The sequence below is a fragment of the Streptomyces sp. NPDC004752 genome (assembly GCF_053601275.1).
In genome coordinates this window covers 1-56,074 of sequence record NZ_JBSGBN010000034.1, presented here as the reverse complement: position 1 = coordinate 56,074, position 56,074 = coordinate 1, and the positions used below count along the sequence as shown (strand labels likewise).

Annotated in this window: 52 protein-coding genes and 2 pseudogenes (1 of these 54 cut by a window edge); 23 read left to right on the top strand and 31 right to left on the bottom strand. The window is 70.1% G+C overall.

Annotated features, from left to right (window positions below):
- Positions 1–774, bottom strand: the 5' portion of a protein-coding gene (gene argS, locus ACWEKM_RS16760) for an arginine--tRNA ligase (protein ID WP_451621914.1). It extends 1,053 nt beyond the left edge of the window; only the first 774 of its 1,827 coding nucleotides appear in the window; its start codon is at positions 772–774; its stop codon lies off the left edge, out of view.
- 127 nt (positions 775–901) lie between these two features.
- Between argS and lysS the strand changes: the two genes are divergently transcribed.
- Positions 902–2,641, top strand: coding sequence for a lysine--tRNA ligase (gene lysS, locus ACWEKM_RS16755; RefSeq protein ID WP_451621913.1), 1,740 nt, complete (start codon positions 902–904; stop codon positions 2,639–2,641).
- Positions 2,642–2,760: 119 nt separating this feature from the next.
- On the opposite strand, the gene ACWEKM_RS16750 is transcribed toward lysS, so the two are convergent.
- From ACWEKM_RS16750 to ACWEKM_RS16740, 3 genes are all read right to left on the bottom strand, one after another.
- Positions 2,761–4,275, bottom strand: a complete 1,515-nt coding sequence (locus tag ACWEKM_RS16750; RefSeq protein ID WP_451621912.1) for a DUF2637 domain-containing protein — start codon at positions 4,273–4,275, stop codon at positions 2,761–2,763.
- Between the two features lie 91 nt (positions 4,276–4,366).
- Positions 4,367–5,251, bottom strand: a complete 885-nt coding sequence (locus tag ACWEKM_RS16745) for a DUF3558 domain-containing protein (RefSeq protein ID WP_451621911.1) — start codon at positions 5,249–5,251, stop codon at positions 4,367–4,369.
- 116 nt (positions 5,252–5,367) lie between these two features.
- Positions 5,368–6,231, bottom strand: a complete 864-nt coding sequence (locus ACWEKM_RS16740) for a DUF3558 domain-containing protein (RefSeq protein ID WP_451621910.1) — start codon at positions 6,229–6,231, stop codon at positions 5,368–5,370.
- Positions 6,232–6,457: 226 nt separating this feature from the next.
- Here ACWEKM_RS16740 and ACWEKM_RS16735 point away from each other — a divergent pair, with 226 nt between their 5' ends.
- A complete protein-coding gene (locus ACWEKM_RS16735; protein WP_451621909.1) occupies positions 6,458–7,651 on the top strand; it encodes an RtcB family protein in 1,194 nt (397 codons plus the stop codon).
- A 125-nt stretch (positions 7,652–7,776) separates the two neighbouring features.
- On the opposite strand, the gene ACWEKM_RS16730 is transcribed toward ACWEKM_RS16735, so the two are convergent.
- A complete protein-coding gene (locus tag ACWEKM_RS16730) occupies positions 7,777–8,274 on the bottom strand; it encodes a MarR family winged helix-turn-helix transcriptional regulator (protein ID WP_451621908.1) in 498 nt (165 codons plus the stop codon).
- Positions 8,275–8,416: 142 nt separating this feature from the next.
- Positions 8,417–8,887 carry a hypothetical protein gene (locus tag ACWEKM_RS16725; protein WP_451621907.1) on the bottom strand — a complete coding sequence of 157 codons (471 nt, stop codon included), beginning with the start codon at positions 8,885–8,887 and terminating at the stop codon, positions 8,417–8,419.
- Between the two features lie 119 nt (positions 8,888–9,006).
- Here ACWEKM_RS16725 and ACWEKM_RS16720 point away from each other — a divergent pair, with 119 nt between their 5' ends.
- From ACWEKM_RS16720 to ACWEKM_RS16710, 3 genes are all read left to right on the top strand, one after another.
- Positions 9,007–9,345 (top strand): YnfA family protein, encoded by a 339-nt coding sequence (locus ACWEKM_RS16720; protein ID WP_451621906.1) that lies wholly within the window; start codon positions 9,007–9,009, stop codon positions 9,343–9,345.
- Positions 9,346–9,431: 86 nt separating this feature from the next.
- Positions 9,432–10,208, top strand: coding sequence for an SDR family NAD(P)-dependent oxidoreductase (locus ACWEKM_RS16715; protein WP_451621905.1), 777 nt, complete (start codon positions 9,432–9,434; stop codon positions 10,206–10,208).
- On the top strand, positions 10,208–10,366 hold the full coding sequence (locus ACWEKM_RS16710; protein ID WP_451621904.1) for a hypothetical protein: 159 nt from the start codon (positions 10,208–10,210) through the stop codon (positions 10,364–10,366). The genes ACWEKM_RS16715 and ACWEKM_RS16710 overlap by 1 nt, the downstream gene beginning before the upstream one ends.
- A gap of 101 nt (positions 10,367–10,467) precedes the next feature.
- Here ACWEKM_RS16710 and ACWEKM_RS16705 read toward each other — a convergent pair whose 3' ends face one another.
- Positions 10,468–10,881, bottom strand: a complete 414-nt coding sequence (locus tag ACWEKM_RS16705; protein WP_451621903.1) for an ATP-binding protein — start codon at positions 10,879–10,881, stop codon at positions 10,468–10,470.
- Positions 10,882–11,132: 251 nt separating this feature from the next.
- Between ACWEKM_RS16705 and ACWEKM_RS16700 the strand changes: the two genes are divergently transcribed.
- The 3 genes from ACWEKM_RS16700 to ACWEKM_RS16690 are packed head-to-tail and all read left to right on the top strand — an operon-like array spanning position 11,133 to position 12,383.
- A complete protein-coding gene (locus tag ACWEKM_RS16700) occupies positions 11,133–11,981 on the top strand; it encodes a helix-turn-helix domain-containing protein (protein WP_451621902.1) in 849 nt (282 codons plus the stop codon).
- 11 nt (positions 11,982–11,992) lie between these two features.
- On the top strand, positions 11,993–12,199 hold the full coding sequence (locus ACWEKM_RS16695) for a hypothetical protein (RefSeq protein ID WP_451621901.1): 207 nt from the start codon (positions 11,993–11,995) through the stop codon (positions 12,197–12,199).
- Positions 12,192–12,383 carry a hypothetical protein gene (locus tag ACWEKM_RS16690; protein ID WP_451621900.1) on the top strand — a complete coding sequence of 64 codons (192 nt, stop codon included), beginning with the start codon at positions 12,192–12,194 and terminating at the stop codon, positions 12,381–12,383. The genes ACWEKM_RS16695 and ACWEKM_RS16690 overlap by 8 nt, the downstream gene beginning before the upstream one ends.
- Before the next feature lie 157 nt (positions 12,384–12,540).
- On the opposite strand, the gene ACWEKM_RS16685 is transcribed toward ACWEKM_RS16690, so the two are convergent.
- Complete coding sequence (locus ACWEKM_RS16685; protein WP_451621899.1) at positions 12,541–13,383, bottom strand: AraC family transcriptional regulator; 843 nt, start codon at positions 13,381–13,383, stop codon at positions 12,541–12,543.
- A 108-nt stretch (positions 13,384–13,491) separates the two neighbouring features.
- Between ACWEKM_RS16685 and ACWEKM_RS16680 the strand changes: the two genes are divergently transcribed.
- The 7 genes from ACWEKM_RS16680 to ACWEKM_RS16650 all read left to right on the top strand — a co-directional run bounded on the left by ACWEKM_RS16680 (position 13,492) and on the right by ACWEKM_RS16650 (position 19,705).
- Positions 13,492–14,577 (top strand): LLM class flavin-dependent oxidoreductase, encoded by a 1,086-nt coding sequence (locus tag ACWEKM_RS16680; protein ID WP_451621898.1) that lies wholly within the window; start codon positions 13,492–13,494, stop codon positions 14,575–14,577.
- Positions 14,574–15,245 carry an FMN reductase gene (locus ACWEKM_RS16675; RefSeq protein WP_451621897.1) on the top strand — a complete coding sequence of 224 codons (672 nt, stop codon included), beginning with the start codon at positions 14,574–14,576 and terminating at the stop codon, positions 15,243–15,245. The genes ACWEKM_RS16680 and ACWEKM_RS16675 overlap by 4 nt, the downstream gene beginning before the upstream one ends.
- 151 nt (positions 15,246–15,396) lie before the next feature.
- A complete protein-coding gene (locus ACWEKM_RS16670; protein WP_451621896.1) occupies positions 15,397–16,158 on the top strand; it encodes a response regulator transcription factor in 762 nt (253 codons plus the stop codon).
- A gap of 18 nt (positions 16,159–16,176) precedes the next feature.
- Positions 16,177–17,682, top strand: a complete 1,506-nt coding sequence (locus ACWEKM_RS16665; RefSeq protein ID WP_451621935.1) for a HAMP domain-containing sensor histidine kinase — start codon at positions 16,177–16,179, stop codon at positions 17,680–17,682.
- Complete coding sequence (locus ACWEKM_RS16660) at positions 17,679–18,047, top strand: hypothetical protein (RefSeq protein ID WP_451621895.1); 369 nt, start codon at positions 17,679–17,681, stop codon at positions 18,045–18,047. Before ACWEKM_RS16665 ends, ACWEKM_RS16660 begins: the two co-directional genes overlap by 4 nt.
- The gene (locus ACWEKM_RS16655; RefSeq protein ID WP_451621894.1) at positions 18,044–18,232 is read left to right on the top strand and encodes a GNAT family N-acetyltransferase; all 189 of its coding nucleotides are present in this window, start codon (positions 18,044–18,046) and stop codon (positions 18,230–18,232) included. Before ACWEKM_RS16660 ends, ACWEKM_RS16655 begins: the two co-directional genes overlap by 4 nt.
- 204 nt (positions 18,233–18,436) lie before the next feature.
- The gene (locus ACWEKM_RS16650; protein WP_451621893.1) at positions 18,437–19,705 is read left to right on the top strand and encodes an ArgE/DapE family deacylase; all 1,269 of its coding nucleotides are present in this window, start codon (positions 18,437–18,439) and stop codon (positions 19,703–19,705) included.
- Between the two features lie 28 nt (positions 19,706–19,733).
- Here the strand turns inward: ACWEKM_RS16650 and ACWEKM_RS16645 are convergent, their stop codons facing one another.
- Entirely contained in the window at positions 19,734–21,554 is a 1,821-nt protein-coding gene (locus ACWEKM_RS16645; protein WP_451621892.1) for a phosphatidylglycerol lysyltransferase domain-containing protein, read from the bottom strand.
- A 278-nt stretch (positions 21,555–21,832) separates the two neighbouring features.
- Positions 21,833–22,177 carry a hypothetical protein gene (locus ACWEKM_RS16640; RefSeq protein WP_451621891.1) on the bottom strand — a complete coding sequence of 115 codons (345 nt, stop codon included), beginning with the start codon at positions 22,175–22,177 and terminating at the stop codon, positions 21,833–21,835.
- Positions 22,178–22,259: 82 nt separating this feature from the next.
- Here ACWEKM_RS16640 and ACWEKM_RS16635 point away from each other — a divergent pair, with 82 nt between their 5' ends.
- From ACWEKM_RS16635 to ACWEKM_RS16625, 3 genes are all read left to right on the top strand, one after another.
- The gene (locus ACWEKM_RS16635) at positions 22,260–23,090 is read left to right on the top strand and encodes a M55 family metallopeptidase (protein WP_451621890.1); all 831 of its coding nucleotides are present in this window, start codon (positions 22,260–22,262) and stop codon (positions 23,088–23,090) included.
- Between the two features lie 379 nt (positions 23,091–23,469).
- Positions 23,470–24,510 (top strand): LacI family DNA-binding transcriptional regulator, encoded by a 1,041-nt coding sequence (locus ACWEKM_RS16630; RefSeq protein WP_451621889.1) that lies wholly within the window; start codon positions 23,470–23,472, stop codon positions 24,508–24,510.
- A 196-nt stretch (positions 24,511–24,706) separates the two neighbouring features.
- Positions 24,707–27,568, top strand: a complete 2,862-nt coding sequence (locus tag ACWEKM_RS16625; RefSeq protein ID WP_451621888.1) for a protein kinase domain-containing protein — start codon at positions 24,707–24,709, stop codon at positions 27,566–27,568.
- A 128-nt stretch (positions 27,569–27,696) separates the two neighbouring features.
- Here ACWEKM_RS16625 and ACWEKM_RS16620 read toward each other — a convergent pair whose 3' ends face one another.
- From ACWEKM_RS16620 to ACWEKM_RS16595, 6 genes and pseudogenes are all read right to left on the bottom strand, one after another.
- Positions 27,697–28,521, bottom strand: a complete 825-nt coding sequence (locus ACWEKM_RS16620; RefSeq protein ID WP_451621887.1) for a phosphotransferase — start codon at positions 28,519–28,521, stop codon at positions 27,697–27,699.
- Entirely contained in the window at positions 28,502–29,410 is a 909-nt protein-coding gene (locus tag ACWEKM_RS16615; protein ID WP_451621886.1) for an aldo/keto reductase, read from the bottom strand. Before ACWEKM_RS16615 ends, ACWEKM_RS16620 begins: the two co-directional genes overlap by 20 nt.
- On the bottom strand, positions 29,407–30,600 hold the full coding sequence (locus ACWEKM_RS16610) for a cupin domain-containing protein (protein ID WP_451621934.1): 1,194 nt from the start codon (positions 30,598–30,600) through the stop codon (positions 29,407–29,409). Before ACWEKM_RS16610 ends, ACWEKM_RS16615 begins: the two co-directional genes overlap by 4 nt.
- 16 nt (positions 30,601–30,616) lie before the next feature.
- Positions 30,617–30,763 (bottom strand): hypothetical protein, encoded by a 147-nt coding sequence (locus ACWEKM_RS16605; RefSeq protein ID WP_451621933.1) that lies wholly within the window; start codon positions 30,761–30,763, stop codon positions 30,617–30,619.
- 314 nt (positions 30,764–31,077) lie between these two features.
- A pseudogene (locus ACWEKM_RS16600) lies at positions 31,078–31,440 on the bottom strand (DUF7848 domain-containing protein); the annotation flags it as partial.
- A 102-nt stretch (positions 31,441–31,542) separates the two neighbouring features.
- A complete protein-coding gene (locus tag ACWEKM_RS16595; RefSeq protein ID WP_451621885.1) occupies positions 31,543–32,355 on the bottom strand; it encodes a TauD/TfdA family dioxygenase in 813 nt (270 codons plus the stop codon).
- Positions 32,356–32,522: 167 nt separating this feature from the next.
- Between ACWEKM_RS16595 and ACWEKM_RS16590 the strand changes: the two genes are divergently transcribed.
- On the top strand, positions 32,523–32,999 hold the full coding sequence (locus ACWEKM_RS16590) for an NUDIX hydrolase (protein WP_451621884.1): 477 nt from the start codon (positions 32,523–32,525) through the stop codon (positions 32,997–32,999).
- Between the two features lie 144 nt (positions 33,000–33,143).
- Positions 33,144–34,202 carry a helix-turn-helix domain-containing protein gene (locus ACWEKM_RS16585; protein ID WP_451621883.1) on the top strand — a complete coding sequence of 353 codons (1,059 nt, stop codon included), beginning with the start codon at positions 33,144–33,146 and terminating at the stop codon, positions 34,200–34,202.
- Between the two features lie 747 nt (positions 34,203–34,949).
- On the opposite strand, the gene ACWEKM_RS16580 is transcribed toward ACWEKM_RS16585, so the two are convergent.
- Complete coding sequence (locus tag ACWEKM_RS16580; protein WP_451621882.1) at positions 34,950–36,257, bottom strand: hypothetical protein; 1,308 nt, start codon at positions 36,255–36,257, stop codon at positions 34,950–34,952.
- A gap of 845 nt (positions 36,258–37,102) precedes the next feature.
- Between ACWEKM_RS16580 and ACWEKM_RS16575 the strand changes: the two genes are divergently transcribed.
- The gene (locus tag ACWEKM_RS16575) at positions 37,103–38,155 is read left to right on the top strand and encodes an SAVED domain-containing protein (protein ID WP_451621881.1); all 1,053 of its coding nucleotides are present in this window, start codon (positions 37,103–37,105) and stop codon (positions 38,153–38,155) included.
- An 88-nt stretch (positions 38,156–38,243) separates the two neighbouring features.
- On the opposite strand, the gene ACWEKM_RS16570 is transcribed toward ACWEKM_RS16575, so the two are convergent.
- From ACWEKM_RS16570 to ACWEKM_RS16525, 10 genes are all read right to left on the bottom strand, one after another.
- On the bottom strand, positions 38,244–39,866 hold the full coding sequence (locus ACWEKM_RS16570; protein WP_451621880.1) for a ThiF family adenylyltransferase: 1,623 nt from the start codon (positions 39,864–39,866) through the stop codon (positions 38,244–38,246).
- Positions 39,867–40,003: 137 nt separating this feature from the next.
- On the bottom strand, positions 40,004–40,996 hold the full coding sequence (locus ACWEKM_RS16565; RefSeq protein ID WP_451621879.1) for an SMODS domain-containing nucleotidyltransferase: 993 nt from the start codon (positions 40,994–40,996) through the stop codon (positions 40,004–40,006).
- A gap of 849 nt (positions 40,997–41,845) precedes the next feature.
- A complete protein-coding gene (locus tag ACWEKM_RS16560; RefSeq protein WP_451621878.1) occupies positions 41,846–42,568 on the bottom strand; it encodes a hypothetical protein in 723 nt (240 codons plus the stop codon).
- A gap of 543 nt (positions 42,569–43,111) precedes the next feature.
- A complete protein-coding gene (locus ACWEKM_RS16555; protein WP_451621877.1) occupies positions 43,112–44,155 on the bottom strand; it encodes a serine hydrolase domain-containing protein in 1,044 nt (347 codons plus the stop codon).
- A 93-nt stretch (positions 44,156–44,248) separates the two neighbouring features.
- Positions 44,249–45,370 carry a glycosyltransferase family 4 protein gene (locus tag ACWEKM_RS16550; protein WP_451621876.1) on the bottom strand — a complete coding sequence of 374 codons (1,122 nt, stop codon included), beginning with the start codon at positions 45,368–45,370 and terminating at the stop codon, positions 44,249–44,251.
- Positions 45,367–45,903: a dCTP deaminase gene (locus tag ACWEKM_RS16545; protein WP_451621875.1), complete on the bottom strand. Its 537-nt coding sequence runs from the start codon at positions 45,901–45,903 to the stop codon at positions 45,367–45,369. Before ACWEKM_RS16545 ends, ACWEKM_RS16550 begins: the two co-directional genes overlap by 4 nt.
- Positions 45,900–46,439, bottom strand: coding sequence for a dCTP deaminase (gene dcd, locus ACWEKM_RS16540; protein WP_451621874.1), 540 nt, complete (start codon positions 46,437–46,439; stop codon positions 45,900–45,902). The genes ACWEKM_RS16545 and dcd overlap by 4 nt, the downstream gene beginning before the upstream one ends.
- On the bottom strand, positions 46,436–47,671 hold the full coding sequence (locus ACWEKM_RS16535) for a bifunctional metallophosphatase/5'-nucleotidase (RefSeq protein ID WP_451621873.1): 1,236 nt from the start codon (positions 47,669–47,671) through the stop codon (positions 46,436–46,438). Before ACWEKM_RS16535 ends, dcd begins: the two co-directional genes overlap by 4 nt.
- A complete protein-coding gene (locus tag ACWEKM_RS16530; protein ID WP_451621932.1) occupies positions 47,668–48,951 on the bottom strand; it encodes a UDP-N-acetylglucosamine 1-carboxyvinyltransferase in 1,284 nt (427 codons plus the stop codon). Before ACWEKM_RS16530 ends, ACWEKM_RS16535 begins: the two co-directional genes overlap by 4 nt.
- Before the next feature lie 39 nt (positions 48,952–48,990).
- On the bottom strand, positions 48,991–49,422 hold the full coding sequence (locus tag ACWEKM_RS16525; RefSeq protein WP_432110555.1) for an ATP-binding protein: 432 nt from the start codon (positions 49,420–49,422) through the stop codon (positions 48,991–48,993).
- 175 nt (positions 49,423–49,597) lie between these two features.
- Here ACWEKM_RS16525 and ACWEKM_RS16520 point away from each other — a divergent pair, with 175 nt between their 5' ends.
- Entirely contained in the window at positions 49,598–50,869 is a 1,272-nt protein-coding gene (locus tag ACWEKM_RS16520; RefSeq protein WP_451621872.1) for a helix-turn-helix domain-containing protein, read from the top strand.
- Positions 50,866–51,411, top strand: a complete 546-nt coding sequence (locus ACWEKM_RS16515; protein WP_389462986.1) for a flavoprotein — start codon at positions 50,866–50,868, stop codon at positions 51,409–51,411. Before ACWEKM_RS16520 ends, ACWEKM_RS16515 begins: the two co-directional genes overlap by 4 nt.
- Here ACWEKM_RS16515 and ACWEKM_RS16510 read toward each other — a convergent pair.
- The 4 genes and pseudogenes from ACWEKM_RS16510 to ACWEKM_RS16495 all read right to left on the bottom strand — a co-directional run bounded on the left by ACWEKM_RS16510 (position 51,412) and on the right by ACWEKM_RS16495 (position 55,979).
- Positions 51,412–53,110 (bottom strand): annotated as a pseudogene (locus ACWEKM_RS16510) (mobilization protein).
- The gene (locus ACWEKM_RS16505; RefSeq protein ID WP_451621871.1) at positions 53,107–53,544 is read right to left on the bottom strand and encodes a plasmid mobilization protein; all 438 of its coding nucleotides are present in this window, start codon (positions 53,542–53,544) and stop codon (positions 53,107–53,109) included. Before ACWEKM_RS16505 ends, ACWEKM_RS16510 begins: the two are co-directional and overlap by 4 nt.
- 368 nt (positions 53,545–53,912) lie before the next feature.
- The gene (locus tag ACWEKM_RS16500) at positions 53,913–55,079 is read right to left on the bottom strand and encodes a DUF3631 domain-containing protein (RefSeq protein ID WP_451621870.1); all 1,167 of its coding nucleotides are present in this window, start codon (positions 55,077–55,079) and stop codon (positions 53,913–53,915) included.
- A 678-nt stretch (positions 55,080–55,757) separates the two neighbouring features.
- Positions 55,758–55,979 carry a helix-turn-helix transcriptional regulator gene (locus ACWEKM_RS16495; protein WP_451621931.1) on the bottom strand — a complete coding sequence of 74 codons (222 nt, stop codon included), beginning with the start codon at positions 55,977–55,979 and terminating at the stop codon, positions 55,758–55,760.
- Between the last annotated feature and the right edge of the window lie 95 nt (positions 55,980–56,074).

Sequence of the window (56,074 nt, the reverse complement as noted above, 5' to 3'; positions counted from 1 at the left end):
CATGGCGAGCGTGTGCGGCTCGCCGGCCTGAAGTTCGACCACCCGGCGCCGGGCCCGCGTCTTGAACTCCTCGTCGGCATCGAAGAGTTTGCGCGCCGCCTTGTAGAGGCGGTCCAGGTTCGACATCGCCTCCTCGCCCGAGGCCGCGGCGTCCTCGCCGGCCTTGTGGTCCAGCTCGTGCGGGTGCTCGTCCAGGTACTGGATGAGCATGCCGAACTGGGTGCCCCAGTCGCCGATGTGGTGGCGGCGGACCACGTTCTCGCCGGTGAACTCCAGGATCTGGACCATCGCGTCGCCGATGACGGCCGAGCGCAGATGGCCGACGTGCATCTGCTTCGCCACGTTCGGCTGGGCGTAGTCGATCACCGTCGTGCCGGGGTCGGGGGCGTGCGGCACGCCGAGGCGGCCCGTCTCGTCCGCGTACCGCTCCGCGAGGTTCCGGGTGATCGCGCCGTCGCCGATGGTGATGTTCAGGAAGCCGGGCCCGGAGACCTCGATCTTCTCGATGATGGTCTCGGTGATGGTCTCGGTGCTGGTTTCGGCGATGCTTTCGGTCACCTCATTGGTGACGACCTGGGAGACGACCTCGGTCGCCAGCTCCCGCGGGTTGGCCTTGGCCTTCTTGGCGAGCGCCAGGATCCCGTTGGCCTGGAAGTCCGCCCGGTCGCTTCGTCGCAGCAGCGGGTCCGTGGAGTCGGCGTCCGGCAGGGCCGCCGAGAGGGCCGCCGCGAGACGCTGCTGTACGGAGTCGCTGAGGGACGTGACCGAGGCCATAGGAAGGGGTGCCGTTCTCCTCGTGGGAATGGATGGTCCCGGTCAGTATCCCACGGGGGGTAAAGCGGTTTTCCCGGTCGCGGGCCCGTCTGTGACAATGGAGCGTCAACCGTTCAGATAGAAGGACGTGCCGATCGTGGCTCAGAGCACCGAGACCATCGACTGGGTCTCCCGTTTCGCGGATGAGGTCATCGAGGAGTCGGAGCGTCGGGCCCCGGGCAAACCAGTCGTCGTCGCGTCCGGCCTCTCCCCCTCCGGCCCCATCCACCTGGGCAACCTGCGCGAGGTCATGACCCCGCACCTGGTCGCCGACGAGATCCGCCGCCGCGGCCACCAGGTCCGGCACCTGATCTCCTGGGACGACTACGACCGCTACCGCAAGGTCCCGGCCGGCGTCGCGGGCGTGGACGAGTCCTGGGCCGAGCACATCGGCAAGCCGCTGACCTCCGTGCCCGCGCCGCGGGGCTCCGCGTACCCGAACTGGTCCGAGCACTTCAAGGCCGCCATGGTCGGGTCGCTGGCCGAACTGGGCGTGGAGTTCGACGGGATCAGCCAGACCGCGCAGTACACCTCCGGCGCCTACCGCGAGCAGATCCTGCACGCGATGCGGCACCGCGGTGACATCGACGCGATCCTCGCGCAGTACCGGACCAAGCCGACGGGGAAGAAGCAGTCGCAGAAGCCGGTCGACGAGGCCGAGCTGGAGGCCGAGGAGGGCTCCGGCGCGGCGAGCGAGGACGACGGCAGCTCCGGCTCCGCCGGCTACTTCCCGTACAAGCCGTACTGCGGCGGCTGCGAGAAGGACCTCACCACCGTCACCGCGTACGACGACGACAGCACCGAGCTGACGTACACCTGCGGCGCCTGCGGCTTCACGGAGACCGTCCGGCTGAGCGAGTTCGACCGGGGCAAGCTGGTGTGGAAGGTCGACTGGCCGATGCGCTGGGCGTACGAGGGGGTCGTCTTCGAGCCCTCCGGTGTGGACCACTCCTCGCCGGGGTCCAGCTTCCAGGTCGGCGGCCAGATCGTCGGGATCTTCGGCGGTGAGCGGCCCATCGGCCCGATGTACGCGTTCGTCGGGATCAGCGGCATGGCGAAGATGTCGTCGTCCCGCGGCGGTGTGCCCACCCCGGCCGACGCGCTGAAGATCATGGAGCCTCAGCTGCTGCGCTGGCTGTACGCCCGCCGCAGGCCGAACCAGTCCTTCAAGATCGCCTTCGACCAGGAGATCCAGCGTCTGTACGACGAGTGGGACAAGCTCGCGGCCAAGGTCGCCGAGGGCGCCGTGCTCCCCGGGGACATCGCCGCCTACACGCGCGCCGTCGGCACGGCCGCCGGCGAGCTGCCGAGGACGCCGCACCCGCTGCCGTACCGCACGCTGGCGTCCGTCGCCGACATCACCGCCGGCCACCAGGACCAGGCCCTGCGCATCCTGTCCGAACTCGACCCGGCCGATCCGCTGGGCTCGCTCGACGAGGCGCGTCCGCGGTACGACAGGGCCGAGGCGTGGATCAACACCCAGGTCCCGGCCGACCAGCGCACCATCGTGCGCGAGGAGCCCGACGCCGAGCTGCTGAAGTCACTCGACGAGCGGGGGCAGCAGTCGCTGCGGCTGCTGCTCGACGGGCTGGCCGAGAACTGGTCGCTGGACGGGCTGACCCACCTCGTGTACGGCGTGCCCAAGGTGCAGGCCGGGTTCTCCGCCGACGCCACGCCGAAGGAACTGCCGCCGGAGATCAAGACCGCCCAGCGGTCGTTCTTCGCGCTGCTCTACCACCTGCTCGTCGGCCGTGACACCGGTCCGCGCCTGCCCACGCTGCTGCTGGCGGTCGGCCAGGACCGGGTACGGGCCCTGCTCGGGGAGTGATCCCTGCACATCCCGGCACGATGACGAAGGGGCGCCCGGTAACCGGGCGCCCCTTCGTCATCGTGCCGGGTCGGGCGGCGGGCCCTCGTCGTTCGCGTCGTTCGCGTCGTTCGTGGGGCTCAGGCGATGTGGTCCTCTTCCAGTTCCGCGGTGTGGCGGTTGGTGAAGCGGCTGACCAGACGCTTGGCCTCGTCCCCGGGCAGCGGCGTGCCGAACTCGGCCTCGACGTTGTCGCCGAACTCACGCGGGGTCGGATAGCTGCCGTTGATCGACTTCTTGAACACCTGGTAGTACGAGTCCTCGTCCGGCTTCGGGGGCGGGGTGCCGCCGCCCCCGCCCAGCTCCCGGGTGCGGTTCGGGCCCACCGGGATCGGGAAGCTGCCGGTGTCCTCGGGGGAAGGGGCGGGCGCCTCGGGCTCCTGGTGCGGCGGCTGGTGGTACTGCGGTTCCTGGTAGGGCCCGTCCACCTGCTGGTTCCGGTGCGGCGGCTGCTGGTGCGGTCCGTCCACCCGGTGGTCCTGGTACTGCGGCTCCTGGTGCGGCTCGTCCATCTGCTGGTCCTGGTACTGCTGGTCCTGGTGGGGTCCGTCCAGCCGTCGGTCCGGGTACTGGCGTGCCTCGAACCACTGCTGCTCGTACTGCTCGTCGGGGCCGTACCCGGGGCCGTATCCGGGCTCGTACGCCGGGTCGTAGCCCGGGTCGAACGAGGGGTCGTAACCGCCCTGGTAGCCGGCGTGCTGGGGGTTCGGCTGGAACCAGGGGCTCTGCTCCGGATCCTGCGCGGCCTCCGGCTGCCCGGCGTCCTGCTTGACGAGACCGGGGTGCTGCTGCTCGTCGACGGGCGCCGACGGCTGCTGGACGGGTGCCGGCTCGGCGGCCGCCCGGTCGGGGGCGACGGCCGCCGGCAGCTCCGCCTGCCGGGGCGGCGCGGGTATCAGCGCCGGTTCGATGCCCGCCGCCGCCAGGCCCGAGGGCGCCGTCTCCCCGAGCGGCACCCCGTACTTGGCCAGGCGGAGTGGCATCAGGGACTCCACGGGGGCCTTGCGGCGCCACGCGCGGCCGAAGCGGGAGCGCAGCCGTGCCTGGTACACGAGTCGTTCCTGCTCCAGCTTGATCACCTGCTCGTAGGAGCGCAGCTCCCACAGCTTCATGCGGCGCCACAGCAGGAACGTCGGGACGGGGGAGAGGAGCCAGCGGGTGAGGCGGACGCCCTCCATGTGCTTGTCCGCCGTGATGTCGGCGATACGGCCGATGGCGTGCCGGGCGGCCTCGACCGAGACCACGAACAGGATCGGGATCACCGCGTGCATACCCACGCCCAGCGGGTCGGGCCAGGCCGCGGCGCCGTTGAAGGCGATCGTCGCCGCGGTCAGCAGCCAGGCCGTCTGGCGCAGCAGCGGGAAGGGGATACGGATCCAGGTCAGCAGCAGGTCCAGGGCGAGCAGGACGCAGATGCCCGCGTCGATGCCGATCGGGAAGACGTAGGAGAACCCCCCGAACCCCTTCTTGAGGGCCAGCTCACGGACCGCCGCGTAGGAACCGGCGAAGCCGATGCCGGCGATGATCACGGCGCCGGTCACGACCACGCCGATGAGAACCCGGTGCATCCGGGTCAGCTGGATTGGCGCGGCCACCCGTACTCCCCTCCCTTTGCGTGTGGTTGCGCGCAACAGGGTGGCACATGTGTGCGGTGCGCGTGTCGCCGGTCCGTCAGCAGGCCGTCGGTCAGCTCTTCTTGGCCGACTCGGACGCGGCGGGCGACGCCGACTTGGAGGGCGACTTGGACTCCGACTCGGACGCCGACTTGGAGGGCGACGCGGACGGCGAGCCGCCCCCGTCGTTCGCCGACGACACCGCGGCCACGGCCTCCTTGGCGGCCTTCTGCGCGGACTTCGCCAAGTCGTCGGCGTTCGGGGTCTTCTCGCCGGCCAGGCCCGCTCCGTTGTAGTCGAGGGTGATGACGACGTTCTCGACGCGGGTCACGACCGTCTGCTGCTTGAAGGCGCCTTCCTTCTTCTTCAGGTCGTAGCGCACCGTGGTCGCCTCGTCGCCCGTCCCGGCGAGCGGCTGCGACGTGACGTTCTTGGCCAAGTCGACGGCCTTCGCGTCCTGGACCTGCTTGGTGTAGTACTGCTGCGCCTGCTCGTCGGCCGAGCCGCGGTGGGTGTCGGACTCGAAACGCAGCAGGGAGACGCTCAGCCAGCGGAACTGGGAGCCCTTCACCCCGTTGTCGGCCAGGCTGGTCCAGGAGCAACTGGCCCGGGACGAGGTGTCGTTCGAGCCGCCCTCCTTGCCCGACGCCGTCCCCTTCGGGACGAGTTCGCCGAGCGTCTTCTTCGACAGCACGGCGCACGACTCCGGCAACTTGCGGTATGCGGCGGCCTGAACGGTGGGCGAGGGGCTCACGGAGCTTTCGCCCGCGCTGCCGCTCGGGGACTGTGTGGCCTTGTCGGCCTGGGAGCCGGAGTCCGAGGAGCAGCCGGCGGAGACGAGGACCGCCGGAACGGCGGCCGCGCAGACAAGGACGCGGCGCAGCCTCCCCGCTCGCCGGTCACGCTGATCACGCTGGTCGTCTCGCTGGTCTGCTCGCTGCATGGTTCCTTCACTCATGACGCTCGTGTTCCTGCGTTCGATCGGGTCCGCGGGGCCACGGTACGCGGTGAATCAGTGGCGCGGTTCCGGTTCGCGCGCCTCGGGGAGCGCCCCGGAAGCGGGCGAGGGGGCCGTCAGCCGCCCAGCGAGTCGGCCAGTTGCGTGGCCAGATTTCGCGCCCTGTCCTGCATTTCCTTGCTGTCCGGGGTGACGCCGATGGTCGTCGGCTGCTCCGCGTACTCGATGGTCACGATCACGTTGGACGTGCGGAACACCACAGTCACCGTCCGCTGTGCGGCCGTCGAACCCGACCCGCCGAGCTTGTCGTCGAGGAAGGACTCGTCGCCCAGGTCGTCGAGTACGCGCGGCTGGAGATCGGGCGGGGTGGCACCTTCGGACGCGTCGGCCGAAGGAGAAGAGGGGGAAGAAGAGGAGGAGGGGGAGGAGCCCGAGGGCGAGGCCGAGGGCGAGGGCGAGCCGCTGGGGGAGGCGCCGGTGGTCGGTTCGTCGCCGGCCGTGGGCGCCGAGGAGGAGACGGACGCGCTGGGCTCGGGCAGGTCGGCCGCCGTCTGCCTGGCCGCGAACTGGTTCTGCGCCTGGCTGTCGTCGCTGACGGCGTTGTCGTACGACACGACCCGCTCGAAGTCGACGAGAAGGTGGTCGGTGGCGTCGGCGGAGTCGACCTTCCAGCGGCAGCCGACCTTGCGGTCCGTGTCGTACGTCAGTGTCGCGGTGCCCTCGTACGCCTTGGTCCGCTGGTCCTGGTCGGCGATCTGCCTGATGCCGGGCAGCAGGGAGTCGAGGGTGCCGCGGTCGACCGCGCCGCAGGGCTCGGGGAGCGTCCGGTACTTGCCGGGCTGGGCCGCCGCGGTCGCCGTGCCGGTGTCGCCCGGGTTCGCGTTGTCCTCCGCCCCCTTGTCACCGGACCCGCCGGTGCAGCCGGTCAGCAGCGCCGCGAGGAGAGCGGCGGTGCCGATTGCGTATGCCTTCCGCTGCACGGTCAGGGTCCTCTCGACGGTGTCGGTGCGTTCGGTCCTCCGGTGTCCCCGCTGGTCAATCGCTTGGTTATTCGCTTGCCGCAGCGGGGCGCCTCCTGGAGACAATGTGTATCGCACGCGCTGCCGTACACGCCGGTCCGTTGTCGCTTTTCGTCGATCTTGGCGTCTTATTTGCGGTTTGTCGCTTCTTGGGCTGTTGCTGAATTCTCGGGGGAATGAGGAAGATATGTCGTACGTGGAAATACCGGGCGCGAAGGTCCCCATCCGGCTGTGGACCGACCCCGCCACGGTCGAGGACGGCGCGTTGCAGCAGTTGCGCAACGTCGCCACGCTGCCCTGGATCAAGGGCCTGGCCGTGATGCCCGACGTCCACTACGGCAAGGGCGCGACGGTCGGATCGGTCATCGCCATGCAGGGAGCGGTGTGCCCGGCCGCGGTGGGCGTGGACATCGGCTGCGGGATGTCGGCGGTGCGGACGTCGCTGACCGAGAACGACCTGCCGGGGGACCTGTCCCGGCTCCGTTCGAAGATCGAGCAAGCGATTCCGGTGGGCCGGGGGATGCACGAGGACCCTGTTCATCCGTCCCGTTTCCACGGCCTGGCCACCGCACAGTGGGACGGGTTCTGGGAGCGGTTCGACGGGGTCGCGGACGCGGTCAAATTCCGGGCGGAGCGGGCGCGCAAGCAGATGGGCACGCTCGGCTCGGGCAACCACTTCTGCGAGGTGTGCGTCGACACGTCCGGCGCCGTCTGGCTCATGCTGCACTCCGGCTCCCGCAACATCGGCAAGGAACTCGCGGAGCACCACATCGGTGTCGCCCAAAGCCTTGCGCACAACCAGGGCCTGGTCGACCGCGACCTCGCCGTCTTCGTGGCGGACACCCCGCAGATGGCGGCGTACGAGCACGATCTGTACTGGGCCCAGGAGTACGCGCGGTACAACCGGTCGATGATGATGGCGCTCCTCAAGGACGTCGTCCGCAAGGAGTTCAAGAAGGCCAACGTGACCTTCGAGCCCGAGGTGAGCTGCCATCACAACTATGTGAGCCGCGAGCGCTACGAGGGCATGGACCTGCTCGTCACCCGAAAGGGCGCGATCCGCGCGGGCTCCGGCGAGTACGGGATCATCCCGGGCTCGATGGGCACGGGTTCGTACATCGTGCAGGGCCTCGGGAACGAGAAGTCCTTCAACTCCGCGTCGCACGGCGCCGGCCGGCGCATGAGCCGCAACGCCGCCAAGCGCCGCTTCTCCACGAAGGACCTGGAGGAGCAGACGCGCGGCGTGGAGTGCCGCAAGGACTCCGGCGTGGTCGACGAGATCCCGGGCGCCTACAAGCCGATCGAGCAGGTCATCGACCAGCAGCGGGACCTGGTCGCGGTCGTCGCGAAGCTGAAGCAGGTCGTCTGTGTGAAGGGTTGAGGCCGTGGACCGTTTGCGTGAAAGGCCGACGCCGTGGACCGTCTGCGTGAAGGGCTGAGGCCGAGGATCTTCTGCCTGAAGGGTTGAGGCCGTGGACCCGGGGACCCCGGTCGGGCGCCGGGGTCTCACCCGCCCGGCGGGGACGGTGCCCGGGTTTCGCGCAGCCGGTTGATCCGGTCGGTGCTGAAGGTCACCGTTCGTCTCATGTGGCGGATGATCGTGGTGAGTTCGGTGTCGTCCAGGTCCTCGAAGAGGGCGGACCAGCCGCCGCCCAGCCGCTCCCACATCCGTTCGAACTCGGCGATCCGCTCCGGGACGGCCGCCACCAGCACCCGCCGCCGGTCGGACGTGTCCCGCTTCCGGACCACATAGCCCGACCGCTCCAGCCGGTCCACCAGCCGGGTCGCCGACCCGGTCGTCAGCCCGGTCAGCTCCGCGACCCGGCCCGTCGTCACCGGCGCCCGCTCCAGTGTGAGCAGGTTCAGGCACTGGAGATCGGTGGGGTGCAGGCTCAGATGGTCGGCGGCGGCCTGGTTGAACAGGGCGTACGAGGCCAGATACCGGCGGGAGACGCTGGACAGCTCCGCCAGCAGCCGCGCCCGCGCGCTCCGGTTCCCGGTCATACACTCCCCTTCATCCGCTTGGTTCGCTTAATTCACTTAATTCGCTTAAGCCCGATCCGTTTCTTCCCTGCCGTTTTTTCCCTGCCGTTTCATCCGCTTCCTTCCTCGCGCGCCGTGCGTGCACCCGGGCCGCCCTACCGGATCAGAACGAGTACGGGTCCCCGGTGGCCAGGATCAGCAGCCGTCCCCGGTCGTTGGCCCGGTTGCGGTCCACGGTGCCGCCGCTCCACACCGTGTCGAGTTCCACCGTGACCTCCGCGGGCCGGCCTCGTAGCCTCAGCCCGAGCCGGATCTGCTCCCCGAACCAGTCCGCGGCCAGCGGTCCCGTTCCGCACACCAGCTGCCGCTCGCCCGTGCGCGCGCACCCGGCGGGCAGCTCCAGCCGGTCCGCGAGCGGTACCGACCAGCTCAGCTGCACGCTCGCCCCGGGCACCGCGGACGGCCCGTGGTTGAGCGGCGTGAACCAGATGTCGACCCGGTCCCCGGTCAGCACCGCCGACCCGTGGTAGGCCAGGTCCGCCTCCGGCACACCGGCCGCCCCGGCGGGCCCGGTCGCGGCGGCCACCGCCAGCGCGGCGGCGCCCCACACAGCAAGCACCCTCGTCCTCCGCATGCCACCCACTCCGTCGTGCGATCGCGTGTCACGTCATGGCGTACCCAGGGATGTATCCCACGTGGAGCGAGCGGCAGGCGCCGTCCATCAGGTGACACCGTGCATGCCAAGCTGCCCTCATGCTGATCCTGCGCTCCGCCGCCCTGTTCGTCGTAGCGGCCCTCTTCGAGATCGGCGGCGCCTGGCTCGTCTGGCAGGGCGTCCGGGAGCACCGCGGCTGGTTGTGGATGACCGGCGGCGTGCTCGCCCTCGGCGCCTACGGCTTTGTCGCGACCTTCCAGCCCGACGCCCACTTCGGCCGCATCCTCGCCGCATACGGCGGGATCTTCGTGGCCGGCTCGATCCTGTGGGGTGTGGTCGCCGACGGCTATCGGCCCGACCGCTGGGACATCGCCGGCGCGCTGATCTGCCTCGTCGGGATGGCCGTGATCATGTGGGCGCCGCGCGAGGCCGGCTGATCCGTCGCCCCGGCACCGCGCGGTGGGCGGCAGCGGCCGTCACCTACCCTGGGCACAGCACCGCACGCCCGCCCGAGGAGCAGCCCATGGCCGCCGCCGTACCGCCCGTCGCCTCCCGCATCGCCGTCGTCACCGGTGCGAGCGGCGGAATCGGCGCCGCCACCGCCCGTGTGCTGGCCGCCGCCGGGTACCGGGTCGTCCTCACGGCCCGCCGCAAGGACCGTATCGAGGCGCTCGCCGAGGAGATCAACGCGGCCGGGCACGCGGCGACGGCGTATCCGCTGGACGTCACCGACCGGGCTGCCGTCGACGAGTTCGCGACCGCCTTCACGACGGTCGGCGTGCTGGTCAACAACGCGGGCGGAGCGCTCGGCGCCGACCCGGTCGCCACCGGCGACCCCGCGGACTGGCGCACGATGTACGAGACGAACGTCATCGGCACCCTCAACCTCACCCAGGCGCTGCTCCCCAAGCTGGAGGCGAGCGGCGACGGCACGGTCGTGGTGGTCTCCTCCACCGCGGGTCACGGCACCTACGAGGGCGGCGCGGGCTATGTCGCCGCCAAGCACGGTGCCCATGTTCTCGCCGAGACCCTGCGCCTGGAGATCGTCGGCCGGCCGGTCCGCGTCATCGAGATCGCGCCCGGCATGGTCAAGACGGAGGGGTTCGCGCTGACCCGCTTCGGCGGTGACGCGGAGAAGGCGGCGAAGGTGTACGAGGGTGTGGCCGAGCCGCTCTCCGCCGAGGACGTGGCGGAGACGATCGCCTGGGCGGTGACCCGCCCCAGCCATGTCAACGTCGACCTGCTGATCCTGCGGCCGCGCGCCCAGGCGTCGAACACCAAGGTCCACCGGGAGGGCTGATGTCCGAGGAACCTTCGCCGGAGCGCGCCGCCGAGAAGCGTCGGCTCGCCCAGGAGACGAAGAACGAGCGTCAGGTCTGGTACTTCCTCGCGTACTTCCTCTTCGGCATCCACATCATCGCGTTCGTGATGATCTACGCGGTCCGCCACGGCCACTGATTCTTTCCCAGTAGGCGCCCGTCGCTCGCTGTGATTGAGATGACGAGGCAGCCTGACCCGCGCAGCCTTCCGTCCTCTCCCTGGCCGACGGCTCCGCCTGGTCAACCGCCCGGGTGGACAGAGAGGCCCGCGATCACGGACGTTCCGCGCGTGGGGCGGGGCCGGACGGTCCAGGCGGTGGCGAGGCTTTCGACGAGGAGCAGGCCCCGACCGCTCTCGGAGTCGATGTCCGGGTGGGCCAGAGCGGGCTTGCCGGTACCCGGGTCGGAGACGGCGAGCCAGTAGTGTCCGTCGGCGGGCCACAGGACGAGTTCGATGAGGTCCTCGTCCTCCTTGCAAGCGCCATGACGGACGGCGTTGGTGACCAGCTCCGAAGTCAACAGGCCCAGGTCGTCGCAGAGATGGGGCCGAAGGAAGTCCGGCAGCGATTCGGCGACGGCATGCCGGGCCCGCCGAACGGAGGCGGGGTGGGCGGGGAAGCGCCAGTGGACGGGTACGAGGGGGATCTCGGGCATGGCGAACTCCACGGCTGTGTGAGGGATTTGGGGTCGCCGGTGGCCTGCCGCCCTGGTCGCGTGCACACCCGTCCCAGGGCAGGCGGGCATGCTCGCGCGGTGCGCTTCCGGCGTTGCGGTGTGTGACTTGCGCGATACTGACAGTAGGGCAGGCGGTGGTAAATTTTCCACGCGCTCAAGAGAATTCACCACGGAGCGGTAAAGCGGCCTCCGAGTGCGACTGAGCGGGCCCATCGGATGGAAGGAACCCCATGCCCCCGAGGACGACCCCCACGGAACGGCAGAAGCGACTGGGGAGTGAGCTGCGGCGTATCCGTACCGTGGCAGGCATGTCCGCAGAGTTCGCGGCGGGCCTACTGGGTGTGGACCGAGGCAAGATCTCCAACATCGAGTCAGGAGTCCGGGGTATCAACGCCGACCGCCTGCGCACACTCGCCTGCAACTGCGAAGTGACCGACGAGGCATACGTCGAGGCGCTCGTCGAGCTGGCCCAGGCAAGTACAGGCTGGTGGGAGCGCTATCGAGGCATCCTGCCCCAGGGCCTGCTGGACATCTCAGAAACCGAGGCCAGCGCGGTACGTCTGCGGGGCGCGAACACCGTGCACGTACCAGGGCTGCTCCAGACCTCGGCGCACGCCATGGCCATCTTCCGTGCCGTCGTCCCGCAGCTTCCCGAGCATGAGGTCGCTCTCCGACTGGCACACCGTTCGGAGCGCCAGAAGGTGATCACTGGCGACAACCCGGCCCCGTACGTGGCCGTGATCCACGAGGCGGCGCTTCGCATGCAGTTCGGCGGACGAGACGTTGCCCAGGCACAGTTGGAGTACCTGCTGGAGGTCTCCGAGTGGGACAACGTCACCGTACTCGTCCTCCCCTTCAGCCACGGCGCCTTCCCCGGAGCAGGGCACACGGTCGTCTACACCGAGGGGCCTGTGCAGCAGCTCGATACCGTGCAGGTGGACAACTCTCATGGACCAGTCTTCCTGCATGCCGACGGCCAGCTCGCGAAATACCGTGCACAGCTCGACCTGTTGGAAGACTTGGCACTGTCCCCGGAGCGGTCCCGTGCCTGCATCCGCCAGATCGCCCAACAGCTATGAGGAGAAGCCAGATGGCCGACATCACTTGGGAAGCGCCGTTCTGCGGCGAGGGCAGCTCCTGCTTCCGCCTCGGTACCGATGCCGACGGCAACGGCTACATAGCCGTCAACGGCCAAGAAGACCACTACCTCACCGACTCCCTCGAAGTCCTGCGCACTCTCATCATCGACATCAAGGCTGGCAAGGCCGACCATCTGCTGAGGAGTACCAGTGCCTGACATCACCTGGGAAAGCCCCTTCTGCCAGGATGCAAGCAACTGCTTCCGCCTCGGTACGGACGCCGACGGCAACGGCTACATAGCTGTCAATGGCCAGGAGGACCGCTACCTCACCGACTCTTTGGAAGCTCTGCGTACCCTCATCGCCGACATCAAGGCCGGCAAAGCCGACCACCTGCTGTAGGACCACCAGCGCCCGACGCCGCCAGTCGGAACGTGGCGCAGGCACGGAGAATCGGCGAGCAGGGCCGCTGTGAGCTGATCGTGCGCGGGATCTCCCCTGCGCAGGGTGCTCACGGGCGCCGGAGGACGGAGCGGCGCCCCCGCCTTCGGGCAAGCCGTCAGCGGACCCCCGCCGCATAAGCCGCCGGAGGCACCCCCACCGTCGCCGTGAAGTCGCGGACCAGGTGGGCCTGGTCCGCGTACCCGAGGTCGGCTGCCAGGGCCGCCCAGTCCACCGCGCGCTCGGTCTCGGCACGCTCCAGCGCCTCGTGGATGCGGTAGCGCAGGATGACCCACTTCGGCCCGACCCCGACGTACCCGGCGAAGAGCCGTTGCAGCAGCCGTACGGACAGGCCCTCCGCGCGGGCGAAGTCCGTGACGCGGCGGATCGAGCGGTCGGTGCGGATGCGGTCCACCAGGGCCGTCGCGAGGTCGGCCTGCGGATCGGGCCGGGGGCCGAGGGAGAGCAGGAACGCGTCAAGGGCGGCGACGCGGGCGTCCTCGTCGTCCGGGTCGAGCACGGCCCGCGGGTCGGCGTCCGGCCAGACGGCCGGGAAGCGGACGCGGCGGCCCGTCCACTCGGCCACCGGGCGGTCCGGTGCGAAGGGCCTGAAGCCGCCGGGCCGGAACTGGATCCCGCAGACCCGGCCCCTACCCTCCAGTTTCTGGGTGAACAGCCCGAGCCCGACGCCCGCGATCTCCGTGAACGGCTCCTGGCCCGCGAAGTGCTGGAAGACGACGTTCACCGAGGGGTGCGGGACGACCTGGGAGGCGTAGGGCCGACCGAGGTCCGAGTCGATCAGCCAGTAGTGCTCAAGGTAGGGGCGCAGCGGCGATTGGGGTCTCCCCTGTTCGAGCGCGGCCGAGAGCTTGGGGAAAGGCTCCCGGCGGCGGAAGTCCACGTGCGCGAAGAGTTCCGCGGCATCGACGATGCCCCGGGTGTCACGGCGTGGGGTGGCCATGCCGCGATCGTAGGACGGGGCACCGACATTGGCCGGGGGAATAGCGAGTGGCGGACCACCGTTGGCAGGGTATAGTTGAACCGTCAACAACTTGGAGAGTGAGCGACCATGCAGTTCGGGATCTTCAGCGTCGGCGACGTCACGCCCGATCCGACCACCGGCCGTACGCCGACCGAGGCCGAGCGCATCAAGGCCATGGTCGCCATCGCGCTGAAGGCCGAGGAGGTCGGCCTGGACGTCTTCGCGACCGGTGAGCACCACAACCCGCCGTTCGTGCCGTCCTCGCCGACCACGATGCTCGGGTATGTCGCCGCGAAGACGGAGAAGCTGATCCTCTCCACCTCCACGACCCTGATCACCACCAACGACCCGGTGAAGATCGCGGAGGACTTCGCGATGCTCCAGCACCTGGCCGACGGCCGGGTGGACCTGATGATGGGCCGCGGCAACACCGGCCCCGTCTACCCCTGGTTCGGCAAGGACATCCGCCAGGGCATCGACCTCGCCATCGAGAACTACGCCCTGCTCCACCGACTGTGGCGCGAGGACGTCGTCGACTGGGAGGGCAAGTTCCGCACCCCGTTGCAGGGCTTCACCTCCACCCCGCGGCCGCTGGACGGCGTAGCGCCGTTCGTCTGGCACGGCTCCATCCGCTCCCCGGAGATCGCCGAACAGGCCGCTTACTACGGCGACGGCTTCTTCCACAACAACATCTTCTGGCCGGCCGACCACACCAAGCGGATGGTCGAGCTGTACCGGGAACGCTATGCCCACTACGGGCACGGCACGCCCGAGCAGGCGATCGTCGGGCTCGGCGGCCAGGTCTTCATGCGGCGCAACTCGCAGGACGCGATACGGGAGTTCCGGCCCTACTTCGACAACGCGCCGGTCTACGGCCACGGGCCCTCCCTGGAGGACTTCACCGACCAGACCCCGCTGACCGTCGGCTCCCCGCAACAGGTCATCGACAAGACGCTGTCCTTCCGCGAGTACGCCGGCGACTACCAGCGCCAGCTGTTCCTCATGGACCACGCCGGGCTGCCGCTGAAGACCGTGCTGGAACAGCTCGACCTGCTCGGCGAAGAGGTCGTACCGGTGCTGCGCAAGGAGTTCGCCAAGGGCCGCCCGGCCGATGTGCCCGAAGCCCCCACCCACGCGTCCCTGCTCGCCGCCGGGGAGGTGGCCGTCGTATGAAGCTCGTCGTCGTCTCGGCGGGACTGAGCGTCCCGTCCTCCACCCGGCTGCTCGCCGACCGGCTGGCCGCGGCCACCGCCCGGCACACCCCGGTGGACCTCCAGACCGTCGAGGTGCGCGAACTCGCCGTGGAGATCGCGCACAACCTCACCAACGGCTTCCCGGGCCGGGCCCTGTCCGCGGCGCTGGACGCGGTCGCGGGGGCGGACGGGCTGATCGTCGTCACCCCGGTGTTCACGGCCTCCTACAGCGGCCTGTTCAAGTCCTTCTTCGACGTACTCGACAAGGAGGCGCTGGCCGGCAAGCCGGTGCTGATCGCCGCGACCGGCGGTACGGCCCGGCACTCCCTGGTCCTGGAGCACGCCCTGCGCCCCCTTTTCGCCTACCTGCGGGCCGTGGTCGTACCCACCGCCGTGTACGCCGCCTCGGAGGACTGGGGCGCGCAGGGGCTGGCGGAGCGGATCGACCGGGCGGCGGTGGAGCTGTCCGCGCTGATGACCGGCCTGAAGGGGGCCGGGACGGCCACCGGCGGCGGGGAGGCCACCGGCGGCGGGACGGGCGCCAGGAGCGAGGCGGGTGCCGGGAGCGGGCCGGGTGGGCCGGACACCGCGGACGCCCTGCGAGTACTGCCCTTCGAGGAGCAGCTGGCGAGGCTCGGCGCCGCCTGACGGGCGCTCGGCTGCGCATCATGGCCGACGGTGAGAAGACGGTAGGCCGCGGCTTCGGGTTGCGTCCAGGACGGTGAGAGCCCGGTAAAAAGGGTGATCGTAGGCCCGCTCGGCGCGGCCGAACCGTCGGCGATCTTGGCAGACTGGGGGCGTGCCCCAGACTGTACTGCTCGCCGAAGACGACCGCGCCATCCGTCACGCCCTGGAGCGTGCCCTGACCCTGGAGGGCTATGAGGTGACGGCGGTCGCCGACGGAGTGGAGGCGCTGGCGCATGCCCACCGCACCCCGCCGGACGTCCTCGTCCTCGACGTGATGATGCCGGGCATCGACGGGCTCCAGGTGTGCCGGGTGCTGCGCGCCGAGGGCGACCGCACCCCGATCCTGATGCTCACCGCGCTGGTCGAGACCGCCGACCGGATCGCCGGCCTCGACGCCGGCGCCGACGACTATGTCGTCAAGCCGTTCGACGTCGAGGAGGTCTTCGCCCGGCTGCGCGCTCTGCTGCGCCGCACCACCCCGGTGACCGCGGGCGGCAGCGGCGGCAGCGGCGGTGGGAACGGAGTCGGGAACGGCGGTGGCAGCGACCCGGTCCGTGACACCCAGGTCAACGACCGCCAGGTGGAGGCCGCCGGGCTGCGCATGGACCTCCAGGCGCGCCGGGCCTGGCGCGGCAAGCGGGAGCTGGAGCTGACCCGCACCGAGTTCGAACTGCTGGAACTCCTGGTCCGCAATGTCGGCATCGTGCTCGACCACTCCACCATCTACGACCGTATCTGGGGCTACGACTTCGGACCCGGCTCCAAGAACCTCGCCGTCTACGTCGGCTACCTGCGCCGCAAGCTGGACGAGCCCGGCGCGCCGCAGCTGATCCACACCGTGCGGGGCGTGGGTTACGTGCTGCGGGAGGACTGAGTGGGCCGCCTGCGGAGGCTGTCGCCCCTGCGCAGGCTGTCCCCCCTGCGCCGGCCCAAGCTGGTCTCGTTGCGCACCACCTTCGCCGTGTCCTTCGCGGCCGTCACCGCCGCCGTCACGATCCTCGTCGGCATCCTGTCCTACGGTGCCGCGGCCCGGCTGGTCCGCGTGGACCAGCAGTCAGTGTTCACCCAGGTCGTGCAGGACGTGCAGGCCGAGGTGCGGCAGCAGGAGATGGTCCCCGACGACTTCAGCTCCACCCGGCCGGGACACGACGTGGTCCGGCCCAGCCGCACCGATGTCCAAGTGCTCGGCGCCCAGGGCCAGATCGTCGACCACGGCAGCCCGGTGCTGCCCGTCACCGCCGAGGACCGGGCGGTCGCCACCGCCCGGGAGGCCGCGAAGACCGTCCAGTACACGGACGTCCGGGTCGGCGAGGACCTGTTCCGGATCGCGACCGTCGCGCTCGGCGACGGGCGGGGCGCGGTGCAGGTCGCGCAGGAGTTCAGCGACACCGAGGACCTGCTGCGGGCGCTCCAGCAGCGCACCCTGATCCTGATGGCCGCGGTCGTGGTCGCCGCCGGGCTGTTCGGCTGGTGGCTGGCCCGCCGCATCACCCGGCGCCTGGTCCTGCTCACCACCGCCGCCGAGGACGTCGCCCGCACCCGTCGGCTGGGCATCGAGGTGCCCGTCGCCGGTCTTGACGAAGTGGGGCGCCTGGGGCGGGCGTTCGACCGGATGCTGGGGCGCCTCGCCCAGTCGGAGGAGGACCAGCGCCGGCTGGTCCAGGACGCCGGCCACGAACTGCGCACCCCGCTCACCTCCCTGCGTACCAACATCTCCCTGCTGCGCCGCATCGACGAGCTGCCGCCCGCCACCCGCGACGAACTCGTCGCCGACCTCACCCAGGAGGCCCGCGAGTTGACCGACCTCGTCAACGAACTGGTCGACCTCGCCGCCGGGCAGTCCGACACCGAGCCGCCGCAGCGGGTCGACCTCGCGGACATCGCCGAGGACGTGGTGGGCCTCGCGCGCCGCCGCACCGGCCGGGACATCGTGCTGCGGGCCGCCGGGGACACCACCACTGACGGACGGCCCGCCATGCTCCAGCGCGCGATCTCCAACCTGGTCGAGAACGCCGCCAAGTTCGACCGCGACAGCGGGTCGCCCATCGAGGTCCAGGTCACCGGCCCGGTGCTCCCCAGGGGCCACGGCGCCGCCCGTGCGGGCGGCGCCGGAGCCGCGGGACCGGTCCGCGTCGAGGTCCTCGACCGCGGGCCGGGCATCGCCGACGGCGACCTGATCCGCATCTTCGACCGCTTCTACCGCGCCGCCGACGCCCGCTCCCTGCCCGGTTCCGGACTGGGCCTGTCCATCGTGCGGGAGGTGGCCATGGCGCACGGCGGGGCTCCGTTCGCCCTGCGCCGGGAGGGCGGCGGCTCGATGATCGGGTTCACGGTGGGCGGGGGGCTCACGGGGGGCACGACGCACGGGGGACATGGGGGACATGGGGGACGCGCGTGACGGGACGCGCCGGGCACCTCGTCCGGGCCGAGCAGGGCCGGGACGGCGGTGCCCCGGGGCCGGGTGTGCGGATCTTCCGGCGCGGGTCGGCGGTGGCGGTCGCCGGCCCCGGACTGTCCGGACGGGACCGGCTCGCGGTGGCGGGCGACCCGAAGGACGCGCTGCCCCCGGTCCGGGACGTGCTCCGGGTGGTCGGGCCGACGCACCGGCCGTTCGGGGACGCGCGGCTGATCGACGCGCCGATACGCGGGACACCCGGGCTGGTGCCCGGCGGCGCCGGGTTCCTGTGGATGGAGACGGCGACGGCACCCGGCGTGGTCACCGGCGCGCGCTGGCCGGTTGCGGGTTCATGGCCGGGGTCGTGACCCATCCGCGGGCCCGCGGCCGGGGGCTGGCCGCCGCCGTGTCCGCGTTCGTCGCCGACGCGCTCGTACGGCGCCACGGCCGCGTGGCGCTGATGGTGGACGCGGACAACGCGCCCGCGATCGTCGCGTACGAACGGGCCGGAATGCGCGGACGTCTGTTCGGGGCGGCGGCCGTGGGGCGATGATCGGGGTATCGGCGGCCCCCCGTCTACTGGCGTCGGCCGTGGGCTGGAGTCGGTCCGTCGGCTGGCGTTGGCCCGCTGACTGGTGTCGGCTCGTTGGCCGGCGTTGGCGTGTCGACGGGTGTCGGTCCGCTGGCTGGCGTTGGTCTGTCGGCTGGTGTCGGTCCGTCGACCGGCCTCGGTCCGCTGACCGGAAGGAGCGTTCGTATGGTGACCGACGTGGAGGCCGCCGCCCTCGGGTGCCTCGACGAGGCGGTCATCGGCCGGACGCTGCCGGAGCTGATCGCAATCCCCAGCGTGACCGGGAGCGCCGCCGAGTCCGAACTCCAGCACCACCTCGCCGGGCGCCTGCAGCGGCTCGGACTGGATGTCGACCTGTGGTCCATGGACCTGCCCGCGCTGCTCGCCGACCCCGCCTCCCCCGGCCTTCGGGCGCCGCGCGAGGAGGCATGGGGCCTGGTGGGGCAGACGACCGGGGACGGCGACGGGTCCACCCTGGTCCTCCAGGGCCACGTGGACGTCGTACCGCCCGGGGACCCGGCCGCCTGGGACGGCGACCCGTTCGTGCCGAGGGTGCGCGGGGACATCGTCCACGGGCGCGGCGCCTGCGACATGAAGGCCGGACTGGTGGCGCACCTCGCCGCGCTGGCCGCGGTCCGAGCGGCCGGGGTACGCCTGCGGGGCCGGGTCGCCGTGCATTTCGTCGTCGGCGAGGAGGACGGCGGTATCGGCGCCTTCGGCACGCTGCGGCGCGGCCACACCGGCGACGCCTGCGTCATCACCGAGCCGACCTCCGGCACCCTGATCACCGCCAACGCGGGCGCGCTCACCTTCCGGCTGACCGTCCCGGGCAAGGCGGCGCACGCCAGTTCGCGAGCGGCGGGGGTCAGTGCGGTGGACGCCTGTCTGCCGCTGCACCGGGCGCTCGCCGGGCTGGAGGCCGAACGCAACCGCGACCCGTCCCCGCTGATGGCCGAGTACCCCATCCCGTACGCGCTCTCGGTCGGCACCCTGCGGGCGGGCGACCGCGCGAGCAGCGTGCCGGACCTGCTGGTCGCCGAGGGCCGGCTGGGCGTCCGACTCGATGAGGAACCGGCCGAGGCGCGCGCCGAGTTGGAGCGCAGGGTGGCCGAGGCGTGCGCCGCCGACCCGTGGCTCGCCGCGCATCCGGCGACCGTGAGCTGGCCCGGCGGGCAGTGCGCGAGCGGGCGGCTGCCGGTCGGGCACCCGCTGCGGGACGAGGTGCGCGACGCCTGCACCGACGTCAACGGCTGGGCGGCCCGGCCGCGGGAGCGCGGCGCGCCCTACGGGAGCGATCTGCGGCTGTACGCCGCGGCGGGCATCCCGACGCTGCAGTACGGGCCGGGCGACGTACGGGTGGCACACAGCGCGCGCGAGCATGTGTCCGTGCGGGAGGTGGTGGAGGTGGCGCGGACCCTGGTGCTCACGGTGCTGCGGGTGGCGGGGACGAGGTGACCTGCGGTGTTCACGGAGTTCACGGTGCTCACGGGGCCGCGGATGGTGAGGAGGAGGTGACCTCCGGGCCCGGCGCCCGCCCGCGCCGGGTCAGCGCGGGCAGGCCGGGCGGGGCGAGAAAACCCTCCGCCCGCGCGCTGGCCAGCCCGATGCGCGGGATGTCGCTGCTCTTGGCGAACAGCAGGAACCGGGGCTCCCACACCGGCCGGTACTTGGCGTTTGCCCGGTACAGGGACTCGATCTGCCACCAGCGCGAGAAGAACGTGAGCACCGAACGCCACAGGCGCAGGACCGGGCCCGCGCCCAGCCGGGAGCCCCGCTCGAAGACGGAGCGGAACATCGCGAAGTTCAGCGACACCCGCCGTACCCCCAACTCCTCGGCGCACAGCAGCAGTTCCACGACCATGTACTCCATCAGCCCGTTCTCGCACGCCCGGTCCCGGCGCATCAGGTCCAGCGACAGGCCGTGCTCGCCCCAGGGGACGAAGCTGAGCAGCGCCCGGGGCTCCCCGGCCGCGTCCCGGCACTCCAGCATCACGCAGCGCCCGTCGGCGGGGTCGCCGAGGCGGCCGAGGGCCATGGAGAAGCCGCGCTCGGTGGCGCCGTCGCGCCAGTGGTCGGCGCGGTCGACCAGCAGCGCCATCTCGGACTCGGGGATGTCCGTATGGCGGCGCACCCGCACCGTGTACCCGGCCCGCCGGACCCGGTTGTGCGCCTGGCGGACCACGCGCATCGCCCGCCCCTCCAGCGTGAAGTCGGCCAGCTCCACGATGGCCTCGTCACCCAGCTCCAGGGCATCGAGGCCATGCCGGGCGTAGACCGTGCCGGCCTCCTCGCTCGCGCCCATCACCGCGGGGGTCCAGGCGTGCCGGCGCGCCTCGGCGAGCCAGGCGTCGATGGCGCCGGGCCATGCCTCCGGATCGCCGATCGGGTCCCCGGAGGCCAGGCTGACGCCGCCCACCACGCGATAGGTGACGGCCGCCTTGCCGCTCGGCGAGAACAGGGCCGACTTGTCCCGGCGCAGCGCGAAGTAGCCGAGGGAGTCGCGTGCGCCGTGCAGCTCCAGCAGCGCCCGCAGCCGCGCCTCGTCCGCCGCGCCGAGCAGCGCCTGCCCGCGCGGGGCACGGAAGCAGGCGTACAGGACGAGCAGGAACGTCGCGGCGATCAGGACGTTGACGATGACGTCGACCCAGCGGGGCGCGTGCACGGAGTCGATCCGGTCGGAGAGCGGGCCGACGCTGACGCCACGCAGCAGGGTGTACGCGATCCGGTCCTGGAGGCTCGCCCCTGACCGGGTGTTCGTCTCGCTCACCAGCAGCGTGCCGAGGGTGCCGCTGACCAGGATGCCGCCCGCGCCGACGGCCAGCGCGAGCCGCGGGTTGGAACGGTCGCCGATGGCGTCGAACTCGCGGCGGCCGAGCAGCAGCGCGGCCACGAACAGGCCGGTGAGCGCGGCGGAGAGCCAGTTGAAGAGATGCCTGCCGTAGGCGTCGGTGGTGAGCGCGAGCACGTAGAGGCTGCACAGGGGGCCGGCGAGGAGCAGGTTGAAGACCCAGGCCGCGCGCTTGCGGCGGCGCATCACCACCGCGAGGAACAGCGCCAGCGCCGCCGAGACCAGGCCCGCGGTGGCCAGGTACGGCGTGAAGAACTCGCCCGCGTTGTGCTCGTGCACCTCCTCGCGGAACGGCAGCGACACGACCGCGGCGATGTTGAGCCCGGCGAGCAGCCGCAGGTACCAGACGGTCGCGGCGGCGGCCCGCGCACACAGCCGGGCGGGCACGGCGGGCCGGCGGCGGTTGTGCCGGACGGGGAGCTGCGGGGGAGTCAGCGTCGACTGCTGTGCAGGCATGGTGACCGGTGACCTTGGGGACGGGGACGGGGGCGGGGGCGAGGATGAGGAACGGGGATGGGGATGAGGGGGCGGGGACAAGGGGCGGGGCTCATAGACCCTACAGTTTGTAGGGTAAGAAAAGGGTGAGCGGTACGGGATCGTCGGCTGGGACGCGCGTACGGCTGCGGTACGCCCATGTCCCGGCCGCGCCCCCGACGCCACCGCACTGCGGTGCCGGGCCCCCATATTGCCGTGCTGAGTCTCCGCACTACGGTGCCGGGCTCCGCGCTGTGGCGCTATGTATCCGCATCCGCATCCGCATCCGTGTCCGCATCCGTGTCCGTGTCCGTACCGCGGCGCGCCGCCGTCAGATGCCATGCCAGGTTGCCCACCGCCGCCCCGGCCGCCACCACGGCGACGATCACGCCTCCGGTGGCCAACCCGTCGCTGAACAGATGCGGCCGCCGTGCCAGGCTGTGCAGCCCGAAGCCGCACAGCTCGTACACCCCCACGGCGGCGATGGCGAGGCTCACGACGAGCAGGGCGATGGTGGGCCCGAGACGGCCGGCCGCCGCCCGCGCGCCCGACTCCGGGCGCCACGCCCCCTGTGTGTTCGTGTCCGCGTTCGTGCCCTGCATCATGCCCCCGTGGAACGAGTCGTACGGCGCTTGGACAGCTGGGAACCTACATCACGTAGGGTCGTTCGGGCCTAGGCTGGGGGTCGTGCGGATCTATATCAGCGTGGACATGGAAGGCATCACCGGCCTCGTCGACCGCGATGACGTTCAGCCCGGCGGCCGGGACTACGAACGCGGCCGGTCGATGATGGCCCAGGACGTCAACGCCGCCGTGCGGGGCACCCTCGCGGCCGGTGCCACCGACGTACTCGTCAACGATGCCCACGGCCCCATGCGCAACCTGCTGCCCGAGTCGCTGCACCCGGCGGCCCGCCTGGTCCGGGGCAGGCCGAAGCAGATGGGCATGCTGGAGGGACTCACCGCCTCCCACGATGCGATGATCTGCGTCGGCTACCACTCCCGGGCCGGCGCCCTCGGCGTACTGAGCCACAGCTTCATGGGTCACGAGATCGAGGACATCTGGCTGGACGGCGGCCCCGTCGGCGAGATCGGCCTGGCCCAGGCCACCGCGGCGGCGCTCGGCGTCCCCGTGGCCGTCCTCACCGGGGACGACGCGGCCTGCGCGGAGGCCACGGCGTGGGACGACCGGATCGCCACGGTCCCCGTGAAGTACGCGCACGACCGCTTCTCGGCGGAGCTGCGCCCCGCGGCGGAGGCCCGGCAGGCGATCGAGGACACGGTCGCCGCGGCCCTCGCGCCCGCTCCGCGGCGGCCGGCCGCCACCACGGACGAGGTGACCCTCACGGTCCGCTGGCAGTCGTCCTCGGTGGCCGCCACCCTGCCGGGCATCCCCGGGGTCACCGCCACCGACAGCCGCACCGTCCAGGCCCGTGGCCAACTGCCCGCCCTCTACCGCCAGTTCGGGATCTGGATGCGGGTGGCGGCGGCCATGATGAACCAGCCGCCGTACTGCTGACGCCCGCCGACGCCGCGCAACGCGCCGACCCCGGCGCGGGGACGGGGACGGGGACGGGGACGAGGCACGTCGAGTCCTCGGGGGACGCCGGTGCGGGCGCGCCGCCGTCGTCGTCGGTGGCGTCGTCGTCGGTGGCGGCGGCGTACCACCACGCGAAGGGCCCGCCCGGCGCGGTCGACGCGCCCTCCTCCGCGACCCACCTCGGCCTTCCCCAGGCGGGGGCCTCGGGCGCTGCCCTCGGGTGCGGTTGTCCGCCGGGGCCCGCCGGGGTGCGCTGGGGCCCCAGGGTCGTCGAGGTGCGCCGTTGGAAAGAAGCCGTTGAGGAGGCGCCGTTGGGGAGAATGGAAGCGGTTCGAAGACGGCGAGGCGGGAGACGGGTATGGCGGGCGATGGCGGTCCGGTGACACTGCGCGGGATCGCGGAACGGCTCGGGCTGCATGTCTCGACGGTCTCCCGCGTCCTCAACGGCCCGTCCGGGGAGCAGGGCCGTGCCGCGTCGGGCGAGACGGCGCGGCGGATCCGCGAGCTGGCCGACGAACTCGGCTACCGGCCCAACCCGCACGCCACCAGCCTGCGCACCCGGCGCAGCAACCTGGTCGGGGTGCTCTTCCCCCGGCTGTCGGAGATCGTGGTGGCCACCATCTACGAGGGTGTGGAGGAGGAGGCGACCCTGCGGGGGCTCTCCACCTTCGTCACCAACACCCACGACGACCCCGCCACCCAGCGCGAGCGGATCGCAATGATCCTGGGCCGCCGGGTGGACGGCCTCATCATCGGCGACGCACACCTGGACGGGGCCGCGCTGGCCGACCCGGCCCTGGACGGCATGCCCTTCGTGCTCGTCAACCGCCGCACCGACACCGGCCATCCGGCGGTCACCTGCGACGACCCCCTGGGCGGGCGACTCGTCGCCGAGCACTTCCTGGCCCTGGGCCACCGTCAGGTGGCCGTCGTCGCCGGTGAACCCTTCGCCAGTACCGGCACCGACCGCACCGCCGGCTTCACCGACCGCTACCGCGAGGCGGGCCTGCCCCTGTCCGCCCACCGGATGCGGCACTGCCGCTTCGACGCGGCCGGCGGGCACCGGGCCGCCGTCGAGTTGCTGAGCGGCTCCGACCGGCCGACCGCGATCTTCGCCGTCAACGACCTCGCGGCGATCGGCACCATCGGTGCCGCCCGCGACCTGGGCCTGCGTCTGGGGGAAGACCTCGCGCTGGCCGGGTTCAACGACACCCCCCTGGCCGCCGAACTGCCCGTCCCGCTCACCAGCGTCCACTCCCCGATGGCCGAGCAGGGCAGACGCGCCGTACGGCTGCTGCTCCGCCGTATCGCGGGCGAGCCCGTCGCCTCGGAGGTGCTCAGGCCCGATCTCGTGGTACGGGCCTCTTCGGGCACGCCGATCGGGCCGGGTCTGCGGTGAGCAGCGGGACGATGTAAGGCCCGCCCCGATCACCAGTCGGTTCACTTCCGTCGTCGGTTGGCTTCCGTCGTCGGTTGGCTTCCGTCGTCGGTTGGCTTCCCTGCGAGGTCAGCGGGCGCCATTGCCCAAACGATTGGCGCAAACGATTGGGTAGAGCATACTGACCACGGGACGCAGGTCCGGCTACAGCGATGGGGTGGGCTTGGTGGGGTGGTTCGGCAAGCTGCGCGGGGCGATATCAGGTCCTCGCGCGGAGGTGGTCGCAGCGCTGCGGGAGGGCAGCGGGCAGGCGGAGTTGACGGGCCGTCAGGGACATGCGGAGGAGGCCGCCGAACGCTACGCGGAACTGGTCGCGCAAGCCGAACGCGCGCTGGGACCGGAGGACGCCGACACCTTGGCGCTTCGGCACCAACTCGCCCACTGGACCGGCGAGTCCGGACAACCGGAAGCCGCAGTGCACCTGTTCGCCCGGCTGATGGCCGACCGGGAGCGGAGCCAGGGACCACGCCATCGGGACACCGAACTGGCCCGGCATCAACTGGCCCACTGGCACGGTCGGTCGGGCCGGCCGGAGGAGGCCGTTCGCCGCTACGAAGCCATGCGCCGGTCCGCCGAGGCGGACAACCGCACCGAGACGGCGCTCACCCTGCTGTGCGAGGTCGGCTACTGGCAGCAGAAGAGCGGCGACAACGCGGCGGCGCTGCGCGCGTTCTCCCAGATGTTGCAGACCGCCCAACAGGAACTCGGCCCCGGCCACCAGCTCGTCAACATCGCCCGCCAGCGCTACGCCGAGGTCGCCGGCGGACTGCCGTTCGGCAACGAGGGCGGCCACGACGGGCTGGAGGACCTCCTCGCGACGGCCGCCGCGGTCGAAGCCGAAGGGGACTTCCGGCGCGCGGGCCGGATGTACGGGCAGATCGCCGCGCGCTCCGAGCAACTCTACGGGGCGGACAGCTCACAGACCCTCTCCGCGCGCGTCCAGCAGGCGAAGGCGGCGGTAGCGGCGGAGGACCACGCGACGGCCGTCGACTGCTTCGGAAAGGTGCTCGCCTGCATGGAGCTACGGGGCCAGGGGCCGGGTTCGCCGGAGTACGACATCCTCCGCGGACAGCGCGACGAACTCGCCCGGACGGCCCGGCGCCCGATGCTCCGCATCCATGAACGGACCGCGACGCTGTTGGGCGAGACCGTGCAGGCCGCGCCGGAGACGGCATGCGCGGTGCTGGCATGCGAGGCCGGCGCGCCCGAAGCGCCCCGCCTCGCGGTCGTGAACGACGGCCCGGACGACGTGACATGGCGCGTATGGAACGCGGAGCACTGGGCGGCCGTGCTGCGGGGCCTGTCCCGGCAGGGGTGTGAGGCGACGGCCCTCTGCTTCGCCCGCGGCGACCTGCGGCCGACCCCCGAAGAGGCCACCGTGTGCGAGGGGTTGGGGCTGCCGGGCGTCTACGTATCCCGCCTGAGCGACGAGAACGTACAGATCGAGGCGTACGTCTTCCAGGACGGCGAACCGGTGACGGCACGGGTCGTCGTGGTGAAGGACGAGCAGCCCGCGACCGGTGAACAGGGCGCTCGGAAGCCGATGTCCGCGGGTGCCGCGGGCGCTGCGGGCGCTGCGGACGGCCGGATCGCGGTGCACCCGCAGGCTGCGGCCATCGGGACCTGGCGGGAGATGGAGCGGGCCCGGCCCACCGCCGGAGCGGACCGGCCACGGGCCTTCGGCACGTACGAGGTGCTGGAGTGCGTCGGCGAGGGCGGCTTCGGGCGGGTCTACCTGTGCCAGGATCCCGACGGTCTGATGGTCGCGGTCAAGACGCTGCACGCGCACCTCGCCGCGGCTCCCCCGATCAAGCGGGGCTTCGCCCACGAGGTGCGGGCGGCCCAGCGGGTCGACGGGCGGTTCACCGTACCGGTGATCGCCGCGGACACCGACGGTTCGACCCCGTGGATGGCGGTGCCGTATGTGGCCGCCCCCTCGTTGCAGGAACTCGTGGAGCGCTGCGGACGGCTGGAGGTCGACCTGGTGCGCACGCTGGGGGCGGGTATCGCCGTCGCCTTGAGCGCCATCCACGCCGAGGGCATCGTGCACCTCGATCTGAAGCCGGCCAATGTGCTGCTGACCGAGGACGGCCCGCGCGTCATCGACTTCGGTATCGCCCAGATCGAACGGCTCACCGAGCCACGGCGCGGCTTCGCCGGCACCTATGCGTACGCTTCCCCCGAGCAACTGCGCGAGCAGCCCACCTTCACCCCGGCCAGCGATGTGTTCTCCCTGGGCACCGTCCTCGCCCGCCTTGCCCTGGGGCACAACCCCTGGGGTCAGGACACGCCGTCCGTGGTCGCGGGCATCCGGGCCGGGACACCCGATCTCGCCGGGCTGCCCGGAGACTTCGTGGAGGTGGTCCGCTCGTGTCTGCACCCCGATCCGGACCGGCGGCCGACGCCCGGTGACGTGGCCGAGGCGCTGGCTCCCGGAGCCGGTGCGGGCAGGATCGATCCGCCGCCGCTGTCGGAGCGGGTGCGGGCGCTCGTCGCGGAGCACGCCACCGTTCCTGCCACACGCCATTACGAGACGCTCGCCCACACCCGGGCCCATGGCGCCGAGGACACCACCTGGGCCGTGCCGCAGGCTGCGACCGCTGCCACCGCTGTCGACGCCGCGGTCACCACGTCCTCGCGCGAGTCGGGCGAGTCGGGCGAGTCGGGCGAGGACGGTGGCGCCGCCGCTCCCCTCACCGCGACCCTCGACGAAGCGGCCGAAGAACTGGCGGCCCGGGTCCTTCGCTGGGAGCGCGGTCAGGAGGGGAAGACCATGGCGCAGACGCGTCGTGGCTGTGGCACCTTTCTCAGCGAGGCTCAGGCGCGGCTGGGCGCGCGCCACCCACTGACCCTGCGCCTGCGGGTGTCACACGCCATGCTCGGCTGCGACCAGCCCGGCGGAGTGCGGCAGGCCGAGCAGGTGGTGAACGATGCCGCTGTCCATCTCGGTGAGGGACACCCCACCGTGCGGGACGCCCGCACGCTGCTGGCGGTGCTGAAGTCGGCAGGCGCGGGGTGAGCGTGGGCGCGGACGGGCGGGGTGTGGTCACGTCCACGGCCGGGTCTGTGGCACGCACACGAGAAAGTCGGCAAGATGCCAGCCACGTTGAAATGATGGCAGCCTGTCGCTGTCCTACGATCGCTTGCTCAATCCAGTTCTGCGGCCAAGGCTCGGAGCGCCGGGACGAGTTCGGGATGGTCCCCGCGTGACGCCGACTGCAGTAGCTCAGTGATGACGATGATCTGTGCGACGCGACCGGTCTCCGTCTTGAGGACAGGGAACGTGTCGCGGACGCGGCTGGCGAAGGTAGGGACGAGCAAGGAGTAAGCCAGCAGCATGGCTGCGTCATAGCCGGCCGGTGCCAGGCCGAAGCCTTCCCAGTCGAGGAGATAGGGAGTGGCGGCTGTGAGGTTGGCGGTGTGCAGGTCGCCGTGGGCCGTCGCCCAGGCTGTGATCCGAGGGCCGGGCACGCCGAGGAAGCGTGGGACGGTGCGGTCCACCCACTCCTGACGGACGGCTACACGGTCCGTGGGGACGGTACTCACGTAGTCGAGGTCGGTGCGGAGGGAGTCCCACCAGGAGGTCGGCGGGTCCGGGTCCGTGCGCAGAACGGGCATGGGGGAGCAGACCGGTTCGGTGACGTACTCGTGCAGTTCGGCTTGGTAGGTGAAGCCGTCGCTGCTTGATTGCGCGCTGTCGTACAGCAGGGGTTTGTGAATGCGTCCGTCGAACAGCGCGGCGGCCCGGCGGTTGCCCTCCCAGATCTTTCCCGCTCCCCTGTCCTGTGGTGCGGAGAGCAGCCTCAGCCAACAGGCCCCCCGGTCCGGATGCTCGGCGCGGCTGCTCAGAGTCCGGCCGTGCCAGCCCCAGAACTCGGGGTCGGCGATCTCGACGCCCAGTGTCTCCGCGGACCGCATGAAGGCTCGGCGCATGCGCTGCTGGTCGGTGGGGTCAGGTGGCGGCGAGTACATCCAGCACCTTTCGCAGCGTGGGGGTCGGGATGGCCGGACTTCGTAGGGCGGCTTTGGCTTCCATCCAGTGTGCCGGGGTAGAGGCGGAGAGCAGAATCCGTGTCACTCCGGGGCATGATGCCGCCGCCAGCAGGCATGCCTGAGCCGTGGAGAGGTGCGGGGCCAGCAGTGCGGTGAGTTCCAGGGTGGCCAGGCACGGCAGTTCGCCGCCGAACAGAGGCGCTGAGGCGTACACCTGCCATCCCAGCTCCGCAGCCTGGGCGATGGGGCCCTCCCCGTCCAGAGCCTGGGTGAACGCGGTTGCGGTGACCAGGGATACGGGCAGTTGGACGGCTCGCAGGTGGTGATGCTCCGTGCTGGTGGCTTCGGAAGCCAGTTGGTGCAGGGCAGAGACGGTCAGGGTGCCGGTGTCGAAGCCGTCCCAGGTGGCGACGCCGTATGCGGTCAGAGTGCCGGCCGCTGCTTCCGCTTCGAAGGCGGTGAAGGCGTCGCGCAGCGCCTCGTACGGGTCGCCGCCGGTGCGCTCGGGGTTGTGGGCGAAGACGAGGTCGAGGCGGTCGCGGCCGAGTTCGGTGCGGTTGCGGGCGCACTGCCAGCGGACGTACGGGGTGCTCAGGCAGTGGCCGTGTTCGGCGTCCTCGATGGTGAGGGCTCCGTAGGAAATGGCGTCCTTGATGGCCTGAGCGGTCAGGAATCCGACCTTGGTCGAAACCGGGATCGGGTGCCGGGCGAGCGTGGGGGCGAGTAGTGACTGGGCTTGGCCACCGAGGTAGTTGGGCGCTGTGTCGATCCATGCATCGGCCGGGCTGGTGGCTGCGCGGACGACGGCTTCGTTCAGGGCGGAAGGGCGGATGCGGTAGGTGCCCAGCCCCAGGGGTGCTGTCCTCATCGCGCGTCTTCTTCCACTGTGATCGCTTGGCCGTCCATCAGCTCCGAGGCGATGGCCGCGACCTCCGCGACCGAGGCTCCGGATGCTGTGGCCAGCTCGCCGAGGGACACGGTGCTGGGCGCGGCGGACAGCAGGTGCTGGAGGAGGGGCCGGGCTTCCTCAGCCAGCTCCCATTCGTTGTCGCAGGCCAGGAAGATCACGCCGTCCCCGTTGGCCGCAGGTTCCAGGTGAGCGCGTGTGGTGGTCAGCCTGATGCGGAGGTCCGGGTTTGCGGGGATGCCGGTGATGTGGGGCAGGCTCGGCCGCAGGCGGGTTACGTCGGTTGCCTCGCGCATCGCCGTGTACCGGTCGATGAGGTCCGGGTTCTCCAGGGCGGTGGTGACTTCCTTGCGCAGCCGTTCCAGGTAGGCGGCCTGTTGGGCGGCTGGCGCGTGGACGGGCAGGTCTTCGCGCAGGTCGTCGTGGCGGCGCAGGTCGTCGGCGAGCCAGGACAGGAGCTGGGCGCCGGTGGTGGTCTGGATACCGAAGGTGAGATGGAGGGAGTGCTCGCCTTCGGAGGCGGCCACCGAGTGCCACCAGCCGCGCGGGAGGTAGAGCAGGTCGCCGGGGTGCAGGACCAGTTCCGTGATCGACTGTTCCGGCGGTGGCTCGGGCTCGTCGGTGTCCTTGTACATGGGAGCGGTGCGAGTGGGGCCGTACAGCTTCCAGCGTTTGGCGCCGTCGATCTGGATGACGATCACGTCGTGGTCGTCCCAGTGCACGCCGAAGCCCTCACGCGCGGTCCACGACGCGTACAGGTTGGCCTGCACGCCCGTGCGTAGCCAGCGCTCCAGTTCCATGGCCGCTCGGCCGACGGGCGGGTGGAGTTCATCGACGGCGTCGATGACGAGGGAGGCGCCCTCGGCTAGGCGGGCGTGCAGTTCGGCGGGATGGAGGCGTTGCCAGACGGTATGCCGGCGGGTGGTGACCGGGGCGGTGTAGCGGTGGGCGGGCAGCATCTCGCCGTCTGTAGAGAGGCGGAAGCGGGGCGGTTCCAGGCGGTGGGTGGCCAGGATGGTGTTGACGTCGGCCCAGGTGATCAAGTCGCCCGGGTGGGAGAGGGCGGCGGGGACGTGGCGGTAGTGGCGGTGGAGCACCTGGGCCAGGAACTCGTCCTGGCCCAGGTGAGCCGCCAGGTTCAGCGGCGACAACGCGTCTCCTCCTGGATCAGTCGTTGCCGTCGGTGCGGCCGGTGCTGCCGCCGTCGGACGGGGTGACGCCGCGCTCGCGGGCGGCCTGGATCCGGCGGCGCGCCTTGACCAGGCCCGACTGGACCGGTCCGGTCGTCGGGGCGGTTGCGGTGCTGTTCGGCATTGGTTCCTCCTGGGTGTGAGAGATGAGGTGCATTGCAGACCCGCCCCGGACGGTGCTCGACCTGTCCATGGGCTCGGGCGGCTGATCCGTGCGGGACGGGGATTGCGGTCCGCCCCTGCCAGGGCTTCTCGGAGTGGGGGAACGTCTCGGTCGGCTACGTTCGGCAGGGACGGGAACTCAGGGGCGGGCCGGGGGGACGCGATCGCGACACCGATCACGAAGCCGCACGACGCGGCGACAGCGAACGATGACCGGGGCCCGCAAAACGCCCCCCGGCCAGGCCGTTGCCCTCGGCATCGTGCGTGCCGCCAGGAATGCCATGGCCGAGTGATGATCTCCTGGTAGGTGTGGTGCGACGGGTGTCGGTCGCAGTGCTTCGGCACCCAGTTCTGGGGTTCGAGGAAGTCATCACTGATCGGCGTTGCCGCGCCGTCAACGGCGCACTGCATTGCGTAGGTGGTCGGTTCCGCGTCGGGTTCGCGGTCCGGTTCGAGCGTCCAGGTCTCGTGCCGAAGGATGGCGCGAGGGTTCACCGTCCCCACCGTCCGTTCGCCACAGCCATCCTGACGCTCGTCTTCTCCCACCTGGGTGGGTTCGCGCAGTTTGTTGGTCGGAACATCCCACTCCAGGCCACCTCTTATGGGGCGGAGCTGCACGTACGGGCCCTCGCTCCCCATGACCCGGCCGATGCAGCCGGTGTGCTTGTCGACCCTCAAGGCCCTGGGCTCGGGCAGGCTGTCCTCAGCCATGGCTGTCACCTCCTCGGAGTTGCGGGCACATCAGATCGAGGGAAGGAGGGCCTCGCTCGTCTTGGGCAGCACGGAGACTGACGGGCAGGGTATGAAGCCGGTCGGAAGGCCGAAGTGGGGTTCTCCCAGGGCCCGCAGGAGCTGGCGGTCCCCGGCGAAACGCGTGCGCGCGTGCAGCCAGCGGTGGTTGTCCAGCAGATAGCCCTGTCCGGCCTGGAGCGTTAGGCGGTGCTGGCTATCAGTGATGGCGCTGCGGAGAACGGGCAGGTACGGCTGGACGACCGGGCTCCAGCGGGCGAGACCGTCCTGGCGTAGTCGTATGGAGATCCGCCCGTCAGCCCCAATGGTGAAGACCAGGGAGGCATGGCCGGTGCCCGCTCCGAAGTAGGCGGTCCGGGGCTGGCTGAGCGCAATCGCCGCTGTGCGGTTCTGGCTGACGAGGCGGGCGTGGACATCGCGTCCGTCAGCGAGGAGCGTCACGCCGCCCGCAGCGGCCGGCTGCACACAGACCACAAGGATCAGACGGGGCGGCTTGGGGGTGCCCGACCTCTCGGTGTGGGCCAGGAGTTCACCGTTGCCGAGTCCGGCGAAGCCGGCGCGGTGTGCGTGGCTGCCCGTGTCGTGGATCAGGGTCAGGCCGTCCGGGGCGCCGTGCGGGTGGGGCGTGATCGCCATCAGCCGGGAGGCGGACACCAGGACCGCTTGCCGTGTGGTCAGTCCGTCGAGGGTGACGAGGCCGCTCTCCCGAAGCTGTGCGGCGATGGCGTCGCTGGCGTGCGGGGCGCGAAGATTGACGTAGTGGTCAGCGAAGAGCCTCTCGGAGCCTGCGGAGGCGTCGAGCATCGCCGTACTCCTTCGATCGGGATCGGTGTGATCAGAGTGGGAGGACAGGGCGGCCGCGGTAAAGCGACTGATTGTCGACTCGGATAAATCGGGCGACGGGGTGGTGGGCTGATGGGAGCGTGCTACGTTCCGATGGCCCGGCTCGCACACCGCAGGACGAGGACGTCATGACGTACACGCCGCCGCTCTGGCCCGTCTCCGTGAAAGGCGTTGCGCTCGACGCGCGTGATCGCGTGTTGCTGTTGCGGAACGAGCGTGATGAGTGGGAACTGCCGGGAGGTCGCCTGGAGATCGGCACGGACGATGGCGTGCAGTTGCCGGACAGCAGTCCGGAGGCGGCGCTGGAGCGTGAGATCCGGGAGGAGACCGGCTGGGATGTCAAGGCGGGTCCGCTCATCGACGGTGGTGTGTGGATCTATCAGCCCATCCCAGGTCGGCGCGTACTGATCGTGACCTACGGCTGCACCGTGCTGACTCCCGACCGGCCCCCGGTCATCAGCCATGAGCACAAGCAACTGGGTATGTTCAGCGCGGACGAGGTGCCCGGCCTGAACGTGCCGGACGGCTACAAGCAGGCCATCGCCGCCTGGTACGGCCGGGGGAACACCGGGTCGGTGTCCCTGGACGACTACAAGCGGACGTAGCCGACCATGGCCGGGAGCGAAGCGGCGACACGAGTGGGGCAGGACCGGCTCCCGCTTCCCCGGCCCTCGGCCCGGCATGCTCAGTGGCACTGGGCGACGCCACAGGCTCAGTCAGTCCTGGCCACAGGGGATCTGGCCGACATCATGCGCTTCTACCGTCGCGTGCACGGACTGAACCAGACGGCGCTCGGCGAACTCCTCGGCTACGACAAGACGTACATCTCGGCCCTGGAGTTGGGGAAGCGGTCCCTCGACGACATCGGCTCCCGCCGCCGGATCTGCGAGGCTTTGTGCCTGCCGCCGCATGTTCTCGGCGTTACCGACCCGACTGACACCGACCACCGGGCGATGCTCCAGTTCGGCGAGTCGACCGTCCGGCTCGCTGAGATCGCCCGCCAGTCCGGGCACGCCTCCGAAGCCGTCTCCGAGCTGTGGCCGCTGGTCGCCCGCCTTGAAGCCCGCATCGAGGACGGGCATACCGAGCGAGACGTGCTGCACCTGCTCGCCCGGGCCCGCGTCGGCCTCGGTGCCGCCCTGGGCAACGTACTGCCGGAGGAACGCCTGGCCACCGCGGCGCACTGGACGGCCAAGAGCCTGGAGATCGCCGAGTACTTCGAGGACGCGCGCATGACCTCGTACGTGCTGCGCATGCACGGCAACGAGCTGCGCAAGGCCAACCTGCGGGGTGCCGCCGTCCGGCGGCTGTGCCGGGCCGCGGCCACCGCTCCGGACGACACCGCCCGCGCCGCCGTCCTACCGCTCCTGGCCCGGGCTGCCGGCGCGCTGCGCAACGGCGAGCTGTTCGACCGGGTGACGCGGGAGACCGATGCCCTTCTCGACGACATCGACCACACCAGTTTGTTCAACCCCTTCTCGCTGCATGAGATCCGGCTGCGCGGTCTCGTCGCCACCGGGCGCACCAGGACGGCCATGCGATTCGTGGAACACAGCCCGGCTCCTACGACCGTCGTGGCCCCGCAATGGAGCGTGATCGAGCTGGTCACCGTTGCCCACGTTCAGCTGCTCGCCGACGATCGCAACGCCGCCGCCCAGTCGCTGGACAGCGCGATTCGGGAGGCGAGCACGCAGCGGCTTCCGCATCAGCTCCAGCGCATCATGCGCACGGCAGGGACCCGGCTGCCTGAACAGCACGCCACAGCCTCTCAGTACCTGGACCGGATACGTAGCGAGATGGCCGCTTGACTCCGGTCGATGAAAGGATCTCCAGCCTCCTTGTCACGTGGTACGGCGGGCTGGGTGGCGGCGATGGTGGCGTCGGGGCCGACGGTCGGGCACCGGGGTTGATGGCACGGGCACCCTGACTGAGACTGTCGCCGTGGTGCCGACGGCGGCAGCTGCTGCGGGAGGGGAAGGCAGGCTCGTACGGCTGGCGGCTGCGACGGCGGTGACCATCCGCTCATCGCCGTTGAGACGCACGCTGCACACGTGAGCACGCTTGCACGGGCCTTCGGTCAGCGCCTGTGTGAGGAATGCTCAGCGGCGTGGCCCTTGCGCTGCCGCGCGGGCTTGTCCCGCTGTGATCCGCCGTGGGGTGCTGCCTCACCCAAACCCCTATGCCCCGGCCACCCGACGGCCCCACCCGGCACATGAGAAGGGCGGAGCCCGAAAGCTCCGCCCGAAACCCTTGAAACCCCAGACTCAGGGCCACACCAAGCAATAAGGCTGATGCCCCGCCTCATGCAACCGATGGCTGAAGTCCTGCCACTCGTGCAGCGAATGGGAGGGGGAGGGGGCTGACCTGGGGGTTCGCAGGGAAATGTGCGTTGACCTGGGAAAACTCCTCTCGGTAGTTCTCACGGGTCAACGCCGTTTCCCGGGCTCATGTGCCCTAGATGTGCCCTCGGCGCTCACTTTCTGCTGGCCGATTTGCCCCGAACGAGTCGGTGCAAGGTCAGAGCCTGGGGTGGCTGATGTTCTGCTTGTTGCGCTTCATGTCAGCTCCGGGCAGCGGATCTGACCGTCGCTCACTGCGTATGTCGAGACCTCCGCCGAGTGCACCGAGATTACGGGATCAGGTCCGCCATGTTCCCGGGCGCGCACCGGGTCCCACAGGTAGAGGACATCGCCATCCGTGCTGAAAGCGAGCAGCGGACGATCGGTCGGGAGCGGCCCGTTGTGCACGGAGAGCTTGCCTTTGAGTGGCTGTACGCATATCCGCTCGCCCTGGATGCCGAAGTAGGAGTCCGGTGCAGTCGCGTTCATTACGTCACGGGCGGCGCGGTGGGCTGCGTCCGAGGTCCGGCTCATGAAAGCAACTCCTCCAGCGACGATGAGCATGACGGCGGCACCAGCCGACACGACGCTCACAATGCTCTTCTCCCAGGCCCAGTGGAAGTGGCGGGCCCAGCCGTAGAGGGCCAGAGGCGGCAGGAGTAGCCCTATGCAGCCGAGCGTAGGCAGCAGTGCAGATGCACCGGTCCAATAGACGGGGGCGGAGACCGAGTCAGCGGGGATTCCGAAAGCGTCCTCCACGTAAAGGAACTGCAAGAACGAGCCCACGAACGGCAGAACCCACGGCAGAGGCAGGACGAGCACAGTGAGCAGGCCAGCGGCGTGCCTGCTGATCCAGGTCTGGCGAATGGCGAACCAGCACCCCCGGGGTACATACCACAGCAGAGCCAGACCGGCGAACGTGAGCAGAACACTTCTGATCTGAGCGGCGACGCCGTAGGGGTTCTGCTGGTGCCACATGTATCCGGGTATTGCGCTGCTGGCGAGGATCAAGGTCCCGGCCGCCCAGCGCAAGGGCCAGGGACGACGCTGGTTGCTCATGTACCAGTTGCCGACGAACCACGCGGCGACGGCGAGTGGCGCGAGCATGGCCAGCTGGCCGACCAAGGAACGGTCGTACGCGAGCCAGCCGTAGAACATGAGCAGGGATGCCAGGGCAACGCGGAGTGCTACCCCTCGACGGCCGTGCCACCAGGGATTTCTGTCCTCCTCCGTCTCATTAGCCTTGGGCCCCACGCTCTTGCGCACGCCGTGGCGGGACTCGTCAAACTCGAAGCCTCCGAGTTGTTGTTGCCCAAGTAGCTCGCGGACCTCCGCTTCTTCGACGGATGGAGCAACACCGATGGTGCGCTGCTCGTCGGCGAGCCCCGACTGGGTACGCAGAGAGGCCAACCAGCCGAGGCCCCGCCTGTTTCGCCAGCTGGACTCCCGAAATACGCGCCAAGTCACCATCGGCTCAGGCGCCTGGGCACGGACGAGAGACCCTCCCACGATGGTCACAGACACGTGCTTGCCCACAACCTTCAGCAGACGCTGGCGGGCACCGGTTTCAGCGCCCCTGCGCGAGCCGGGGAGCCGCACTTCTACGACGTATGCAGCTTGGTCCTCCGGCCGTCCGGGGTCTTCCTGCTCACCGGCTGGCCGGATCGCCCAACCTTGCTGTTCGCACAACCCTTTGGCGAGCAGCTGATCGCGCCCACGCTTCGGAGTCCGAAAGACTAGATCCACTCGCTCGTCGAACTCCGCAACAGGCAAAGTGACTTCTACCTCGTCGACAGGTGCGTCAACTTGGGGTCCGTCGGACGGGGAATCGTCCATCGGTCTGCGTGGATCGGGAACCCCCAACCGTGTCTCCGCTCTCGTCCTCCGTTCGCTATCCGACGACGTAAGACGACGAATGAGTAGCGTGCCGAAGAGCATTGCCATGGCATCCCCTTTGCTGTCGGCGCTATGCCAGCGGATGGGACAGGCGCGCAGTGGGTCGCGGCCGTCCCATGACTCAAGTGCGATCACGGTCGCACGGAGCACTGACAATTCCGCTGAGGCTGTCGATTGGCACTCCTGCCGCCTCGATGAGTCGGTGGAGCAGACCTTCCCGGAGGGCGTGGGCTGTGCCCGAAGCGGTTCTGCCGCGGAAGGATGAACGGAAACGCACTATGGCTTCAGCGGGCGCGCTCCAAGACGGGAGGCAGCGTATGGCGAGGAAGGCTGGCGGGCAGGGCGGCGGGAGACGGGCCATCCCAGCGCCTGTGCGCTTGGAAGTGTGGGTGCGCAGTGGTGGCCGGTGCGCGATCTGTAACAGGTATCTGCTCGACGGTGGGATGACAGGGCGCACCGTGAGGCAGGGGGAGTTGGCGCACATCGTGGGCCAACAACAGACCGCAGGCTCCCCGCGTGGTGAGTACGACTTGGTCGAGCGCGACACCGCCGACAACTTGATGCTGGTCTGTGCCGACGAACACGACGAGATCGACGCTTCCGGCACCCTGGACGTTTTCACCGTGGAACGGCTGCGCGCGCTCAAACGCGCTCACGAGGACCGCATCAAGCACGTCACCGGGCTGGCCGACGACCGGGCGACCACGGTGCTGCGGATGGTGGGCCGCGTGCGCGGCCAGGAAGTCGAGCTGACCCGGCAGACCGCTGCTACCGCGGTGATCACCTCCGGGGACCGGTTCCCGCTATTCCTGGAGTCCTATGAGCGGCACGGCGTGGAGATCGACCTGCGCCACGTGGCGGGCGAGATGACGATCGATCTGCGCGATATCCCCGACGAGGAGACTGGAGGCTCGCCTTACTACCGAGCAGCCACCGCCGTCATCGACGAGGTCATCGATAACCAGCTCAACCGTGGCATCGCCCGCGACAAGATCGCGCACTTGAGCGTCTTCGGCTTCGCCCGGCTGCCACTGCTCGTCTACCTCGGATCCCGTCTGGACGACACCGTGCCCACCGACGTCTATCAGCGCCACCGCGAAGACGAGTCCTGGTCGTGGTCTTCGACAGCGCCGGTGGTCGGCTTCGCGGTCCACCTCGACGTAGACCAGCCGCCCGCGCATGAGGCGGTGCTCGTGCTGAACATCTCAGGCACGATCCAGCCCGACGAGGTCCCACACCAGCTCGCCGGACTGCGCCGGTACCGCATCAGCCCTGTTGGTGTTGCCGCCGCTCCGGACGTGCTGCGCAATCGCGTTTCCTTGACTCAGTTCCAGGAGGTGCTGCGGTCGCTGTTCGCGGATCTGGAGGCGAGCGCCAAGCAGGTGCGGCGCCTGCACGTACTGTTCGCGGTGCCGCTCTCGGCCGGGGTAAGCCTGGGGCGGGTACGCGACCGCCAAGTGCACCCCGCGCTGGTGCTATACGACCGCACGCCGAGCGGATACCGACGAGCCTTGGAGATTCCCTGACACTGGCACTCGCTGGTGATCCCATAGCCAGTTACTGCGTTCCCGTTCGCCTTGACGGCAGCGCATTTTTGAGTGCACATGGGGTCGGTCAGGGCGTGGTCGGTGTCGGGTCGTGGGCCAGGAAATGGTGATGGGGCGATCCGGCGGCGTGAGGAAGCGCGACCAGATGCGTACCCGAGCCGGGAGTGATCAGGTGCATCCCCAGGAAGGACGTCAGTGTTCCGGCGACAGCGGCCAGGTCGGCCGATGACCCGTGGAAGGTGGGCACCGAACAGCCGCGGGTTGGTACAAGTTCGTCGCCGTCCGGGGTGTCCTGCCACAGGCGGTGGTAAAGCTCCAGGACGGGGTCGGCCAGTACGATCTTCCCAGCAGCAGTGTCGATGCTGCTGGGCCCCTGTGCGGTGGTGGGTGCGGAGACACTCAGCAGGCCCAAGGTGCCGGTGCGGGTATCCGTGGCTACTTGAGCCAGGACCGGGTGGGGTCCCCCGCTGGCCGCGAGGCGCTCCAAGATGTGGCCCATGGCAATGCTGACGGTCGCGTCGATAATGACTTCGGCGCCCGCCAGAGCTGCAGCGTCAGGCAGTACGCCGTCGTGGACGTGGATCGCGACCGTGTCATCCACTGCTCGCAGCCGTCGGGCCAGGGCCTGGGCTTTGGAGGCTCCAACGTCAGCCTCGACGTAGTTCTGCCGGACCAACAGTCCGCCAGTGACTGTTCCGGGGTCGCACACCGTCACCTGTGAGGCGCCGGCACGGACGACGAACTCGGCGATCCAGGAGCCAAGGCCGCCGCAGCCCCAGACATGCACGTGTTTCCCCAAGAAGCCGCCGATGAGGCTTCCGTCATCGCGACGTGTGGTCACGGCAGGTCGTTCATCGGACACAGGGCACCATTCGATCAGTAGGTCCGAGCGGATCTGGGAGGCGTCGATGTTCAGCGCGGAACCCTGCTCGCGGGCCATGCGCCGCAGGGCATCCGCGGCGGGCGCGGGAAGACGTGCACCCAAGAGATGGGGCGGGCCGCCCGCGGGGTGCGGGACCGCCAGGATCAGGTACTGCGGTGAGCCGTCGGGGTTGCGGGCCGCACTGGCCGCGAGCGTGGTCAGGATCGCCGGAGACTGGGCGACCGCCTGTGGTGAGCTTTTTCGCTGTCGATCGAACGGAGGGTTGTCCACGTAGGTCAGCAGCTCGGCAAAGGTGGAGCCGCCGCCGAGCGGCAGCGCGCCCGCAATGGTGATTACTGGCACCCGTACGGCTCCGCCTTCCGGGGGCGGACTGTAGGCCAGGTCTAGGCGGTGCTCGGTGCGCGCGATCAGGTAGCCCGTCTGGATTCGCTGGTCGGGGCCGGGAACGCGTACGACCAGTGTCGGGGTTCCAGGCGTTTGGTGAAGCACGCCGCCGACGGCGTGGTACATCGCCTGTGATGCGTTGAATTGGCCCGCTGCCGCGTCGCTCAACCAGGACCACAGCCGGTTTAGAAACGTCCGCATGCCCCCGCGCAGTGGATCCCACTCGCGGGCGGGATCCAGGAAGATGCACAGTCGGCGCCCTTGGAGGACATGCGGGTAGCCGGCGAACCTCCAGTGCTCGACTTCGACGGTGGTTGCGGAGAGCGGTGAGGCCGGCAGGGTCAGGACGAACTCCTCGTGCTCCTGCAGAGCCAAGCCGCCGTCAGCAGTGGTCAAGGGCCCGGTGTGAAGCCGCAGCGTCACCCTGAGCACACCGTTCTGGCCGCGGGCTGGAACTCCCACCAGACGCAGCACGTCCGGCTGTTCGGCCGCGGCCCCGCGCAGCTCGGCCAGGGCCTTCTTCTGCCAGTCCGTCGGTGCGGGTCGGTTCTTGCCGCTGCTCACCCGGCGCGACCAGGCCGCGCGACTGCGGTGACCGTGGTGGCAGCCACGGGGAACTTGGAGCCGCTGGTTGCCGCAACCGGGGCCTTGAACTCGGGGCCGAAAAGGTTCTGCCACAGCCGTAGGCTGGTGTCCTTGTCTTCGGCGTGGTACGCGTCGTGGATCTCGGCGGCGTGCTTGTGGATGCGGTCGCGGAAGTAGGAGTACGTCTTCTGCTCCCAACGATGGTCGAAGGTCAGCCCAGACCCTGAGGGGTCGGCGACCGAGGGCTTGGTCTCGTTGGCCTGCAGATAGGCGTCCAGGTCAGCGACGATGTGCAAGAGCGCAGTGGGCACATCACGGTAGTAGCCCGGATCGGAGAACTTCTTGTAGGCATGAACATGGTTGCCGAGCAGCGTCGTCAGGATCACCGACCGCGTTCCGGTGAACGATCCCTTGTGGTCGCGCAGGAACTTCATCAACCGGATGACCTTGCGCAGATTCCCCTGCGCGATCTGGTCCTGAGTGCGCATCCAAGTGGTGAAGCCCTGCGAGTTGGTGTTCTCCCAGGTGTCCTCGTCGCGGTTGACGATGACCTCTCGACCATCGACTAGCACCACGTAAGGCACGATGTCCACGTGCATGGAATTGCTGTAGACCAGCCGCACACATCGGCACTTACGCGAGTGCGGCATGTCCTTGTAGATGCTGTGCCGATGTAGGGCCGCATACACCTCCTCGATATACGTCTTCGGGCTCTGTGACCAGTCCGGGTTCTCGGCCATCAGCAGCATCACGTCAGCATCGAACTCCGTCCCGCCGACCGGGTCGATGATCGTGCGATGCGCCCATGAGCCCTGCGGAGTCTTGCCTAGGACCAGCGAGCCGATTTCCTCGTCCGCCTTCAACGCCCGGTAGATCGCCTCCACCCTGGTGTCGAGAAGGTCGAGCTTGACTTGGCCCAGGTTCACCGTGGTGCGCAGGAACTCATTGAAATGGTCGGCGAGCTGCATGGTTGTCCTCGGATTCGAACGGGCCGACCACCCCCGGACCGCATCAGACGACGGGAGCTGACGGCGCAACACACTTGCCTCATCCAGCCTAGGCGTCACCACTGACATCACGCCGTCGCCAGCCCAAGCGGCCCCCGGCACCCTCGTCGACGCGAGCACCGCTGGAAGCCGGGCAAGCCCGTCCGAACGCGTCGGTCGTTACCAGTACCTAGCGTCTATAGGCCCAGTCACGGACGCGCGCGAGTTCGGCCGCCCACTTCGCCATCCCGAGCTTCCATGGTGTCCGCTCCACTGCAGCCATCTCCCGCCACAGTGCCTCCGTGGCCAAGCTGAACGCCGCGAGTGTCGCGTGACACGGCCAGTGCAGCGGCGCCAGAGGCCAGAAGCCCACCACACGCCCGATGTGCAAAGTCGACCTGCAACCGGCCGCACGTGACGGGCCCGCCCTGGCATCCCAGGGCGGGCCCCGCCGTACTCAGCCGATGAGCACTGCCGCGGCCTGCTGCGCTGCACCCGACGCCACGCCGCTCAGAAGCGCCGCCAGGAGCGCCCACAGGAGTGGTGAGCGAGAACCCCACGGGTCACCGCTTACGGCCTGTGCGGGGCCTTTAAGGACGTTCACGGTCACGAGTGGGCGCTGGCTGAGAAATCGAATCGAGGCAGGCATATGTAATCCCCCTTGCGGGCTTGATCGTTGACGGTTGCTGTGTCGACACACCGGAACCGTAGACACGATGCGATCCCCGACCGAGAAGCTGGCAATACGGACATTTAAGCCTGATCTCTCTTTAAGAGAGATACGCGCGCGCCCGCGCGCGAAGACATCTTGTGATGCGCTTCACCATGGCTCTACTGCTTGCGTCTGCGGCGCGCCCGCTGTCGGGCCTTTTCCACCGACTTTTTCCGCGACGTGCGCCGCTTCTTCGCCTGCCGCCCCGGAGTTGCCCACTCGTCCCGCCACGGCCCCCTTGCTTGAAGCCAGCGCTGCTCGCGCTCCCGCAGGACGGCGCGCGTACGGCTCTGCCCCGCCTTCAGGCGGAACTCCGTCAACTTCGAATTGCGGGCCGCCTGGTGCGCGACCTTCCGTGCGGTCTCGTACCAACTCTCAACGACGTGCACCGTATATCCGGTCGCCGCCGCAAACTCCACCGGCGACATCTCCCGTCGACGCGCCGTCGCGGCCACGGCTGCTGTGAACTGGGCTAACTCCTGCTCGCGCTCCGTCTGACGCTGCCGCGCCACTCCCACCTGCCGAAGGCGCAAACGTACCTGCTCACATGGCATCGCACGGGCTTGCTCGACCGATACCTCCGCACGCCCCCGTCGGGCTGCCCACTTCGTACACGTGCGCAGCGCGTACCCCGTCAACTCCGCCGCCTCCAGCGGCTCGATGCCCGCCACCGAGGCCAGTGCCACTATCCGTCGTGCCGCCGCAAGATGCCGTTTACCCGCTTCCTTCACTGTCAGCCGGCGTCGAAATATCTCGTCGATCTCCGCCGACAGCGCCGGGCGTTCCTCATGCTCCTCTGCCGCCATGACCAGGGATCTTGCCGCATCGTCCAGCTTTGCCACAGAGAGACGGCCGCCGTGGCCTGTAAGCGGATCGCGGACCTGGAGGCCGAGTTGGTCATCCACTATCGTGCCGCCGAACTGCTGGGCGAGGTGACGTCCCCCCAAGACGGTTCGAAGCCATCCGTGTGATGGATGGCGAGGGACATTCGGTCGAGCGAGCCATCTGGGTGCTGCACTTGGCGGAGCCTGCCTAGGTATCCATCCCGCCTCCCGCGGCACCTGGGCTTCCGCCGCGTGCACGCCGAACTCGTCCTGGGGTTGGGCATCCACGTCCACCACGGAACCGTGGAACTGCTCATGCGGAGAGCTACCTGCACGGTCTGCCCCTGCTGCTCCTGCCGTGACTTTTCTTCCGTCGGCGCCGACTTGCCTTCATCCTCCAGGTGGTGGCGTGCTCGGTTCAGGTCTGCACGCTGAGGCTGCCTGGCGTGGCGGCGAGCAGCCCGGTCCCGAACTGCTGCAGCATGCGCGTGACGCGGGCATGCTGGGCGGCGGCTTCGGCGGGGAGCCTCATCGCGGTGGCCGTGTCCGGTCATCCACGCGTCAGATGAAGGCAAACCTTCGGAAGGCGTTGCGGACGTCGGTCAAGGGTTGTCGGTCACGGGTGTAGTAGAGCTTGTTGGTCAGCAGCACGGCCCACCGCCCATGGCGGGGTGAGACCCACATGCCGGTTCCGGTGAATCCATAGTGGACCCAGACATCGTCGGCCGGGGCGGTCTCGGGAGCGGTGTGCCAGAACAGGCCGCGAACGGGTGCCAGCGTGCCGGTCTGGACAGTCAGTGACGTTGCCGTCCAGCCGCGGCCGAAGCCAGCTCGCTCTGGTGCGGTGCTGGTGTCCAGCATGTGGCGGAGAAGGGCGGCGAGGTCGTCGAGGACGGTGAAGGCGCCGGCGATGCCGCAGACTCCGCCGAGGAGGCGCGCGGAGAAGTCGTGGGCGGTTCCCTTGAGATGGGTGTCGGTGTCTTGGTCGAGCTCGGTCGGAGCACAGCGGGCCGCGATCTCATCGGGCAGTGGACCGAAGCAGGTGCTGTCCATGCCCAGTGGTTGCCAGACGCGGACGGTGGCCAGCTCGTCCAAGGTCTGGCCGGAGAGGTACTCGGCGAGGTAGCCGAGGATGAGGGCGGCCCGGTCGGTGTACTCGACGGCCTCGCCTGGTGGCCGGTGGAGTTGCTCGTGCAGAACGCCTCGGCGGATGTCCTCCTTGTTGGTGCCGTAGAGGTTCTTCAGTTGGGCCCGCAGGGGAAGGCCAGCCGTGTGCGTCAGCAACTGCCGGGCGGTCACGGCGCCCAGAGGGTGGCCGAAGACGTCCGGCCAGAAGGTGCCGAGGGACTGATCGAGGTCGAGGGCGCCGTCCTCCCACAGAGCGCCGATGGACGACCATACGGCGAGGATTTTGGTGAGGCTGGCGGCGTCGAAGACGGTGTCGGCTTGCATCGGCACGTCTGGTTCGTCGGGGTCGAGGACGCCGGTGGTGCCTTGAGCACGGATGCCGGTGGTGTCGCCGACGGCCCATACGGCACCGGGGTACACCTTGTCGCGGACGCCCTCGTCCAGCAGGGCTTCGATGCGGTCGCTGTCGTACGTCATGGTCTCCCTCTTCGCCGGAGCATCCCGCCGGTCAGCGTAGTGACGTTCATGGGCCGGGTCTGGCAGCGGCGTGGTGAGCTGTCTGGAGGTAATTCAGGTGAGTTGGTTGCCGAGGCCGGTCAAGGATCGTGCGGTCGATGAGAGCGGGTAGCGGGCGGCGTTCGCGTAGCCCGCCTGTCGCAGGGCGGGCAGGAGGCCACGTGCGGTTCGTAGACATTCGAGGTCCCGGGCGAGGGCGGCCGAGCGGGTGAAGTCGGTGGCCACTCCGGACGCGGCGACGACTTCGTTGAGGCCGGGCACAGGTTGGTACAGGACAGGCAGACCGCATGCTTGGGCCTCCAACGCGACCAGGCCCATGGCTTCCAGGGTGGTGGACGGCATGACCAGGACGTCGTGCTCGGCGAAGGCTTTCCACAACTGTGGACGGCGGAGCCAGCCGAGGTACCGGGCCCGCACTCCGGTGCGTTGGAGGAGCGGGGCCAAGGCGTGGAACTGGGCTCTGGGGGCGGCGATGCTCAGCTCGACTCCTGGAATGGGCGCCAGGCCCGTGATCAGGTGCTCTGCGCCCTTCTCGGCGGTCAGCCTGCCTGCGTAGAGCAGTCGTAGGTGGCTGGTGGAGGTGCGGGCGGGCCGCGTCGGCGGATCGGTGAGCAGATGGTCGGGGATGCCCCATGGAATGCGGACGATCTTGCGGCGGTCGATCTGCGGGGCGAGCCTGAGAAGGCGGTCGGCCATCGCGCCGGTGGGGACGACGATCGCGTCGGCGGCCCTTGCCGTCTCGCGCAGGACTTGGAGCTGGTCGCGGTGGGCCTCGGCGAAGATCAGGTCGGTGCCGTGGACCAAGGCGATTCTGGGGTGGGCCGGCAGCGCCCGGAGCAGGGCGGGCGTGGCGCCGAAGGTGAGGTGCTGCAGGTGGAGTACCCCGATCTGGGCTGGATCGATCGCGGTCACCAGCGCCCGGCGCAGGGCTGCGACGTAGCGGCTGAAGGCGGCGCCCTCCAGGCACTTGCCGGCGACCGTCAGCAGGTCGAGCCCGGCGGGGAGGTGGGGTTTGGGGCGGGTGGGGGCCAGCATGAAGGCCCGTGCGGGGATGAGGGGCTTGTCGCCGGTGTACAGGTCGAGGAAGAGTTCGACGCTGCCGCCGGGGCTTCCGGTTGGGAGGTCGAGAAAGGTGGCGGCCAGCGGCCCCGCGGCAGGGCGGACGAGGGGGCTCACAGCGCTCCTTGGGGGATCTCTTCGTACAGGCGGGAGATGTCGATGCCGTGCGTGGCGGCGTACTTGGCGCGCTGTTGCTGGTAGCTGGCCGGGGTGCCGAGGGTGGTGAGGAAGACGAGCTTGCCGAACGTCATTCCCGGATAGACGCGGGCGGGCTTGGCAGCGCGGATCTCCAAGGTCCAGTGGATCGCGTGGCCCTGGTGGCCGAGTGGCGCGGAAACGTGGACCCAGATGCCGAGGGCGCCGATGGTGCGGTTGCCGTTGAGAAGTTGGGCATACGTTTCCGAGCCGGTTCTCTCCAGCGTGACGCCGAGGTAGAGCACGCCGGGCTGCAGGACCAATCCGGAGGCGGGGATGGCCAGTTCGGTGAAGGTGGTGGGGGCGGCGGCGTCCAGGTCGCCGTCGCAGATGCGGATCGTGTCGCCCAGCCGCCAGTCGTAGGCATTGGGGGACAGGCGTGCCGGGTCGTAGGGCGCGATGGTGATCTCGCCTGCGCTGATGGCGGCGGCAATGGCGGAGCCGGTGAGGATCACGAGGCGCCTGCCTGCACGTGTGCCGCATCCCGCCAGTAGCGGGATGGCTGGGGGCCGGCGGCGCCCTGGTACTTGCCTCGGTACAGGTCGACGTCCCCGGTGGGGACGAAGAACATGATCTGCCCGATCTTCATGCCCGCGTACACCCGCAGAGGGCGGATGGGGGACAGCATCAAAGTCCACTGGCCGTGGAAGCCGATGTCACCGATAGGGGCGGTGATCTCGACGAATAACCCCAGTCGTCCGACCGAGGAGCGACCGAAGAGCAGTGGGATGAAGAGGTCCGAGCCGACCTCCTCGACGGTGTGGCCGAGGTACAGCTCGCCGGGCTGGAGGACGTATCCGTCTGTGTCGATTCGGATCGTGCGCGTGGGGTTGGCGTGGTGGGCGTCGATGACCTTGGTGGCGTACGTCAGCAGGGTGGCGCCCAGGCGGACGTTGTAGCTGTTGGGGTTCGTCTGCTTCGGGTCGAACGGGGTGATGCGAAGGCGTCCGTCGGCAACGGCCGTGTTGATCTCGGGACCGGTGAGGATCATTGAGCGCCCCCTTGAAGAGCGTCGGCAGAGTCAGCGAACGGGGCCGCCAGGACGCTGCGCACCGCCTGGCCCAGACGCAGTCCGGCTTGATGAGTGCGGCCGCCGAGATAGGTGTCGGCGATGTAGCCGGTGGTCAGCACGATGCGCGCTGTGGGCGGAAGGGGCGTGGGCGCGACCGCCAAGGGCCCGATGTGTTCGACGAGATGAGCGAGCAGCTTGGCGTGGTCCTCGGACTGATTGTCGGAGAGGAAGGCGTGGACGAGCTGGTTGCCGAAGGGCTCGATGGCGAGCAGGTCGCCGAGGGTGAGGACATCGCCGAGCGGTACGGGGCGCAGAGCGGTCTCGTTGAGGATGACCGCGTCCGCTCCGAGGCCGGTGTGCAGGCGGGTGGCGATCTCGCCCAAGAGGAGGCGTCGGTCCAACAGGGTATTGAGATACGGCTCGTTCACGATGCCGAGCTGGCTCCCCAGGGTGTTGCCGACGAGGGCGATTTTCTCCTGCAGTACGGCGAGGTCCTCGGGGATCAGGGACGTGTCGGGGAAGGTGCCTACGCGGACGGCCCAGCCGGCCCCGACCGGCTCGGCGGTGGCGTACCCGACGCCGAGTTCGTGACCCTTGACGACGAGGGTGTCACCGACGGGCACGGGGCCGTAGGTGTCGCTGTGGCAGTGCCCGGCGAAGATGACGTCCGCGAACGGGCAGGCGGCGGCCAGCTTCAGGTCCTCGTCGAAGCCCGAGTGGGACAGCACCATCCAGGCGTCGGCACGGTGATGGTGCTCCAGCATCACTTCGCGCAGGGCCTGGGCCGGGTCGGTGACGTGGTGGCCCGTGCGCTGGTTGGCAGGGATCGCGTTGAAGGCTTGCAGGCCGATTACCGCGGTGACGGCAACGCGCCGGCCACCGATGTGCTCGATGCGCACGCGGTCGAAGAGCGGCCTGCCGCTGCCGTCGGCTGCGTTCGCGCACACGGTCATCGCGTGCAGCTGCGGTTCGAAGTAGTGCGGCCAGCCGTGGTTTCCAGGGGCGAGCAGGTCGTACAGGCTGGTGAGAACTTCGCACTCGATCTGCCCCTGGCCGAAGCGGTAGAAGCCGGTGCCTTCGAAGAAGTCGCCGCAGTCCACGATCAGGCTCTCGGCCCTGGCGGCGTGGAGGTAGGCCAGCATCGGTGTGGCCTGGGCGAAGGAGGAGTGGATGTCGGTCGTGGCGGTGATCCGCTGAAGCTGCCGGGTCATGGCGTGACCTCGCAGATGTCGGCGCCCAGGGTGTGCAGTTTGGTGGGCAGATCGGCGTGGCCGCGCCGGAGCTGTTCGAGGCCACCGAGGGTGGTGACGCCGCGCGCGGTGAGGCCAGCGATGAGCAGGGCCGAGCCCGTGCGGATGTCGGTGGCCTCCACGCCGGCGCCGGTCAGCTGCTGCGGTCCGGTGAGGCGGCATTCGGTGGGCGAGAGCTCGTGGATCTCGGCGCCGAGGCGCGCGAGCTGGGGGAGCAGGTTGCCGTGACGGCCGGGGTTCATGGTGTCGGCGAACAGGTGAGTGCCGGGCAGTCCGAGGGCGAGGGCCATCAGCGGTGGTTCGAAGTCGGCGTCCAAGCCGTCGGGGGAGAGGGATGCGATGGCGCGTAGCGATCGCCCGGTCGGTTCGGCGTCGTGGGCCCGGACGGTGAGAGCATCGCCCTCGGTGGCGGCGGGGACTCCGAGCCAGTTCAAGGCGGAGACCAGGGGAGCGACGTCGTCGCCGCGCACGCCACAGATGCGTGCCTCCCCGCCGGTCGCCGCGACCGCACAGGCCAGGGTCCCGGCTTCGACCTTGTCGCCGGGCACCGACCAGACCGTGGTCTCCGTCGGGACGGAAGTGGGTGGTGACAGCGTCAGGACCGACTCACTGACCCGGCACGCCCATCCCGCCACCTGCAACGCCTCTACGACGCTGATGACTTCAGGCGAGAGATTGGGGTGGCCAAGGCGCAGGGGCCGCCCGGCTACGACCGCGCGCAGGAGGGCGGCGATGCTCGCCCCGCGAGAACGGAAAGGCAGCGCCACGGACACCGTTCCGGTCTGACCAGTGGCTGCTTCCACGACATACCCGTGGCCGTCTACGGTCGTGCGGTCACCGAAGCGCTCGTAGACCTTGAAGTGCTGCTCCATCCCGCGTTCGCCGATCCGGCAGCCGCCCGGCCAGGGCAGCCTGGCTCGCCCGTACGCGCCGAGCAGGGCCGGTACGAGGTAGTACGAGGCCCGGATGCGGGCGGCGATCTCAGGATCGGGGCCCGGCTGGGGCTCGTCGCTCGGCAGGATCACCGTGGTGTGCGGGTCGCTGGCCGGACGGGCCGTGTGCCAGCCGGCCTGTTGGAGCACGGTGAGCATGGTTTCGACGTCCGTGTTCGACGGGACGTTGCTCAGATGCACCGGGCGGTGCAGGGCCGCGGCGGCGGCCAGCAGGGGCAGGGCCGCGTTCTTGGAGCCGTCGACGGTGATGGATCCGGCGAGCGGGCTGCCGGGTCGCACGGCGACCACTTCTGCGGCGACGGGGGGAATCCGTACGGCTGTCAACGGTCAACTCCTCTGCAGGGGCAGGTGTGATGCGGTGGGTAGTGGGGTGCTGACCTTGAACTCGGCCCAGCAGCGTTTGCCGGGCGGCAGCGGATCGAAGCCGTGGCGGTCCGCGAGTGCGGCGACGAGGAACAGCCCGCGTCCGCCTTCCTCGTCCACATCCGACAGGCCGACGTGCGGGACGGCGGGGTTGGCGTCGTTCACCTCGATTCGCAGTCCCTTGTCGCTCAGGCAGGCGCCGGCCGTGATCGGGCCGCCGTTTGCGTGCCGGACCGCGTTCGCGATGAGCTCTGCGGCCACCAGCTCTGCCGCGTCCAGGAGTTCGGGGCCGAGGAAGGCGCCGAAAGTCCGTATCCCGTCCGCGAGCTGCTGGCGCGCGGACGCTGCGGCAGCTGGCGTGCCGGAGACGGGAATCCGGATGTGATGCGCTTCCATGAGCGGCCTCCTGGTTGGTTCGGCCACTCCACGCAACCGCTCCGGACGTAAGCGGAACCAGTCGGTGTGCCGGGGCTGCATCACTTATGCAGGAGCTGCATCACTGCCAAATGCCGCTCGGTTACTCTCGGTTGAGCAGGCAGGATCGGCGACGGCAGAAGGGGCCGTGGCACAGATGGCCGAGGCACAGAGTGAAGCGAGACGGATCGGCGAAGTGATCCGTCAGGCACGCGTGTTACAGCGGCGCTCGCAGAGGGACGTTGCCGCCGCGCTTGGGTATCACCAGTCGAAGGTGAGCCGCCTGGAGAGCGGCAGGGGCACGGAGGACGTGCGAGTGCTGCGCGAGATCGCGCAGGTGCTGGAGATTCCGCCGCAACGTCTCGGCCTCGCCGCCGCTTCTGATGCCAGCCCCGCCGAGCCCGGAACAGAGGACATGCACCGCCGTACCTTCCTTGCCGCAAGCGTCGCTGCGCTCGCGGCTCCGCCGTCGTCGAGCGCGGCACATCACGACCTGATCCAAGTCCTGTTGCCAGGCACGAGCCCCGCGGCCACCGGGCAAGCCCTGGGCCTCGACGAGCTGCGGGACCGGGCACGGGCCGTACGCCGGATGTTCTGCACGTGCGACTACGCGGAACTGGAGCAGACCTTGCCGGGTCTGATCGCCGACCTGCGTCAGGCCGCCGGAGGCTCATCCGGCTCGGCGGAGGTGTCCGGGCTGCTCGCGACCGCCTACCAGACGTCGGTGAGCCTGTTGCTGAAGCGGGCCGATCAGGGCAACGCCTGGCTCGCGGCCGGTCGGGCCATGGCGGAGGCGGAACGGTCCGGGGATCCCGTCGTCCTCGCCGCGAGTGTCCGCGTCCACGCTCACGTCCTCGTGCGGGAGAAGCACACGGCCCAGGCCGTGAACATGGTCCGCCACACAGCCGACCAGCTCACCGGCTCCTACGACCAGCGCTCGCCCCGGTACCTGGCAGCGGTTGGTCTGCTGTTGCTCCGCGGGGCGACCGCCGCCAGCAGAAACGGCGACCGCGACACCACCCAGGACTTCCTCACCGAGGCCAAGGAAGTCGCTCGCTACGTCGCCTTCGACCGGCCGGACGCCTGGGCGAACTTCAGCCCCACCAACGTCGCACTCCACGAGATCAGCGCAGCCGTCTCCTTCGGTGACGCCGGCATCGCCCTGGAAACCGCACGGCCGCTCATGCGGCGGCACATTCCTGTCCCCGAGCGCCGGGCCGCGCTGTGGGTGGAGACTGCCCGCGCCTACAGTCAGCAGGGCAGGCTCGCCGAGGGCTACCAGGCCCTGCGTATCGCCGAGAGCTGCGCGGCACAGGACATCCGCCGCCCGGCCGTACGCGAACTGGTCGCCGACATGGCAGCCCGCGACCGCCGCCGGGCACTGCCCGAGCTGCACCACTTCAGCCGCCAACTGGGAGTGCCCGCGTGAGCGATCAGCCCGACAAGCCGTTCCTCCAGATCGTGGTCTGCGCGTCCGGGGTCGCCGCCGACGTCGGCAAGCTGATCACCGCGGCACATGAACGGCACTGGGACGTCGGTGTCATTGCCACCCCACAAGGACTCGGCTTCCTCGACGCGGAGGTGGTCGAGACCCAGACCGGCCGCCCCATCCGCTCGGCCTGGCGATCACCGGGCGAACCGCGCCCGACTCGGCCCGCGGACGCGATCGCGGTCGCCCCGGCCAGCTTCAACACCATCAACAAGTGGGCCGCTGGGATCTCCGACAATCTCGCCCTGGGCGTCCTGTGCGAAGCACCCGCCATGGGCATCCCGGTCGCCGTGCTTCCGTACCTGAACTCGGCCCAGGCCGCCCACCCCGCGTACCGCCAGAGTCTGGAACGGCTACGCGAGATGGGCGTCCTGATCGGCTCGTACGAACCGCACCGGCCGAAGGCCGGCGGAGGGGCCGACCGCTACCGCTGGGAGGAAGCCCTGGAGCTCCTCGCGCCCAAGCTGTCCGCCCCCGCCTGATCAGCGCCGCCGTGTCGGTGACCCCTGTGGTGGCCGGCCAATGGCTGCCGCGGGGTGGGCCGGCACGCTGGGCCGTTGCATGGCGCTGTGGGCTCTGGCTGCCTGGGCCCAAGGACCGGGAACGTGGCGCTCGCCGAGGCGGCGGATGCGCCAGGTCAGCGCGCGGGCGGGACTGCGGGCGTCGTCCAGGGCGCGTTGGTGCAGCGCTTGGCCGAGGACGGTGGCTGCGTCGTGTCCTACTGCCTCTGCCTCCGCGAGCACGGTGGCGAGTGCGTCCCAAGCGGGGTCGTTGAGGATGCCCTCGGCGTGCTCCGGAACCACATCCTGAAGGTGGTGGGCGAAGCGGCGCTTGGTCTGCGGGCCGGGTGCCCGGCTGGCGAGGCCGACCAGGACGGGCTCGACGGTCTGCGCGTACGCGGTCTGCAGGTGGAGGAGAGCCTGTTCGGCTGCCGCCTCCTGCTGGGCTTGCTGGCGGGTGCGGTGCCAGTGCAGCGCGAAGGCGACCGCGGTGAGTGCGGCGTCCAGGAGCATGGTGAGCCCCCGTGCTGTCACTGTCCTGTGGCCTCTCGCACCAGATGGTCTGGATGCTGCGGCGCAGGGCGCGGGTGCTGTCGAGGTCGGCGGCGATGCGGGAGCGGGTGGCGCGCTCGAAGGCAGCGGCGGCTCGTTCGAGGTCGGCCCGCGCCGCGGTCGGTGCCATGACGGGCAGCAGGTCCAGCGCCGCACCGAGCGCGACGAGTTGGCCCTGGGCCGTCTGCTCGTCGCCTTTCGTGAGGTGGTGGGGGATGCGTTCGGTGGCGGCGGTGGCCTGGTGCCACGGGTTGCCAGGCTGGATGGTGGCTGGCGCGGGGCTGGTGGTGGCGAGGCGTTCGCGGATCTTGGGCAGGGAGAGGTCAGGGGCGAGGGTGGAGCCCGCGAACCACACCGGGTTGCCTTCCTCGTTCACGTTGCCGGGCAGGGCGAAGTTGCAGCCGAGCGCGTCGCCGGAGGGAGCGAGCTTGAGGCGCACGTCCACGCCGGTCGCCTCCAGCAGCGAGAAGAACTCGGCCTCGTCGGCCGCGGCGGCAACCGCGCGGCGCACCCGCATGCGCAGGACCTCGCGGGCGGTGACGTCCTGGCCCAGGCGCTTGGCCTTGAAGTGCTCCTTGCTGGTGGGGCGCTTGGCGGCCGTGCCGTCGCCGGGCTTCAACCGCCTCAGCCCGTAGTCGATTTCGATCTGGCGGGCCTCGCGCTGGACGGCCCGGATGTCGTAGTCCCGTTTGGGGCGGCGGCCGTCCTGGCGGACGAGGGTGGCGGCGATGTGGATGTGGTCGTCGGCATGCCGTACGGCCACCCAGCGGCAGGCTTCGGTGTCTCCGGTGGGGGCGATGCCGGCGGCGGCCACGATCCGGCGGGCGATCTCGGCCCACTGGGCGTCGGACAGGATGGGGTCCTCGGGGGTGGCGCGGACCGGGCAGTGCCAGACCGTGGTCTGGGGAGCCTGGCGGCCGAGCATGGCCACCGGCTGGTCGAGTTGCGTGTGGAGCTGTTTCTCTACCTCCTTGGGGTCGCGGTGGGGGCTGCGGCCGGGGTCGGGGGCGAAGTCGTTCCAGGAGGCGACCAGATGGGGGTCGACGTGTTCGTTGGCGTCGCCCTTGCCGAAGAGGTAGGCGATCAGACGGCGGGTGCTGCCTTTGCCGGTGATGATCTTCGGTATCACCGGTCCTGCCTTCCTTCGGTGACCTGGGCGACGGCGGTGTCCACGTCGGCGATCGACGTTTCGATGCGGGCCAGGAGCCGGTGGACGGCGTCGGGCTCGGGCCAGGCGCCGTCCTTGTTGAGGTGCCAGGTGAGTTGGTTGAGGTTGTTGCCGAGGCCGCCGAGCTGCCGGTTGGCGGCCATCAGTGCCTTCACCATGGCGCGGTAGTCGGCGATCGCGGCGGTGGGGTCCTCGGCGCGGGCCGCGGCGAGCGACGCCTCGGCGACGTAGCCGCCGATCTGCATGCGGCTGAGCGCGGCGGCGTGGGCGAGATCGGTGAACTCACTGTCGCTGTAACGGGGATGGACACGGCGCTCGCGCAGGCGCGGCTGACGCAGACGACGCTGCGGCGTCGGCGTCTGCGCGGCGTGCGGCGACGGTCTGGTGTCTCCCATCTCGGTCGGCTCCCCCGGGCCGGCCGACCCCGGTGCCCCCTCGGCGCCGGGTGCCTCCGCCACCTCGGGGGCGGAGGCCGGGTAAGGACTCCTTACCCGACAACTTGCTGCGCTGTCTGGGGCTGAGGTGGTGGGCGTCTGCTGTTGAGCCGTGGGGAGTTCGTTGTGCTGTTCGTGCATGGTGTGGCTCCGGCGGTGAGGGGATGGGAGACGGGTCACGTGCGTCGCATCCGTCCCATGCCTGGTCAGGACAGGTACGGACACTCGGGCAGGTACGGAGAAGTCCGTCCCGGTGAGGACATCCGTCCCCGCGCTGACCTGCGCGGGGACGGATGCGACGCAGTGATACGGACCCAGGGGGAGGCGGGTCAGCGGGCGCGCTTGGGGCCGGCAGGACCGCCGGGCGGGCCGATGGGCAGCTGACCGGCCGGGGCGGCGGGCGGCGTGCCCTGGGCCGGGCGCGCGGGCGTGGTGTCGTGCGTGGTGGCAGGCGCCGTCTCGGCGAGGTCGGGGCAGTGGCGGGCCCAGCTGTCGAGGAGCCGGTTACGGGCGTACCCCTTGGCCTGCCTGCCCTTGTCGAACCGGTAGTTGGCCGGGCGGATGTCGAAGTCCCGGAGCATTCTGCCCAGGTGGTAGGCGTTGAGCCCGTTGGTGCCGTGCTCTGCCCAGGGGGCGTCGGGGTCCTGGAGCAGGGCGGTGACCAGATCCAGGCTGGACAGGGCCTCGGGGTTGCCGTGTGCCTCGAAGACGCGGTGGATGTCGCGCAGCAACCTTGTCTTCAGGTTGGTCTGCTCGTCCTGGACGGCCTCGAAACGGGTCATCGCGACACAGGCCGCACGGGCGCTGGCGGGCCAGTGGCCGCCGGCCAGGTCGGCGATGATGACCAGCGGCTCCCAGGTGTCCGCCGCCCGGTCCTCCACCGGCATCGTCGGCGCCATGCGGTCGGCCATGCCGCGCAGCGGTCCCAGCCAGGCGGCCAGCTTGTCCCGCAGTGCGTTCAGTTCCGGCGTGGCGTAGCGCGAGCGGAAGGGGGTCACCTTCTCGCCCGGCTTGCGCTTTTGCATGCGGAGCACGACCGCCCGGTCTGTGATCGTGTCGGGGAGGTCGCCGATCGAGGCCAGTGCGGCCATGGCGAAGGTCGGATACGGGGTCGGCTTGTGCTCCGGGCCGGAGATGCGCCAGGCGGGCCGGTTGCGTTGGTGTCCGGCGTTCAGCAGGCCGCGCAGTTCCTCGTTCTCGCCGGCCTTGCTGAAGATGGTGTCGGCCTCGTCCACCAGGATCGTGCGCGGGTTCTTGCCGATGATGCGGAAGAGCACCGCCGTGGACATGTTCACCGTCATGATCGGCTGGTGCACGGTCTCGTGGAGCACGTCCAGAACCCGGGACTTGCCGCAGCCCTTCGCGGGGCCTACGACCGCTAGACGCGGCGCGTGCTGCAGGGCGGTCTGGATGTGTGTGGCCGCCACCCACAGGGTGACCGCTGTCAGTGCCTCGTCACTGGGCAGCACGACGTACTTGCCGATCGCCGCCCGCAACTCATCCAGCAGTTCCGCACCCTCACCGGAACCCCGTTCCCCAGGGTCTGCCGGTCCCCGAGGGGGCCGGGAGACGGTCCCGTGATCCGGTCCCCGTGCGTCGACGGGACCGGTCCCCTTCTGCTGGGCAGTTCCCGCCACGGGGCTGTCGGCCCCCAGCGACTGGCGGGGACCGTGATCACGGTCCCCATTGCGGTCCCCTGGTGCAACTGCAGCCCCTTGGGGGCCGGTCCCCACTTTGGCGCCGCTGACCTGCGGGTTTGCTCCGGATGCCGATACGGGGACCGGGACGTGCGGGGACCGAGCAGCGGGTACTTCGTGGGGACGGTCCCCAACAGCGGCGTCTGTAGACGGCTGGGGACGGTCCCCGTGTGCTTCCACATCCGCCGAGTGCTCTACGGTCCCCGACGCCGGGGATTGTGTGTCCGCCTGATCCCTGCGGCGCCAGGGGACGCCCTCGCCGGGGACCGCGGGAGTGGGCCAGCCGGTCGGGGAGGTGTTCGTGGAGTTGGGGGACGTAGGGTCGTCCAAGACGTTCCTCTCCGGTGAGGGGCAGGACGGGCAAGGTCCCGCCCCTCACCAGCTCATTCGTTCAGGGATGGGCGATCAGTTGGGAAGTCTTCGGCCCTCGGCGTTGGCGCGCCGGGGGCCGCTTGGTTGTCCGCGTCAGATGCGGGGTCAGGCCGTGAGGTCGTACGACGTCTGGGCGTCCAGCCACGCGTCCACCTCCCGCCAGCGGTAGCGCAGGTGACGGCCGACCTTGTGGACGCTGGGGCCGATGCCCCGGTACTTCCACTGGTAGAGGGTCTTCACCGGCACCCCGAGGTACGCGGCCACGTCGGCGGGAGTGGCGAGCTGGTGACGCTCCGCGCCGGCAAGGCGCGGGGAGCGGTTCGGCAATGAGCTGTTGCCAGCAACGAGCCGTGGCGGTGCGTGAGTAGGGCGAGCGAGGCCGCGTGCGGACAGCAGCAAAGCCCCTGGTAGGAACAAGTCGA

What these genes read in the sequence shown, in the direction of transcription:
- ACWEKM_RS16745 (WP_451621911.1), bottom strand. Translation starts at nt 5,251, where the DNA reads ATGAGTGAAGGAACCATGCAGCGAGCAGACCAGCGAGACGACCAGCGT.
- ACWEKM_RS16735 (WP_451621909.1), top strand. Translation starts at nt 6,458, where the DNA reads ATGTCGTACGTGGAAATACCGGGCGCGAAGGTCCCCATCCGGCTGTGG.
- ACWEKM_RS16730 (WP_451621908.1), bottom strand. Translation starts at nt 8,274, where the DNA reads ATGACCGGGAACCGGAGCGCGCGGGCGCGGCTGCTGGCGGAGCTGTCC.
- ACWEKM_RS16725 (WP_451621907.1), bottom strand. Translation starts at nt 8,887, where the DNA reads ATGCGGAGGACGAGGGTGCTTGCTGTGTGGGGCGCCGCCGCGCTGGCG.
- ACWEKM_RS16720 (WP_451621906.1), top strand. Translation starts at nt 9,007, where the DNA reads ATGCTGATCCTGCGCTCCGCCGCCCTGTTCGTCGTAGCGGCCCTCTTC.
- ACWEKM_RS16715 (WP_451621905.1), top strand. Translation starts at nt 9,432, where the DNA reads ATGGCCGCCGCCGTACCGCCCGTCGCCTCCCGCATCGCCGTCGTCACC.
- ACWEKM_RS16710 (WP_451621904.1), top strand. Translation starts at nt 10,208, where the DNA reads ATGTCCGAGGAACCTTCGCCGGAGCGCGCCGCCGAGAAGCGTCGGCTC.
- ACWEKM_RS16705 (WP_451621903.1), bottom strand. Translation starts at nt 10,881, where the DNA reads ATGCCCGAGATCCCCCTCGTACCCGTCCACTGGCGCTTCCCCGCCCAC.
- ACWEKM_RS16700 (WP_451621902.1), top strand. Translation starts at nt 11,133, where the DNA reads ATGCCCCCGAGGACGACCCCCACGGAACGGCAGAAGCGACTGGGGAGT.
- ACWEKM_RS16695 (WP_451621901.1), top strand. Translation starts at nt 11,993, where the DNA reads ATGGCCGACATCACTTGGGAAGCGCCGTTCTGCGGCGAGGGCAGCTCC.
- ACWEKM_RS16685 (WP_451621899.1), bottom strand. Translation starts at nt 13,383, where the DNA reads ATGGCCACCCCACGCCGTGACACCCGGGGCATCGTCGATGCCGCGGAA.
- ACWEKM_RS16680 (WP_451621898.1), top strand. Translation starts at nt 13,492, where the DNA reads ATGCAGTTCGGGATCTTCAGCGTCGGCGACGTCACGCCCGATCCGACC.
- ACWEKM_RS16675 (WP_451621897.1), top strand. Translation starts at nt 14,574, where the DNA reads ATGAAGCTCGTCGTCGTCTCGGCGGGACTGAGCGTCCCGTCCTCCACC.
- ACWEKM_RS16650 (WP_451621893.1), top strand. Translation starts at nt 18,437, where the DNA reads ATGGTGACCGACGTGGAGGCCGCCGCCCTCGGGTGCCTCGACGAGGCG.
- ACWEKM_RS16645 (WP_451621892.1), bottom strand. Translation starts at nt 21,554, where the DNA reads ATGCCTGCACAGCAGTCGACGCTGACTCCCCCGCAGCTCCCCGTCCGG.
- ACWEKM_RS16640 (WP_451621891.1), bottom strand. Translation starts at nt 22,177, where the DNA reads ATGATGCAGGGCACGAACGCGGACACGAACACACAGGGGGCGTGGCGC.
- ACWEKM_RS16630 (WP_451621889.1), top strand. Translation starts at nt 23,470, where the DNA reads ATGGCGGGCGATGGCGGTCCGGTGACACTGCGCGGGATCGCGGAACGG.
- ACWEKM_RS16620 (WP_451621887.1), bottom strand. Translation starts at nt 28,521, where the DNA reads ATGTACTCGCCGCCACCTGACCCCACCGACCAGCAGCGCATGCGCCGA.
- ACWEKM_RS16615 (WP_451621886.1), bottom strand. Translation starts at nt 29,410, where the DNA reads ATGAGGACAGCACCCCTGGGGCTGGGCACCTACCGCATCCGCCCTTCC.
- ACWEKM_RS16605 (WP_451621933.1), bottom strand. Translation starts at nt 30,763, where the DNA reads ATGCCGAACAGCACCGCAACCGCCCCGACGACCGGACCGGTCCAGTCG.
- ACWEKM_RS16595 (WP_451621885.1), bottom strand. Translation starts at nt 32,355, where the DNA reads ATGCTCGACGCCTCCGCAGGCTCCGAGAGGCTCTTCGCTGACCACTAC.
- ACWEKM_RS16590 (WP_451621884.1), top strand. Translation starts at nt 32,523, where the DNA reads ATGACGTACACGCCGCCGCTCTGGCCCGTCTCCGTGAAAGGCGTTGCG.
- ACWEKM_RS16585 (WP_451621883.1), top strand. Translation starts at nt 33,144, where the DNA reads ATGCGCTTCTACCGTCGCGTGCACGGACTGAACCAGACGGCGCTCGGC.
- ACWEKM_RS16565 (WP_451621879.1), bottom strand. Translation starts at nt 40,996, where the DNA reads ATGCAGCTCGCCGACCATTTCAATGAGTTCCTGCGCACCACGGTGAAC.
- ACWEKM_RS16555 (WP_451621877.1), bottom strand. Translation starts at nt 44,155, where the DNA reads ATGACGTACGACAGCGACCGCATCGAAGCCCTGCTGGACGAGGGCGTC.
- dcd (WP_451621874.1), bottom strand. Translation starts at nt 46,439, where the DNA reads ATGATCCTCACCGGTCCCGAGATCAACACGGCCGTTGCCGACGGACGC.
- ACWEKM_RS16535 (WP_451621873.1), bottom strand. Translation starts at nt 47,671, where the DNA reads ATGACCCGGCAGCTTCAGCGGATCACCGCCACGACCGACATCCACTCC.
- ACWEKM_RS16525 (WP_432110555.1), bottom strand. Translation starts at nt 49,422, where the DNA reads ATGGAAGCGCATCACATCCGGATTCCCGTCTCCGGCACGCCAGCTGCC.
- ACWEKM_RS16520 (WP_451621872.1), top strand. Translation starts at nt 49,598, where the DNA reads ATGGCCGAGGCACAGAGTGAAGCGAGACGGATCGGCGAAGTGATCCGT.
- ACWEKM_RS16505 (WP_451621871.1), bottom strand. Translation starts at nt 53,544, where the DNA reads ATGGGAGACACCAGACCGTCGCCGCACGCCGCGCAGACGCCGACGCCG.